A 55,044-nucleotide genomic window follows, 5' to 3' on the forward strand; every position below is an offset into this window, starting at 1 on the left:
CGCGAGGTCTATGACGGTTTTGTCGCGGCCATCGGCGAACGCGAGGCCAAATCGGAAAAGATTCAGTCCTCTTTCGTCGGGATCGACAAGGCCGACATCGTCTCGGCCGAGATGAAGGGTGGCGAGGCGCATGTCACGCTGCGCATCATCAGCGAGCTGATTTCGGCGACCCGCGACAAGGCCGGCGCCGTCATCGACGGCGATCCCGAAACCGTCGCCGAGGTCAAGGATGTCTGGACCTTCGCCCGCGACACACGCTCGCGCGATCCGAACTGGAAGCTGGTCGCCACCGAGGAAGAAGACTGAACCTGGTATATCAGGCGAGGCTCCGGTGTCGCTATCGCCTCTTTTTGTCGCCAGGTCTTTTGCCGATCTTCCCGGCTGGAACGATGACGACCATCTCGCGGCCTTCGCCGCCTTTCGCCGTTCGGCCTTCCATGTCCTGACCAAGCCTTATCGCACTGGTGCGCTCGGCGTCGACTTCAACGCTTTCGCTGAAGCCTATGCCGAGGCCCGCACTGTTTCGCCGGCGAATCGGTCGCCATTTTTGAATCGGAAGGAGGCCCGCGCCTTCTTCGAGCGTCATTTTATCCCGGCGCATATCCGGGCCGAGAACGGTGGCGCCGGCCTCGTCACCGGTTTCTACGAGCCAGAGGTCGAGGCGTCGCCGGTGCGGACGGACCGGTTTTCAGTGCCGCTGCTGTCGCGCCCGGGCGATCTCGTCGATATCGACGACGGCAACCGGCCGCCCGGCGTGGATTCTTATCTCGCCTTCGCCCGCCAGACGCCGGAAGGCCCGGTCGAATATCCCGACCGCGGCGACATCGAGCGCGGCGCGCTTGATCGCAAGGGCCTGGAAATCGCCTGGCTGGCCGACAAGGTCGACGTCTTCTTCATCCATGTGCAGGGCGCGGCCAGACTGAACATGACCGACGGCCGGCTTCGCCGCGTCACCTATGCCGCCAAATCCGGCCAGCGTTTTACCGGGCCGGGTAAAATTCTCAGCGAGATTGGCGAGATCCCGCTGGAAAAGGTGACGATGCAGTCGATCCGCGCCTGGTTCAAGGCGCATCCGGACCGCATCGACGAGATCCTTTGGCGCAACCGCTCCTACATTTTCTTCCGCGAGGCCGATGTCGAGGACGCGGCGCTTGGTCCGATCGCCGCCGCCAAGGTGCCGCTGACACCGGGCCGCTCCATCGCGGTCGACCGCCTGCTGCACACATTCGGCACGCCGTTCCATATCGATGCGCCCTCGCTGACCGCGTTCGACGGCAAGCCGTTTCAGCGCTTGATGATCGCGCAGGACACCGGCTCCGCCATCACCGGCCCGGCGCGCGGCGACCTGTTCGCCGGTTCGGGCGACGCGGCCGGCGAGATCGCCGGCGTGGTGCGCAACGCGGCCGACTTCCATGCGCTGGTCCCACGCGCGCTCGTTTCGGGTGCGGAAAGATGACCCGGCGCCCAGATAGACTCAGCGAAGACGACCGGGTGCTGTGGAACCTGGTGGCGCGCACCGCCAAACCGCTGAGGGGTAAAACTGCCGTCGATATTCCCGATATCCCTGCCGAGGCCCGGCCAACGCCGCCGCCGCCAGCCCAGCCCATCGCCAATCAGTCAGGCACGGCAAAGCCGAAGGCGCAGCATGTCGCGCATGCGCTCGACGAGCCGACGCTGGACAAGCTGTCGAAAGGCCGGCTGCCGATCGAAGGCCGCGTCGATCTGCACGGCCTGACCCAGGACGAGGCCTATTCGCTGCTGTTCTCGTTCCTGCACCGCGCGCATGCCGGCGGCATCCGCTATGTGCTGGTCATCACCGGCAAGGGTTCGTCCTCTGGGGGCGATGGTGTCTTGCGGCGCGCCGTGCCCGCCTGGCTGTCGACGCCCGCTTTCCGGCCGCTGGTCTCCAGCCACGACCATGCCGCCCGCAATCATGGCGGTTCGGGCGCGCTCTACATCCGGCTGCGGCGGCAGCGATCATGAGGCCGGGCGCATGACCCCGTTCGGCGAAAAACTGCGGACGCTCAGAAGCGAGCGCGGTGTCAGCCAGAAGGACATGGCGGCGGCGATCGGCGTCAGCGCCGCCTACCTGTCGGCGCTCGAGCATGGCCGGCGCGGCGCGCCGACCTGGACGCTGATCCAGAAGATCATCGGCTATTTCAACATCATCTGGGACGATGCCGAGGAGCTGGCGCGGCTGGCCGAAGCCTCGCATCCGCGCGTCAAGCTCGACACGTCGGGTCTCAGCCCCGCCGCCACCGAGCTTGCCAATCTGCTGGCCGAGAACATCGAAAAACTCGACGAGGCGGAGCTTCGCGGGATTACCGCATCGATCCGCGCGGCACTTGGCCGGCGGTCGTAGCGGGCCGCTGCGCGCAGCGGCTCACGCGCTCGCGCACCAGGCCCGCCTCATCCGGCGAGATCATTTTTGCCGGCCGTGATCTCCCCGGCCGCCATTGTCGCCATGGTCGTGGCCACCGCCCAGGCAGTTCGCGTCGCCATTGCTGCAACACCGTCCGCTCCACAAATCGTTGGTCGCCGTCTTGGCGCAGCTCGTGATGGTCTGATCGGCGAAGGCTGATCCGGCCAGGGCCGATACTGTGACGGCGGCAAGAAAGGCATTTCGCAACAGTGCGGTCATCTGAAGTCTCCATGGTTGGTTTGCGCCCACAGCCATGTGTCGCTGGCCGGGAGGAAATGGTTCATGGAGAAATGCGAAGTTTGGTGGAGGATGGCGTGATGCGCGCGGCTGGACACGTCGCGCCGCCCCTCATCCGCCTGCCGGCACCTTCTCCCCGTATAGGGACGGGGAGAAGAGGGACGGCCGCGATGTTGGCGCCCATTCTGCAACGATGACAATTGGCGAAAATATTGATGAGAGCGTCTTTCTCCCCGTCCCTATACGGGGAGAAATGTCCGGCAGGACAATGAGGGGCGGCGCCGACCTCAGCTATTTGGAGAAAGCAGCAGCAGCGCGATCGTGCTTCGAAGCGCGCGCTACTGCACCGCGCCGACCAGCACCTGCTGGCCACCGCGGATCGAGACCCAGCGGCCGGTGTTGTCGATCGCTTGCCGCTTGAGGAAGCGGTAGCCGGTCTGGTCCCACGATTTGACCTTGTCGTTCAGATTGTCGAGCACGTAGTCGCCCTTGTCTGTGCGCACCGTCAGCACCGCGTGGCCTTCGCCGTCGGGCTTGCGCACGACGGTGATCAGCAGGTCGGCGAGCGATATGCCCATGCGCGAAAGCTCGCGCCGCTTTTCCAGCACATAGTCCTCGCAGTCGCCGAAGCCGTTGTCGGGATAGGTCCAGACTTCGTCCTTGCCGTAGTTTTCCATGTCGCTCATCGGCTTGACGGCGGCGTTGACCCTGCTGGTGACGCTGGTCAGTTTGCGCATCAGCCCGTCGGTCATCGCGGCCGGCGCGAGATTGGCCGGGCGGATCGAGCATTCGCTCGGGTGCAGCTTGCAGAAATCATAGTGGCCGATCGGCTGCGAGGTGAGGCCGCCGGTCGCCATGGCTCCAGCCGCCAGGGCCGGCGCGGCCCAGCCTCCCGCTGCTGCCAGCGCGGCCGCCACAGACACGCGCAGCCTTCGCGCCATTGGTGAGGAAATCATTGTCCCCGCTCGCCCTTCGTTGTTAACGAAAGGTTAAGAGCGATTTACAGTCCGTGTCAATTACGACGACGGTCGGATTGGCGGCATGGTTACCCGAGGGGCGGGACAGCGGCACTTGTGCAACAGAATCGGCGACCGGCTGCTTTGCCGGCCAATCGGCCCGGATTGCCGCTGCCGGACCTATCTTTTCGCGGTGCGGACGAGTTTCGGCTTCACCGCGACCCGGTTCTCGCGGCCATAGCTGGTGATGAAGTCGACGATGCGCGGCACGATTTCGGAGCGGAAGCGCGAGCCGTTGAACACGCCATAGTGGCCGACCGCCGGCTGCATGTAGTGGGCATGCCTGTCGGCGGGGATGTTGGGGCACAGATCATGCGCCGCCTTGGTCTGGCCAAGGCCGGAAATATCGTCGTTCTCGCCCTCGACGGTGAACAGCGCGACGTTGCGGATGGCAGACGGATCGATCCTGGTGCCGCGATGCGTCATTTCGCCCTTGGGCAAGGCATGGCGCACGAAGACGGTGTCGACGGTCTGCAGGTAGAACTCCGCCGTCAGATCCATCACCGCCAGATACTCGTCGTAGAAATCGCGGTGCTTTACGGCGTTGTCGCCGTCATGCTTCACCAGGTGCATGAAGAAGTCCTTGTGGGCGATGATGTGGCGGTCGAGGTTCATGCTCATGAAGCCCGACAGCTGCAGAAAGCCTGGATAGACCTCGCGGCCGAAACCCGGCACCGGCCAGGGCGCCCGCATCACGACATTGTCGCGGAACCAGTCGATGCCCTTTTCCTCGGCCAGGAGGTTGACCGCGGTCGGGTTGCGGCGGGTGTCGATCGGCCCGCCCATCAAGGTCATCGTCGAAGGCACGAACGGGTCGCCGTTGGTATCCATCAGCGCCACGGCGGCCAGCACCGGCACCGAAGGCTGGCACACCGCCATCACATGCGTGTCGGGGCCGAGCGCGTGCAGCATGTCGATGATGTAGTCGATATAGTCGTCAAGATCGAAACTGCCGTCGGCGAGCGGCACCATGCGGGCGTCGACCCAGTCGGTGATGTGCACGTCGGCATAGGGCAGCATCGCCTCGACCGTGCCGCGCAGCAGCGTCGCGTAGTGACCCGACATCGGCGCCACGATCAAAAGCTTCGGATCCGGCCGGCGCCCGGCGGGCACGCTGCGTTCGAAGCGTACGAGATTGCAGAACGGCCGCGACCAGACGGTCTTCTCGGTGACCGCGACGTTCTTCCAGTCGACCACTGTCTTGTCGAGGCCGAATGTCGGCTTGCCGTAGCGGCGCGTCGTGCGCTCGAACAGCTCGGCCGTCGCCGCGACCGAACGGCCCCAGGGCGTGTGCGAAAACGGGTTGAGCGGATTGGTGTAGAACAGGCGCACCGCGTCGGCATAGAGGCGCGCGGGCTGCAAGGCGGCGTGGTTCATTTCATAGAGCTGGTAGAACATCGAGAACCCCGCTGCTGCCTGCGACCGAAGGGACGACGAGCAGCGCCATGCCTTAGATATCTCGCGGGGAAGTTAACAACTAATTGCTGCGATGCAATACGTCACGTGGCGTGATCTGCGCTCATTCTTTCGCCCAAGGCTTTGAAAACCGGGCCTGGAGGGCGCGAGCCGGCTCAGTGTGCGTCTGCGAAGGCACCAGTCAGCGGGTCCGACCCGGGCCGGACCCGGATATGTCAGATGCGGGCCATGCAGACCGAGGTCTGGCCGGAGCCGATGAAGCCGAGCTGGCCGGCGGCACCCCTCGACAGGTCGAGCACGCGACCCCTGATGAACGGGCCACGATCGTTGATGCGCACGATGACGCTACGGCCGTTGTTCTTGTTGGTAACCCGAAGCTTGGTGCCGAAGGGCAAAGTGCGGTGGGCGGCGGTCATCGCCGACGGGTTCATGCGCTCGCCCGATGCGGTCTTCGAATGCAGTGCGTACCAGGAGGCACGGCCACACTGGCTGGCGGCGGTTGCCGACGTGGCGGAAGCGCCGACCAACAGGCCAGCAGCGATCGTTACCGCGACAAGCGCGGTCTGTTTTGTGGTCTTCATATTTGGGGGATGGCTCCGTTTTTGACAGACCCCAGCCGTTAGGTACCAAATAAGGCGAGAAATGCGGCAAGCATCTGGCGGTTCCGTGGCAACGGCACACGTTTGGAGTCGCTGGGTAACAGTCTGTCAGGGATTTTCCGGCGATCCGTGATCAATTCCCGATGATCTTCGCACCGATATCTGGGATCTGTTTGACAAGATCGGCGATTAATATCCAAGTAGAAGCCGGCACGATTGAGACACTTCCTTTGCCTCTTTCATCATGGCCTAAGCGCCACAATCGATCGACTTGTAAAGCGAGATCCGTCAATGAGACTGACCAAAAATCTGCTGGCCTTGATTGTGCTCGCCATCGGCGCGCTGTGGTCGCTGCAAGGCATCGGCGTGGTCGGCGGCAGCTTCATGACCGGCCAGTCGCAATGGCTCTATATTGGCCTGGTCACCATGCTGGTCGGCCTGGTGGGACTGGTGTGGGCGAACCGTTCGCGGGTGTGAGCGGGCCGATCACTGCGACCAATATTGCCAAGCCCAGTAGAAACTCTCGTCGCGCGGCGGCAGGCGGTTGTGCCTGGCCTGCGGCTGGACCGGCATCGGCGATACCGGACCGTCCTCTCGCGGCTTGTCGTTGGAAAAGCCTAGCAGCCAGGCGCCGAAATGGCTGAACAGCACGGCGGTGGAATGGGTCATCGTCATTCTCCCTTTTCCGGTCATTCCTTTCCCGCCCACGGCACGAGTCCGTGCTCGATCCTGCGGATGATGAATTCGAGCACGAAGGCGATGACCGCGATCACCAGTATGCCCATCACCACCACATCGGTGACGAGGAACTGGGCGGCCGACTGGATCATGAAACCGAGCCCGCGCGTCGCCGCCACCAGTTCGGCGGCGACCAGCGTCGACCAGCCGGCGCCGAGCGCGATGCGCAGTCCGGTCAGGATCGACGGCAGTGCGCTGGGCAGGATCACATGGCGGATCACTTGCGCGCGCGTCGTGCCGAGCGAACGCGCCGCATTGATGCGCTCCTGCGAGACGCCGCGCACGCCTGATGCGGTCGACAGCGCCACCGGCGCCAGCATGGCAATAGTGATCACCAGGATCTTCGACGGCTCGCCGATGCCGAACCAGATGATGACCAGCGGCAGATAGGCGAGCGGCGGGATCGGCCGCAGGAACTCCAGCAGCGGATCGAAGATGCCGCGCCCTATGAGGCTGATGCCGATGGCCAGCCCGACCGGCACGCCGATGAGGATGGCGGCAACCAGCGCGGCAAACACGCGGGCCAGGCTGGCGACGGCATGCTGCAGCAGCGTCGCATCGACGAAGCCGTCGCGGGTGACCAGGATGAATTTATTCCACACGGCGAGCGGCGAGGGCAGGAAGACCGGCGACACCAGTTGCAGGCGGGCCGACAGCGCCCACACCGCTAGCACTACCAGTATGGTGACGGCGCTGACCATGCGCGCCGAAATGCCTTTGCGCTTCAGGCTCGGCCTGGACCATGGCACCGAGAGGCCATCGGCATCGTCGATCTTGTGGCTTGGCCGTTCCGTGTAGGAGGAAATGGTCATGCCGGCTCTCCTTCGAAGATCGCGTCGGTCAATTCGCCGCGCGCCGCCGCGAAGGCCGGGTCGGCCTTGATGCCTCGAATGGCTTCGCCTGAAGCGTAGCGCCTGGAGAAACCGGGCTCGAAGCTGCGCACCACACGGCCCGGTCCGGGCGCCAGAACGACGATGCGGGTGGCCAGCACCAGCGCCTCCTCGATGCCGTGCGTTACCATCAGCACGCCGACATCGCTGGCCGTCCACAAATCGAGCAGCGTCGTCTGCATGCGCTCGCGCGTCAGCGCGTCGAGTGCGCCGAGCGGTTCGTCGAGCAGCAGGAATTCGGGTTCGGCGGCCAAGGCGCGAGCCAGGCCGACGCGCTGGCGCATGCCGCCGGAAAGCTCCCAGATGCGCTTGTCGCCGGCATCCGCGAGCTTGACCAGCGCCAAAAGTTCATCGGCGCGGCGCGCCCGCTCGGCTGGGCGGATACCGCGCAGCCGCAGCGCGAAGGCAACGTTTTCGCGCGCCGTCAGCCATGGAAACAAAGCATCGTTCTGGAACACCACCGCCCGGTCCGAGCCCGGCGCGGTGATCGGCTTGCCGCCGATCGTGGCACGCCCACGCGCCGGCACGACGAGGCCGGCGGCGACATTGAGCAGCGAGGTCTTGCCGCAGCCGGAACGGCCGACCAACACGACGAAGTCACCCTTGGCGACGTCGATCGACACCCGCTCGACGGCGGGCGCCGCCTGGCCGTCATAGCGGATCGAGATTTTGTCGAGCACGAGATGCGGCATGAAGCCCTCACGGGAGTTCTGGAGCATGATCCCGAACCGAAGGTCAGCGAACGCAAAAAAGTGGCGTCCGGTTTTCGGAATCAGGCTCGAACGAATGGACAATCCGACTGCCCGGGAATCGCGCCTCGTCTGCGGTTCCGGGGCAGTCGGCACGCGGCGTCAGGGAAGGAGATCCGCGCGCGTTCAGGTGCGACCAGGCGCTCAGTTCGAGGCCAGCGCCTCGGTGACGTATTTTGACGACACGTATTTCGAATAGTCTGAAAGCACCGCGTCGATCTTGCCTTGCTCCTTGAGGAAGGCGGACGCCGCCTCGATCGCCTTGACCGTGCCGCCGCCAAGGAACTTGTCCGAGGCCTGCTCTTCCAGCGTCGGGAAGACATAGCCCTTGAGCAGTTGCGGCACCTCTTCCAGCTTGGCGCCGGTGAGCTTGGCGATCTTTTCCGCTTGCGGCGACGACACCGACCACGCATCCGGCTTGGCCAGGAATTCGGCATAGGCAGCACCCGTCACCTTGACGAAGTCGCGCACCGCTTCCGGGTTTTTCTCGGCAAAGTCGGTGCGCACGATCCAGGCATCGAAGGTCGGCGCGCCCCAGGCGGCGACCTGCGAGGAATCGAGCACCACCTTTCCGCTAGTCTTGATCTGGCCGAGCGCCGGATCCCAGACATAGGCCGCGTCGATGTCGCCGCGCGCGAAGGCGGCAGCGATTTCGGGCGGCCGCAGATTGAGAATCTCGACCGACTTCGGATCGACGCCCTCATGCTTCAGCGCGGCGAGCAGACTGTAGTGCGTCGTCGAGACGAAAGGCACGGCGACTTTCTTGCCGGCGAGATCGGCGACCTTCTCGATGCCGGCGCCGTTGCGGGCGACCAGCGCTTCGGATTGCCCGATCAGGCCGACGACGAAGATGGTCTGGATCGGCAGTTCGCGGCTGGCCGCCGCCGCCAGCGGGCTCGAGCCGACATAGCCGATATCGACCGAACCGGAAGCGACCGCGGCGATGACATCGGCGCCGGAATCGAACTTGCGCCAGTCGATAGCCGCCTTTGTCGCCTTTTCATAGGCGCCGTCGGCCTGCGGCACTTTCGAAGGCTCGACCACCGTCTGGTAGCCGATGGTGATCTTGAGGTCGTCGGCCAAGGCCGGCCCGAGGAAGGCAGCGCCAGCAAGTGCCGCGGAAGAGAGGAGAAGAATGCGTCGCGAAATGGTGGACATGAAGGGCTCCATGAAAACAGAGAAAACCGGATTGCCCCATGATAGTCCGCTAGTTCTATCGTTCTTGTAGAGTTAAATCCTTCCAACCAAAGCGGGCTTGTTAGAAAAAAGTGATCGATGGCGCGGTGCCGGAGCGGATAGGGCGGCTGCTGGTGGGCGTGCGCCTGCCGGCAACGGGCAAACGGCATCTGTCGAGTTCCCGCCCACCCCCTCTGTCCTGCCGGACATCTCCCCCGCAAGGAGGGAGATTGGCAGCTTCGCCGTCGCGCCTCGTGGCTTCAGCGTTGAAGATTGGCGAAAGCGGACGAGATCTCCCTCCTTGCGGCAGGGCAATCACATAAGGATTCTTGCGAAGAGGGACCCCCACCCTAACCCTCCCCACAAGGGGGAGGGAATGCTGCCGCGCGCCTTTGTCCATCATACTCGGCGTCGAACTTCGGTAGTTTGCCGAGGATCGGCGTCTACGAGAGTCTCCCTCCCCCTTGTGGGGAGGGGTTAGGGGTGGGGGTACTCGTAGGGCGAAAGCCTCGGCTTCCCATATGCGATTGCGCTGCCCCTCGAGGGGGAGATGGCCGGCAGGCCAGAGGGGGGTGCTGTCCCGCCGGGATCAACATTCTGCACCGCCGTAAGGCTGCGGCCTATCTGCGTCGCAAACCAGAATTCCCGCTCCGACCAGCGTCAGGGCAAATCCATGCCTCAAACAGCCGTGGATTTAAAAACCTGTTCCGCGTGTTCGAGGGTAAGTATAGTAATCTTATCGACATTAGGGAGGCGACTATGAGCGGCCACCGTATCGCGATAATCGCCGGCAATGCGCTTCGTGCGTCAAAGTCGTGCGCTTTTGTGTCCCTGCGGGCACAAAGGCTGGCTAAAATGGCCATAGCGGCTTGAAAACGAAGCAAAATCAACAGTTCTCGGCTTGTACATCATGTCACTAGAATTTATGTGTCATGCGGGCTTGGACGCGGCGGGAACGCCGGCCAGGCGTTCCGCAACCGATGGCGCCGCGCCGTCGTATGACAGAGAAATTTTGATTTCATGCTCACGAAAAAGGGCAAGTACGGCCTCAAGGCGCTCGTACACCTCGCGCAACTGCCGGCCGGACAGCTCGCTTTCGTTGGCGATATCGCGACCGGCAACACCATTCCGAAGAAATTCCTCGATGCCATCCTTGGCGAGCTGCGCAATGCCGGCTTCGTCCAGAGCCGCAAGGGCAAGGATGGCGGCTATCGCCTGGCGCGGCCGGCCGACGAGATCAAGGTCGGCCACGTCGTGCGCGTCCTCGACGGCCCGCTGGCGCCCATCCCCTGTGCCAGCCGCACCCAGTATCAGCGCTGTGAAGACTGCAACGAGGCGACATGCCAAGTCCGACATCTGATGCTCGAAGTCCGGCAGGCCATCGCCGAGGTGCTCGACCAGCGCAGCCTCGCCGAGATGCGCGACATGACAGGCGACGAACTCTCGACGGCGTTGAGAGTCCAGGCCTGACCCCAGCATTTCGCACCAGGCCGGCAAGCGCATGACCGGGCGCGCCAACTCGATCATCATTGTCGGCGGCGGCGCCAGCGGCGTCGTGCTGGCCGCGCATCTGCTCAAATCGCCCAATCCCGATCTGCGCGTCACGCTGATCGAAAGGCGCCCGCATTTCGGCCAGGGCATCGCCTATTCGACGCTGCTGTCGGCGCATGTGCTGAATGTCAGCGCCAACGGCATGAGCGCCTATGCCGACGATCCCGGCAATTTCTGGCGCTGGCTGCTCGATCGCGGCCTGGCGACCCCGGAGCAGGCGCCGGTCTATGCGCCGCGCAGCCTCTATGCCCGCTATCTCGGCGAATTGCTCGACGATCTCGAGGCGCGCGAGAAGCAGACCGGGCGGCTGCGCCTGATCCGCGAGGAGAGCCGGTCGATCTCGCCCACCCCATCCGGGGTCGAGGTGGCGCTGGCCAACGGCACGAGCGTCGTCGCGCATCTGGCCGTGCTGGCGACCGGCCATGACGAGGAGCCGGCGCAAGGGCACGCGGTCAGGATGGGCTCGGAAGCCGACACGGCACTTACCCCCGACAGCCGCGTCATGGTGCTGGGCACCGGTCTCAGCATGGTCGATGCCTTCCTGGCGCTGGAGCAACGCGGCCATCGCGGCGACATCGTCGCGGTCTCGCGGCGCGGCCTGTTGCCGTCGCCGCACCGCAAGGGCAACCCGATCAAGCTCGACCTCGCCGATATTCCCTTGGGCACCCAGCTGTCCTATTTCGTTGGCTGGTTCCGCGACCTGATCGAGGAGAACCAGAAGGCCGGCATCGACTGGCGCGACGTCGTCGACGGCTTGCGGCCGTTCAACCAGAAGATCTGGCAGAACTGGCCGGCGTCCGCCAAGCGCCGCTTCGTCGAACACACCAAGGCCTGGTGGGACATCCACCGCCATCGCATGGCGCCCGAAGTCTACGCCCGGGTAACCGAGGCGGTGCAGTCCGGCCGGATCCGTCTTGTCGCCGGCCGCGTCGTCGACATCGCGCAGGGCGGCGAGTTCACGGTCCAGGTCCAGTCGCGCCACACGCAGCGCCTCGAGACCTTCGAAATCGCCCGCATCTATGATTGCTCGGGCATCGTCAGGGACATCTCGACCTCGTCGAACAGCGTCGTGCGCTCGCTGGTCGACCGTAGCCTGGCGCGGCCGGATCCGCTGCGCATCGGCCTCGACGTGTCAGCCAATTGCGAGATCATCGCCAGCGACGGCACGGTGTCGTCCAAGATTCTCGCGGTCGGCCCACTGACCCGCGGCACTTTCTTCGAGATCGACGCCATCCCGGATATTCGTGTGCAGTGTGCCAGGCTGAGCAAGCAATTGCTCGGCTGAGTTGCTTCGGCGCTCCATGGCGCCCCCCTCTGGCCTGCCGGCCATCTCCCCCACGGGGTGGGGAGATCGGCTGTCACTACGGCTTTCGCTAATCTTCAACGCTGAAAGAATGGCGCGATCAGCGAAGCTGCCAATCTCCCTCCTTGTGGGGGAGATGGCCGGCAGGCCAGAGGGGGGCGTGCCCCACAGTCCTGCGGGCCATTTGCGCGACGGCGCAACTCCGGAATTTCATTCTCCATCTGGCCGGTCGATTGGCACGATCTATCTTCTTTCCGACTGCAAAGGGCTGGAAAAGGAGATAGGCTGCTGCTCTGCCCGAGGCGGCCGCTTGATCATGGAGCATCGATATGAGCGAGCAGAAGATCGCCGCGGCTGAGAGCGCGTTCTCGGAAAGCCCAACATCGCGCCTGCGTCCACCCTATGCCTCGGTTCTCGACCTGATCGGCCAGACGCCGGTGGTCGAGCTGACCAAATTCGACACCGGAAAATGCCGGCTGTTCATCAAGCTCGAAAGCCAGAACCCGGGCGGCTCGATCAAGGACCGCATCGCGCTGTCGATGATCGCCGCCGCCGAGAGAGAGGGCAAGCTCAGGCCGGGCGGCACCATCGTCGAGGCGACCGCGGGGAATACCGGTCTCGGCCTCGCTCAGGTCGGCATCCCCAAGGGCTACCGCATCGTGCTGGTCGTGCCCGACAAGATGTCGCGCGAAAAAATCCAGCATCTGCGCGCGCTGGGTGCCGAGGTGCGCATGACGCGCTCCGATGTCGGCAAAGGCCACCCGGAATACTATCAGGACATGGCCGAGAAGATCGCCGCCGAAGTTCCCGGTGCTTTCTATGCCAACCAGTTCGCCAATCCGGCCAACCCGCTGGCGCATGAGACGACGACCGGTCCGGAGATCTTCGCCCAGCTCGACAGTGATGTCGACGCGGTGGTCGTCGGTGTCGGCTCGGGCGGCACGCTGACCGGGCTTGGCCGCTACTTCGCCAAAGTGTCGCCGAAGACCGAAATGGTGCTGGCCGATCCGGTCGGCTCGGTGCTGGCGCCGCTGATCAAGACCGGCAAGATGGAAGAGGCCGGCAGCTGGACCGTCGAAGGCATCGGCGAGGATTTCGTGCCGCCCAATGCCGACCTGTCGCTGGTCAAAAAGGCCTACGCCATATCTGACAAGCAGAGCATGCTGGCAGTGCGCGACCTCCTGTCGAGGGAAGGCATTCTGGCCGGCTCGTCGTCCGGCACGCTGCTGTCGGCCGCCTTGCGCTATTGCCGCGAACAGACGGTGCCCAAGCGGGTCGTCACCTTCGTCTGCGACAGCGGCAACAAATATCTGTCGAAAGTGTTCGACGATTTCTGGCTGGCCGAGCAAGGGCTGGCCGAGCAGGAACAGCATGGCGATCTGCGCGACCTGGTCATGCGCTCGCACCGCACCGGCGACACCGTCGCCGTCGGCCCGGACGAAAGCCTGCTCAACGCCTATGGCCGCATGCGCCGCTCCGATGTTTCGCAGCTGCCGGTGCTCGACAATGGCAAGCTCGTCGGCATCGTCGACGAAAGCGACATCCTGGCCAAGGTCGATGGCCCGCATAACGGCCGCTGGGAGCGCTTCAACGGCCCGGTGCGCACCGCGATGACCTCCAATCTGCACACGCTGCAGGCGAGCCAGACGTTGGATGCGCTGCTGCCGGTGTTCGACCGCAACGAGGTCGCCATCATCTTCGACGGCGAGGAGTTCGTCGGCCTGATAACCCGCATCGACCTGATCAACCATCTGAGGCGCGCACGATGACCAGCAACACACCGCCATCCGGCCCATCGGGCAAGAACCGCCTGGCCTTCTCGACGCGCACCATCCATGGCGGCCAAAGCCACGACCCGCTGACCGGCGCGGTGATGGTGCCGATCTACGCCACCTCGACCTATGGCCAGCAGTCGCCCGGCGTGCACAAGGGTTTTGAATATGCCCGCAGCCAGAACCCGACCCGCTTCGCCTTCGAGCGCGCCGTGGCCGACCTCGAAAGCGGCACCAATGCGTTCGCTTTCGCCTCCGGCCTGGCGTCGATCGCCACGGTGCTGGAACTGCTCGACAGCGGCGCCCATATCGTCGCCACCGACGACATCTATGGCGGCTCCTTCCGGCTGATGGAACGGGTGCGCAAGCGCTCGGCCAATCTGCAGGTTAGCTTCGTCGATTTCACCGACCTTGCCGCCGTCGAGGCGGCGATTCGCCCCGAAACAAAGATGCTCTGGGTCGAGACACCGACCAACCCGCTGCTGCGCATCGTCGACCTCGAAGGCGTCGCGGCGCTCGCCAAACGCAAGGGAGTTCTCACGGTCGCCGACAACACGTTTTGCAGCCCTTATCTGCAGCGGCCGCTGGAACTCGGCATCGACATCGTCGTCCACTCGACGACCAAATATCTCAACGGCCATTCCGACATGGTCGGCGGTGTCGCCGTGGTCGGCGACAACAAGGACCTCGCCGCCCAGCTGAAATTCCTGCAGAACGCCATCGGCGCCATTTCGGGCCCATTCGACAGTTTTCTAGCGCTGCGTGGCCTGAAGACGCTGGCGCTCAGGATGGAGCGCCATTCCGCCAACGGCCTCAAGATCGCGCAATGGCTGGAAGGCCGCAAGGATGTCCGCCGCGTCATCTATCCCGGCCTTGCCAGCCATCCGCAGCACGCTATCGCCGTCCAGCAGATGCATGCCTTCGGCGGCATGATCACGGCCGTGCTCGACCGAGATCTGGCGGGGACAAAACGCTTCCTCGAATGCACGCAACTGTTCACGCTGGCCGAAAGCCTCGGCGGCGTGGAGAGCCTGATCGAGCACCCGGCGCTGATGACGCATGGCTCGATTCCTGCCGAGAAGCGGGAGGAGATCGGCATATCGGATTCGCTGGTAAGGTTGTCAGCGGGGATCGAGGACGGCGATGATCTGATTGCGGATCTGGATCAGGCGCTGGGGGGTTAGGGGGACGCCGTGTCTCCGCGCGGCGCGCGATGAGATGAGTCGGCGCCGCCCCTCATTGCCCTGCCGGGCATTTCTCCCCGTATAGTGACGGGGAGAAAGAAGCTGGCCGCAACGCTGGCGATTGGCGAAACCATCGATGACAGCGCCCCTCTCCCCGTCACTATACGGGGAGAGGATGCCGGCAGGCAGGTGAGGGCAGCGCAAACGTCCCAGGCTATGGGCTACGCTCCACCCCGTTGACGCCAACCCGCATCTGCCCGAAATGTAGCGCCCCATGGCCACGCGCGAACCTCCAAAACCCACGGAAACTCCCCTCACCTTCGCCGTGCTGGTGTTTCCCGGCTTTCCCATGATGGCGTTCAGCTCGGTCATCGAGCCGCTGCGCGCCGCCAATGTGCTGGCCAAGCGGCAGTGCTATCGCTGGATCATCGTCGGGGCGACCCAGGGGCCGGTCGAGGCCTCGAACGGTGTCGTCATCCAGCCGGGCTTTTACGCCGAGGACGCGCCCAAGGTCGACCGCATCGTCGTCTGCTCGGGCGGCGACGCCGATCACCTTGTCGCCGAGGACGCCGCGAGCTGGATCCGCCGCAGCCTGCGCAATGGTGCCCATATCGGCGCGGTGGCGGACGCAGCGTTCTTCCTGGCACGGGCCGGCCTGCTCGACGGCCATGCCTGCACCTTGCACTGGACCAGCCAGGCGGCCTTCACCGAGGCGTTTCCCAACATCGAGCTTCGGCGCGACCTCTATGTCATCGACCGCAAGCGCTTCACCTCGGCCGGCGGCGTCGGCAGCCTCGACATGATGCTGGAGATCATCACTCGCGACTACGGCGCCGAGCTGGCCGCCGGCGTCGCCGAATGGTTCGTGCACAGCCAGCTGCGCTCCAGCGTCGACCGCAAGATGATGCCTTTGCGGCTACGCACCGGCGTCCAGAACGAGCTGGTGCTGTCAGCCATCGCCATCATGGAGGACGCGGTCGAGGAGCGGCTCGGCATGACCGAGCTGACGGCTCGGCTCGGCGTGTCGTCCGACAAGCTCGAACGGAGTTTTCGCTCAGAACTCGCCATCTCGCCCAATGGCTACTACCGGCGCCTGCGGCTGAAGCGCGCCGCCGACCTGCTGGCACATTCGACGCTCGCCGTGCGCGACGTGGCACTGGCCTGCGGCTTCGCCTCGATGTCGAGCTTTGCCCGGGCGTTCAGGGAAGAGCACGGGCATCCGCCGAAGCTGGCGCGGAGGCATTAGCTGCCGATTGCTGGCGGGACAGCGCGAAGGATCGCGACGTGTCTGACTTGCCAGCGGCGCCCCGCACAACCCATGCGGTTTTCCGCACAATCCCCTCGCCCCTCTCGCGCCATGCTCAGACCCAGCAACCCACGCAAGGCCAAGTCCCCATGAGCATCGCCGTTTTCGACCCCGACAGCACCGAAGACGTCGACTTCAAGGACCGCGTGCGCCACCCTGCCGCCGCCGATCCGGCCGGCGGCATGTGGCTGTCCGATACCGAGCCGTCCTTCATCGATGCCGACGCCTTGCGCAAGGGGCGGCTGGCCAAGCTGCGCGGCTGGATGCGTGAGGCCGGCTATGGCGGCGTCGTTTTGTTCGACCCCTACAACCAGCGCTATGCCACCGGCTCGCGCAACATGTTCGGCTATTTCCTGCGCAACTCGACGCGCTATTTCTTCGTGCCGACCGTTGGGCCGATCGTGCTGTTCGAATACCCGCAGAGCTACCATGTCTCCATGGTGCTCGACACGATCGACGAGGCGCGTCCGTCCAAGCTGGTGTGGTCGTCGGTCTCGGGCCGCGACGACGAGACCGCCGGCCCGTTCGCCGACGAGATCGCCGAACTGTTGAAGCAGCATGGCGGCGGCTCGATGAAGCTCGGGCTCGACCGCTGCAGCCATCTGCAGGCACTCGCCCTGGAAAAGCGCGGCTGCGAGGTCAGGGATTGCCAGGGCGAAATCCTCGCCGTGCGCGCGGTGAAGACGCCGGAGGAAGTAAAATGCCTGCAAGTGTCGATGGCCGGCGCCGAGGCGGCCGTCTATGCCGTGCGCGAGGCGATCAAGCCCGGCGTCTCCGAAAACGACCTGTTCGCCATCATGTATGGCGAGGTCATCCGCCAGGGCGGCGAGTTCATCGAAACCCGGCTCTTGACCTCCGGCCAGCGCACCAACCCTTGGTTCAACGAGGCCAGCGGCCGCAAGATCCGGCCCGGCGAACTCTTGGCGCTCGATACCGACACCATCGGCTGCTACGGCTATTATTCGGATTTCTCCCGCACCTTCCGCTGCGGACCGGGCAAGCCGACGCCCTACCAGAAGTCGCTCTACCGCATGGCGCACGACCAGGTTCAGCACAACATCGGGGTCGTCAAACCCGGCATGGCGTTCCGCGAGATCGCCGAAAAGGCCTGGAAGATCCCCGACCGCTTCGTCGACCAGCGCTACACCTCGGTCATGCACGGCGTCGGCATGCATGGCGAAACGCCGTTCATCGCGCACGCCATGGACTACGAGACCTATGGCCGCGACGGCCATATCGTGCCAGGCATGGTGGTGAGCGTGGAAAGCTATATCGGCGAGAAGGGCGGCCGCGAGGGCGTCAAGCTGGAGGACGAGATCCTGATCACCGACACCGGCACCGAACTCCTGTCGCGCTTCCCCTATGAGGACGAGTTTCTGGAGAAACAGGTTTGATGCTCGCTGCTCGCCTTGTTGAACCGTCGCGAACGTTTGGGGATAGCCGCAGCGCCCATCGCTTCGTCATCCTAGGGCGAAGCAAGGAGCGCAGCGACGCGGCGCAGACCCTAGGATCCATGCCGCGACTTCAAAGCGCTGCCACGGTCCGGAATCTGCTCCGTTGCAAGCTACGCCCGAGGTCACGGCATGGATCCTCGGGTCTGCGCGTCCGCTTCGCTCCCGCTCCGCCCGTGGATGACGAAGTCGGGGGGCTTCGGCCAATCCCTACGGCTTCCGATAGCGCACTGAGAGCGACTGCATCGGCTCTTGCGTGCCCAGGCGCAGCATGAAAACCCCCATCGCCATCCAGCGCGGCACCGTGGCCGCCGCCTTCATCGACCTGCAGGAAGAGCACCGGCAGGACCAGCGCTATCTGGTCGAGGGTTTTGCCGGCATCCTCGCCAACGTCCGGCGCCTGCAGGCGGCGGCGCGGCAAAACCATGTGCCGCTCTACCACTGGGCCTACATCGTTGACCTCGACAAACAGGACCGGCCCTTTCATCCGCTGAGCGCCGACGGCAAGTCGGCCTTCTCCGACAAGAGCGACCCGCTGACCGCAATCTGCCATGAGGTCGCGCCCGCCAAGGACGAGGCCCTGCTGATCAAGGCCGAGGCCAGCGCCTTCCGCAGCGGCCCGGCCACCGATCAGTTGAAGGCGCGCGGCATCGAATGGCTTGTTATCGCCGGCGTCTGGACCGAGGCCTGCATTGACGCCTCAGTCAAGGATGCCGTCGCGAAGGGCTTTCGCGTGCTGCTGGTCAAGGATGCCTGCGGCAGCGGCAGTGCTGCCATGCACCAGACCGGCATCCTCAACCTCGCCAACCGGCTCTATGGCGGCGCCGTCACCGATACCGACGGCGCGTGCCGGCTGCTGGCGGGTGAAAGCGTCACCGTCTGGCAGGTCGAAGGCTCGGTGCCGCTGCGCTTCAGTTTTGAAAACGCGGCGGAGCTCTACGCGGATCTATGACAGGTTGAGCAGACCGAAATGACCAGCCGCGGCAAATACGAGACCCGCCTCGACCCGTCTTTGTGGGCCTATATCGACGCGGTCAACACCTGGTATCCGCCCGAGATCATCGGCCTGCCGATCGACAGGCAGCGCGCGGTCTATGACAGCATGTGCCGGGCCTTCCACCAGGGTCGCCCACCAGGGGTCAAAGCCAGCGACGGCCTGATTGCTGCCGCCGACCGTGACATCCCGGTCCGCCGCTACCGGCTCGCCGGCACGGTCGCGCGGGCCATGGTGGTCTACTTTCACGGCGGCGGCTTCATCCTTGGCGGGCTCGACAGTCATGACGACATCTGCGCCGAGCTCTGCGCCGGCACCGGTTTCGACGTGCTGTCGGTCGACTACCGGCTGGCGCCCGAGCATCTGCACCCCGCCGCCTTCGACGACGCCGTCACCGCCTTCGAATGGGCGGCGGCGACCATCGACCTGCCGCTTGTGCTGTGCGGCGAAAGCGCCGGCGGCAACCTGGCGGCAGCGGTGGCGCAGGCGACACGCCGCCATATCAGAGCCGCGACCGGCCAGCTGCTCATCTATCCCGAACTCGGCGGCGATGAGAGCGCCGGCTCCTATATCGAGCACGCCGACGCGCCGCTGCTGTCGGTGGCCGACATCGCCTTCTACCGCGACGTCCGCGCGGCCAGGCGCCAATCGCCCGACGACCCGACCTTCTCGCCGCTGCGCGACACCGATTTCTCCGCCCTGCCGCCGACGGTGATCGTCACCGCCGAATGCGATCCGCTGTCGTCGGATGGCGAGACCTACCGCGACCGCATTTTGGCCAACGGCGGCAAGGCATGGTGGCACGAAGAGCCGGGATTGGTGCACAGCTTCCTGCGCGCCCGCACGACTGTGCCGGCCGCGGCGGAGGCGTTTGGGCGGATCGTGGCGGCGGTTGGCGCGCTGGGCCGGGGCGAGTGGCCGTATTGAGGGCCGAGGAGAAGGCGCCAGCGGCGAGGCGCCAATCTCCCCCCTTGAGGGGGAGATGCCCGGCAGGGCAGAGGGGGGCGCGAAGGATCGCGGCTTCATTCCAGCTTGGGTTCCTCGCCCCCCACGCGAGTGGGGGAGAGGTGGCTCGGCGAAGTCGAGACGGAGAGGGGGAACCGCGCCATACGAAAGCCCCCTCTCCGGCCGCTTCGCGGTCACCTCTCCCCCGCTTTGCGGGGGCGAGGAACCCAGCTCTTGACAAGTCCGCGGGACAGCGTCCCCCTCTGTCCTGCCGGACATCTCCCCCTCAAGTGGGGAGATTGGCTAATCCCCCCTCGCGGAACACCGCACAATCACTGCGGAAACCAGAACACTCCCCAACGTCACCCCGCTTTATCATTCCTCCAGGCACCCGGCGGTCGCGTCCGCCCCCGCGTCTGTCGATCGACCGGGGCGCCCAACAACAGGGGAACGACGATGAAATTCATGCTGACCGACAGGAAATTGCACCCGAAAGCCAAACCCGTCGCCGACGATTTCAGGACGGGCGGCATCAATCGCCGCGAATATCTCGCTTTGATGGCCGGCCTCGGCGTCAGCGCCGCCGGCGCACTGGCGCTGGGTGGCCTTGCCTCAACGCCGGCCCGCGCCGCCCAGCCGAAGAAAGGCGGCGTGTTGCGCGTTGCCATGAACGTCAAGGGCTTCAAGGACCCGCGCACCTTCGACGGCGTGGAGATGTCGAACATCGCCCGCCACTGCAACGAATATCTGGTGCGCTGGAACACCGATTTCTCCTTCGAACCCTGGCTGCTCGAAGGCTGGGAGGCGAGTGACGACGCCAAGACGCTGACGCTGCATGTGCGCAAGGGCATCACCTGGTCGAATGGCGATGCCTTCAACGCCGACGACGTCATCCACAACCTCACCCGCTGGTGCGACGCCTCCGTAGCAGGCAATTCGGTCGCCGCGCGCATGGGCGCGCTGGTCAATGCCGACACCAAGAAGCTCGTCGATGGCGGCATCCAGAGGGTCGACGACTTCACGATAAAACTCAATCTGCCGAAACCCGACATCTCGCTGATCGCCGGCATGGCCGACTATCCGGCGCTGATCATGCACCGCTCCTATGAGGGTGACGGCGACCCCAGGAAGGCGCTGGCCATCACCACCGGCCCGTGCGAGCTGGTCAGCTGGGATGCCGAGACCGGTGCCGAGGTGAAGCGCAAGGACAAGCCCTGGTGGAAGGGCGAGTTCTGGCTCGACGGCATCAAATGGGTCGATTACGGCTCCGACCCCAACGCCATGCTGTCGGCGTTCGAATCCGGCGAGATCGACACCGACCACGAAACCGCCTCCGATGCCGTCTCGCAGACCGACAAGATGGGGCTCAAAAATTCCGAGATCGCCACCGGCTCCACCATCGTCGCCCGCTTCAATGTCGGCAACGCGCCCTATGACGACGCCAAGGCGCGCCGCGCCGCCCAGCTCGCCGTCGACAATGCCGCCGTGCTGAAGCTCGGCCTCGACGACAGGGGCAAGCCCGCCGACAACCACCATGTCGGCCCCATGCACCCCGAATATGCCGATATCGGCCCGGCCAAACGTGACGTGGAGGCGGCGAAAAAACTGCTCGCCGAGGCCGGCAAGGCCGACCACGAATTCGACCTCATCTCCGTCGATGTCGAATGGCAAAAGAGCACCGGCGACGCCATCGCCGCCCAGATGCGCGAGGCCGGCCTGAAGATCAAGCGCACCGTGCTGCCCGCCGCCACCTTCTGGAACGACTGGAGCAAATACCCCTTCTCCTGCACCGAATGGCTCGGCCGCCCGCTCGGCGTCCAGGTGCTGGCGCTGGCCTACAAATCGGGCGCCGCCTGGAACGAGAGCGCCTACAAGAACCCGGAGTTCGACACCCTGCTCGACAAGGCGCTGGCAACGCCGGACGCCAAGGCGCGCAAGGAGATCATGGCCAAGATCGAGCAGAATCTGCGCGATTCCGGCATCATCATCCAACCCTACTGGCGCTCGGTCTACCGCACCTACCGCAAAGGCATCGAAGGCTGCGAACAGCACCAGGCGCTGGAGCAGCATTTTGAGAAGGTGTGGATTGAGAGTTGAGAGCGCGCCGACGCTTCTTGCCTTCTCCCTTTGTGGGAGAAGGTGGATTGCCGCAAAAGCGGCAAGACGGATGAGGGGTGTTCCAGCTTGGCGATACGTCAACAGTCACCGCATTAAAGCAAGGACCACCAACGCCTCACTCCGTCCAGCACCCCTCAACCGTCTCGGCGCTGCGCGCCGATCCACCGCCCTGGGCGAGTCACGGGCCTCGCCCGCCCTTCGGGCACCACAAGGGGAGAAGGCAAGAGGGCGCCCCTACCGCCCCATCTTCACATGCGGCGCCAGCCGGCGGATCGCGACCATCATGTCGGTCTCCGAAATATCCAGCGACGACCTCTCCATATGCACGGTGTCCCCGCCCACCTCAGCATCAGGTCCAGCGCATTGGCGTTGGAATATTTGATCGCCTCGGGCAAGGCTCCGGTCAGTTCGAAATCGACCAATGTCGGCCCGCCATGGTTGCCATGCACCGTAGGGCTACGCCCGACTGTCCGGCGAACCTTCGAGCGGCTTTCCGGCAGAAACTCCGGGTCGTTCCCGGCAGAAATACAGGATCACCAGCATCACCGCGATAAGAACAATGGCGTAGTAGACCGATCCGCGTGCATAGACCTCAGCCTTCTCCACGGGAAGCGAGCGCCCTTGGCTGGCTGCACGCGCAATGATCGAGGCTATCAGCGCGTCGCGGGAGAAGGCGACGTTTATCACGGTCACTGGCAGGGCCGACGCGAACAGCAGGGCATTGTAGCGCTTCGCTTTCGGCTGGAACCGCAGCAACATCACGCCACACCAACTGCAAAGGGCGCTGTAGAGCGCCACAGCCGCCGTCTTCAACGGCGTGTGCTCGACCATGAGCAGGAACGGCGTGCCGTCGCCAGGTTCGGTCAGGCGCAGCAGGTACCAAATCCCGGAGATGAAGCCCAGCGTGCCGAGCAAGAGGTTGGCCCATTGACGCTGGCCGGCGGGTTGCTCGGCAAGCGCATAGGCCAAAAGCCACTCGCCCAGCGAGGCGTTGGCGAAACGTAACACGCAGAGCAATATCAGCGACAGAACCTGCCGGGCCGCCCATGACATCGGCTGGCCAAGAACGGTCTCCGCAACGCCGGGAAACAACCGGTCAACCAGAACAACGGCCGCGTTTATCCAGACGTAGTCGATGCAGAGACTGAGAAACCGCAGGACATATTTGCGCAATTTGAAATCCCCTGAAAGGCCAGATGTATCCCCTCTGCCAGCCGCTCATCAATCGGATTTCAGCAAGGTCCAGATCCAGCCGATGAAGGTAAGCAGCAGGAACGGATAGCCGGCGGCGGGCAGCGGCGACGAGGTCGGCAGCAAAGGCGTGCCCCAGATGATCAGGCCCGCCGACACGACAAACAACGCGGCAGCCACGACAGCGGTGAGCCGCATCCACAAGGCAAAGGTTTTCGGCGTGCTGATCAGCACAAGTGCCGCCGCCCACAGCGAGATGCCGCCGACATAGGAAGGCACGCTGGCCTCGAGGCCCGCCGCATTGCCGGCCAGCAGCAGGCTCTCGCCGGCGAGAAAGGTCAGGAACCCGGCCGCAACGCAGTCATTGCCCAGCCGCTGATACTTCATCGTCAACAGCGCGGTCGCCACCACGAGTGCCACGCCGTCGATCGTCCACAGCGTTTCGCGCAGCGCGTCGCTGCCCACGAAGGTGCCGGCAAGGCCAAGAGCGCCGCCGATGGCGAGGCCGATCGCGGCGACGATGTCCAGAGGATTGGAACGCATTTGAGATCTCCTCCAAGCCGAGGAGAGGATACGCCAAGGCGGGGCGTTCTCAAAGAGTGGTCCGTTGTCCAGAGGGCAGCGCGTTGGGCGGCGCGATGCGGATGGGGTCGGGCGGTGCTCGGTCAGCTCAAGATTGATCAGCCGAGGCAGCCGACCGCAAACAGGATGAGCAGGAACACCGGCCCGCGCGCGGTATCAGAAGAATGCGCCACGAACGTCAGCACGCCGACGACGGCCGCGCGACAAACGGCGCGATCGCCTTGAAGGTGGCTCCTAAAAGGCATTCCGGTGGAAGCCGAGGACGCACCGAGGAAAGCCAATACTTCAACCCAAGAATTCTTCCAGCCGTCCCCTCAATTCAGGTATATCTTTGATCTCGCAGGCCCAGACGACAAGCACTTCCCATCCCGACTCCCGCAATGCTGATTCCACGCGCAAATCTCGCGCTATGTTGTCTTGGAACTTGGCCTGCCAGAAATCCACACGGGTCTTAGGGGTGGTGGTGTGCCGGCAACCTGGATGTCGATGCCAAAAGCAACCATGGACAAACAGAACCCGCTTGCGCCTAGGGAAAACCAAATCTGGTGATCCGGGTAATGAATGACGGTGCAAGCGAAACCTGTAGCCCATAGAATTCACGAGCCGTCTGATTATCATCTCCGGCTGTGTGTTGCGCGACTTGACGCGGGACATCAAACGGCTTCGATCGGGTGGCACGGGTTCCAGTGGTGATGGCATCTTTTCGTAAGACTCTCTTCGTGCAATCGGTATCTTATATGTGCAGCCAGCGATCGAGACTCAAATAGTGGCAAAAATGGCAAATCAAGAACTAAGCGAATCAGCAATTCAGGATGCCGTCGAAACCGCTCGGAATGAGGTTCGCTACCTTGTAACCGACTTCCCAGTGGACACACTTATACGAAAATTTAAAGAAGAAGAAAACGTCGACGAGGGCGACATATATATTCCCAACTACCAGAGGACCCTACAGTGGAGTGTTGATCAAAAATCTTATTTCATCGAAAGCCTCCTTCTCAGAATACCTATTCCACCAATCTTTTTCTACGAAGTGGGCGGGCGACTGGAGGTCGTGGACGGATCTCAGAGAATTCGCACTTTAGTCGAGTTTCGAAATGATAAGTTTAAACTGAATAATCTTGAAAAACTCGACTCGCTAAATGGTTTAAAGTTCAGCAAAATCCCAATTGTTAGCAAAAAAAGATTCTTGAACAGCCCGATCCGCTCGTTTGTCCTAGAAGAAGGTACGGATGAAAGCTCTCGAGTTGAACTTTTTCGCAGAATAAACACGTCTTCAAAGCAGTTAACCGAAGCAGAAATTAGAAATGGAGCTTATCAAGGCCCTTTTCTCGATCTAGTGGTAGATTGTGCCAACAGAAATGTTTTCAAGCACCTCGCGCCGGGTACAGGTTCGCGCGGCAATAGAAATCCTGAAAGTGAGCGGCAAGAGCTGGTAGCTAGGTTCTTTGTCTATTCACGATCTTACAAGGATTTCGTCCACGATGTTCAGCGTTTCATCGATAATCATTTCAAAAAACTCAATAAGGAATTGCTTCCAGCGGAGCTGGGAGCGATGTCGGAGGAGTTCGACAGGGTTATGAATTTTATCGCACACAATGCGGCGAATGCCTTCTTTAGAACGGATAAGACAAAGCAGGTACCAAGGGTTCGATTCGAAGCTATCGCAGTTGGCGTTTGCTTAGCTCTTCGAGAGGCTCCGCAGTTGCAAATTGCGAATTTTGATTGGCTTGATGAGGCCGACTTCTACCAATTGATTCGAACTGATGCGAGTAACAGTGGGCCTCGCCTCAGGTCGAGAATCGAATACGTCCGGGACAAGATTCTTGAACAACAATGAGTGAAATCGACGCCCTGGAGACCAAATTTGATGAGCTTGAAACGGTCCTTAAGCTAACGAGGGAGCTTGAGAAGAGGCAGCGGTCCAACGTTAGAAATTACTACCAGAAGCAGCAGCTCATAGCCTCAGTACGAGCGACTACGTATGTAATGCTTTACAATGCTCTGGAAAGCGCGATGCGCGCCGTTATGAAGTCTATACGAGAACGAATTGAAGCAGACGGAATATTGTTTGGCGATGCGGCGGAGTACTGGCGGCTTGACGTTGTACAGGCCATTTTCTTAGATCGTATGCAAAACGGAACGAGTCATGGAAATGTACTGACAGATTTTATCCCACTAACAAGCTTGCCCTTGGCTTGGGACGAACAAAAGAAAGATCGACTTCCATTTAGTGGAAATTTCGGCCAAGCTTCCGCCCTTAAATTGAAGGATGGTTTAGCGATCGCTTGGGCCGCGCCGCCACATACCCTAGTGGATGGAATCTAACACTTGGTGCCCACGTTTGACGGCAGCAATGATTTTGTCGGGATCGGCGGTCCAAGTGAAGGGTTTGGGTTGCTGGTTGTGCTCTGCCACGAAGCGGTTGATTGCCGCCTGGAGGTCGACGACGGAGTGGAAGACGCCTCGCTTGAGACGACGCGTGGAGAGTTTGGCGAAGAAGCCCTCGACGGCATTGAGCCACGAGCATGAGGTCGGCGTGAAGTGGAAGGTGAAGCGCTGATGGCGGTCGAGCCAGGCACGCACCTTGGGGTGCTTGTGAGCGGCGTAGTTGTCGAGGATGACATGGACCGCCTTGCCGGCCGGCGCCTCGGTGTCGATGGCGTTGAGGAAGCGGATGAACTCCTGGTGGCGGTGACGCTGCATGTTGCGGCCGATGACGGCGCCGTCGAGCACGTTGAGAGCGGCAAACAGCGTGGTGGTGCCGTGCCGCTTATAATCGTGCGTCATGGTGCCGAGCCTTCCCTTCTTCATGGGCAGGCCGGGCTGGGTGCGGTCCAGTGCCTGGATCTGGCTCTTCTCGTCGACCGACAGCACGATGGCGTGGGCCGGCGGATCGACATAGAGGCCGACGACGTCGCGCAACTTGTCGATGAATTTCGGATCGTTGGAGAGCTTGAACTGCCGCCAGCGGTTTGGCTGCAGCCCGTGCGCCTTCCAGATGCGGCGCACCGCGCTGGCGCTGATGCCGGCGGCCCTGGCCATCATGTCGGCGGTCCAGTGCGTCGTTTCCCCTGGCGGGTCGTCGAGCGCCAGCGCCACGACGCGCTCAGCGATCTCAGGCCCGAGCGGCGCAATGCGCGAGGGACGCGTCTTGTCGCGCAGCAGCCCCTCGAAGCCTTCCGTGGCGAAGCGCTCCTGCCAGCGCCACACGCAGGTCTTGGATTTGCCGGTCCGCCCCATGATTTCGATCGTGCCGGCGCCGGTGGCGCTCAACAGCACGATCTCGGCGCGCCACACATGCTTCTGCGGGCTGTTACGATCTTTGACCAGGGCAACCAAACGCCGATGGTCAGAAGGCGAGACGGTGAGAGATATTCCTGTGCGCATACCGCAGACTCGCACGCGCTCAGCCAAAAGGGAATCCCGATCCGGACTCTTATGTCAGGCGGAAACCACTAGGTGGTAGCGACCTCGATAATGTGCGTGAACGTCGCAACGCCCTGGCCCACGGTCTTGAATCCTTTTCAGAAGCAGGAGGCGAGGTGCTGGCGAAGGACCTTTTGGATATGTTAGATCGCGTTCGGAAATTTATGGTGTCTTACATTTCAGCGCTTGAAGCCTATCGTGACTCTCAGGGCTATCTTAAGCAGCTTCCGCAAGGGCCAAATAACAACGCAGGTCCTCCATAAACTCCTGGTTCTTTCTAAGCGGAGCTACTTCAAAGCGACGAGTGAACCCTGCAATCGCTCGCTTCGATACGGGTTTTGGCGCGTGCAATCCAAAGTCGCTTAATAGAATTATTGTTGAGGAGGCGGGTCCTTCACCAGTTACGGCGAGACCTGTCATTTTTCTTTCGGGGCCGCCATAGGCGGCTCGAGGCAATCGCTCTCCTGGAACTATAGTCGTCCAGCCATCGTTAGCGACAGGGTCTGAGGCAACGATTTTGCTGCCAATCCACTCGGCGACTGGAACACTCACCGCATTGCCTGTCAACAGCCATCGTTGCCGAACGCCCTTTGGAAAAGGATCTGCGGCTTCCGTCCAATCGACAGGAAACCCCTGCAATCTTTCGGCATCTTCGATTCCTGGTGAGATGAAATTTGAGGTTTCACGATTCCAGATAGCGGGCGGCGACGGGATGCTAAGACCTGAACCGCCCTTCAGTGGTGGTATTGCTTCGGGCGACCATCCGAGGCCGCGATTTCCTTCAGTCCAATAAAATCCAACCATCTTCGGTTCTTCTAAAACCGGAGGCCGTTGCTCCTCAATCCCATCAAATAGAATGGTCTCGGGACTGTGATTCAACGAAGCCAAAACGAACAAACGGCGGCGGCGCTGTGGAAGCCCGAAGGACCTCGTATCAAGTATCCGATAGGCCCATCGGTAGCCCAATTGTTCAAGTTGCGCCGTCACATATCTGACCGACTCCCCCTTATGCAAATCGAGGGCGAATGCGACGTTTTCCAAAAGGACGTATTCTGGTTTTTGATCGCTTGCTGCAATTAGGCGAAATACTTCGCTGATGAGGCCCGAGCGATCCCCCCCTAGTCCCCTCATGCCTCCCGCCAGGCTAATGTCTTGACAGGGCCAACCAGCAGTTACGATATCGCAATCCGGGAGTGAGCCGAGAGTGGTTATGTCTGGCGCTAGTTCGATATCAGGAAATCGATGGGCGAGGACCGCCCTGGCGACAGGGTCCGACTCGCACATTAACACCGTACTAAAGCCTGCCTTCTCGAGGCCTTTTTCGAAACCGCCAATCCCGCTGAATAAGCTCACGACGCGGAGGGAATCGGTTTCACGAATCATGTTTGCATCTTAGTCGGGTCGGGAAAGAAACTCGAGCAAAAATTTTCTCAATCCCCCATCTTCAGCGCCTGAATGAACGCCTCCTGCGGAATATCCACTTTCCCGAACTGCCGCATCCGCTTCTTGCCTTCTTTCTGCTTGTCCAGCAGCTTGCGCTTGCGCGAGACGTCGCCGCCGTAGCACTTGGCGGTCACGTCCTTGCGCAGCGCCGAGATGGTTTCGCGGGCAATGACCTTGCCGCCGATCGCGGCCTGGATCGGGATCTTGAACAGATGGTTCGGGATCAGCTCCTTCAGCTTCTCGCACATCTGCCGGCCGCGCCTTTCCGCCGCCGTGCGGTGCACCAGCATCGACAGCGCGTCGACCGGCTCCTCATTGACCAGGATCGACATCTTCACCAGGTCGCCTTCCTTGTAGTCGGTCAGGTGGTAGTCGAACGAGGCATAGCCCTTGGAGATCGACTTCAGCCGGTCATAGAAATCGAAGACCACTTCGTTGAGCGGCAGATCGTAGATCAGCATGGCGCGCTTGCCGACATAGGAGAGGTCGGCCTGGATGCCGCGCCGGTCCTGGCAGAGTTTTAGAATGCCGCCGAGATAGTCGTCGGGCGTCAAAATGGTGGCGCGGATCCATGGCTCCTCGATCGCCGCGATCTTCACCACGTCGGGCATGTCGGCCGGGTTGTGCAGTTCCTTCATCGAACCGTCGGTGAGCAGCAGCCGGTAGACGACGCTCGGCGCCGTGGCGATCAGGTCGAGGTTGAACTCGCGCTCCAGCCGCTCCTGGATGATTTCCAGATGTAAGAGGCCAAGGAAGCCGCAGCGATAGCCGAAGCCGAGCGCGGCACTGGTTTCCATTTCATAAGAGAAGGAAGCGTCGTTGAGGCGCAGTTTGCCGACCGCGGCGCGCAGATCCTCGAAATCGGCGGCGTCGACCGGGAACAGGCCGCAGAACACCACCGGCTGCGCCGGCTTGAAGCCGGGCAGCGCCTTGGCCGTCTGGCGCTTGTCCTCGGTGATGGTGTCGCCGACGCGGGTGTCGGCCACTTCCTTGATCGAGCCGGTGAAGAAGCCGAACTCGCCGGGGCCGAGTTCGTCGACATTGATGCGGGCCGGCGTGAACACGCCGGTGCGCTCGACCAGGTGTTTTGCGCCGGTGCCCATCATGCGGATGGTCTGGCCCTTCTTCAAAACGCCGTCGATGATGCGCACCAGCACGATGACGCCGAGATAGGCGTCGTACCAGCTGTCGACCAGCATGGCCTTGAGCGGTGCTGACGCATCGCCCTCGCGCGGCGGCGGCAAGTGGTGGACGATCGCTTCCAGCACATCGGGAATGCCCAAGCCGGTCTTGGCCGAGATCAGCACGGCGTTGGACGCGTCGATGCCGATCACCTCCTCGACCTGCTCGCGGATGCGCTCGGGCTCGGCGGCCGGCAGGTCGACCTTGTTCAGCACCACGACGATCTCGTGGTTGTTGTCGATCGCCTGGTAGACATTGGCCAGCGTCTGCGCCTCGACGCCCTGCGAGGCGTCGACGACCAGCAGCGAGCCCTCGCAGGCGGCGAGCGAGCGCGATACTTCATAGGCGAAGTCGACATGGCCGGGCGTGTCGATCAGGTTGAGGATATAGTCCTCGCCATTGTTGGCGTGGTATTTCAGCCGCACCGTCTGCGCCTTGATGGTGATGCCGCGCTCGCGCTCGATGTCCATCGAGTCCAGCACCTGTTCCTTCATGTCGCGCAGCTCCAGCCCGCCGGTCAGCTGGATCAGCCGGTCGGCAAGCGTGGATTTGCCATGGTCGATATGGGCGACGATGGAGAAATTGCGGATATGGTCGAGGGGCGTGCTCATGGCGCGCGTTTAGCAGGGGCCGGTAGTATCGGCAAGCGGCACAGCCGCTGCCGGGGCAAGCGGCACATCAGCGGGGCAAGCTGCGCACCCGCTGCGGCAGGGCAATCGCAAGGAAGCTGAGGCTTTCGCCCTATGAGGTACCCCCACCCTAACCCTCCCCACAAGGGGGAGGGAATGCGGCCACGCGCCTTTGTCCATCATATTCGGCGTCGAACTTGGGCAGTTTGCCGAGATCGGCGCCTACGAGAGTCTCCCTCCCCCTTGTGGGGAGGGGTTAGGGGTGGGGGTATTCGTAGGGCGAAAACCTCGGCTTCCCATATGCCATTGCCCTGCCTTGAGGGGTAGGGGTCAGGGACGTGCCGGGCAACCATCTCACAATTTTCATATGCGATTGCCCAATCCGCCGCCGGAGCAAGCTTTGGCACTTGTCGGCTTTATCAGGCGATTTCCCGGAAAATCGATAAATTTTAACCAAGTGCGTTAGAGCATAATTTGTGACTGTCATGTTAGCCGGGAGAGATATTCCTTTATAAGGATCAAGACATGCGGGGGTTAGCAGGCAGGTTTGTCAGGTCGAGGAGCGGTTCGTTCGCGCCGATCCTCATCCTCAGTATGGTTCCGATTATCGCCGCCATCGGCTTTTCGGTCGACTACACCTCGGCCGTCCAGACCAGGTCGGACATGCAGGCAGCCCTCGATGCCGGGATCCTGTCGATCACCACGATGAATGTTAACTCGACGCTGCCGCAGCGCCAGGTGGCGCTCCAGCAATCCTTCGCCGCCAACGGTGCACCGGCGGGGGCCGCCGCGACGCTGAACAGCTTCGTGGTTGCCGCCGACGGCACCGCTACCGCGCAGGCCACGGCGAGTTTCGCCATGCCGACCGTTTTCATGCAGATCGCCAGGATCAACACCGTGCCGGTCTCCGTCGCATCGGCGGTGAGCAAGAACCCGGCGCTGGTGCAGGCCACCTTCAAGGTCACCGGGGTGTCGGGCTGGTGGAATAAGACAATGACGCTCTACGGCACGCAATTCGGTGCGACGGTGGCCAAGCCGCTGATGACGATCGTCTATACCTATGGCAAAACCGGGGATCCGAAAGGCTACGGCACCACCACCGTCAACACCATCACCAATTCGGGCGGCCAGGACATCACCACGATGGTCCAGCAGCAGGTCTGCACCGTCGGCGGCGCCAAGCCTGTCGGGGCGGTGACCACGACCGATGCGAATGGCACGACATATTACTGTGTCAATACGATGTTTCCGCCCAATGGCTCCGGCGCGGTGATCGATGTCAGCCAGATGGGCGGCCTCTATCTGCAGATGGACGTGCCGTCGGGCAACCCGAAAAAGCTGTTGTCGAACGACCCGACCACCTCCAACCGGCTCTACAACTCGAACGACCCGAACATCCCCCCAGTCGAGATCCCGACCGGCCAGGTCGTCGACATCTTCGGCATCGTGCCCTGCGGCACGACAGGCTACCAGGCCTGGGAGGACGGCGGCAGCCCCGTGCCGGCGCCTGTCAGCAACGCCGACTTCTTCTACAATGTCACCGGCAAATGCGCCTTCAACCAGCGGGCCAACCAAACGCTGCTGACGCAGTAAGATGCTCTTTACCTTCGCCCCCTGGGGAGAAGGTGGATCGGCGCGAAGCGCCGAGACGGATGAGGGGTGCTGGACGGAGCGCAACGGCCGGCTAATCTGACTCCATGCCACATCAACCTGTCCCTCCGGCCAAACGCGGCTTTGCCCGTTCACTCCGGCGCGAAATGACCGAGGCGGAGGGCAGGCTGTGCATGAGCTGCGCGACCGCAGGCTCGACCGGATAAAATTTCGGCGCCAGGTTCCTTTTGGAAAGTACATTGCCGATTTCGTTTGCCTGGAAGCAGGCCTGATCATCGAAATCGATGGCAGCCAGCACGCGGACTCGGATTCCGACCGGAGTCGCGACGCGGAACTGAAGGCGAGTGGCTTTCGCGTTCTGCGCTTCTGGAACGACGATGTTCTAAAGGACTTGAACGCAGTTTGTGACACTATCATCGCCTATGTGAGGGATACAAGTTTGCAACCGTGGCGGTAAATGGCGCGCCCTTTCCTTCTCCCCTGTGGGAGAAGGTGGCCTCGCGAAGCGAGGTCGGATGAGGGGTATTCCAGAAGACGCCGACGCCTCATTCCTTCCAACATCCCTCATCCGTCTCGGCGCTGCGCGCCGATCCACCTTCTCCCGCAAGGGGAGAAGGGAGAACGCCGGCGACACGATCACAAACCGGTGAGCGCTGTAACGAAGCCCGTGGCGGCGGCGAAGTGGGGACATGAGCGGCGCATCCGGGCGCCGTCACCCACGGAGCAAGCCGATGTCGCGATCCTGCAAGCTTGTCGTACTGTCCAGCCTGGGCGCACTTGCGCTCGCGGTGTCACTCGGGGCGGCCGCGGCCCAGCCGCTCACCGTGGTCGAGCTGTTCACCAGCCAGGGCTGCTCGTCATGCCCGCCGGCCAACGCCAATCTGATCAAGGTCAAGGACCAGTCCGGCGTGCTGGCGCTGTCGTTCAATGTCACCTACTGGGACTATCTCGGCTGGAAGGACACGTTCGGCAAGCAGGAATTCACCCAGCGCCAGGTCGCTTACGAGCCCGCGCTCGGTCATGACGGTCCGTTCACGCCGCAAGTGGTGGTCAACGGCCATGCCGACGTCGTCGGCGCGGCACCTGGCGAAATCCAGCACCTGATCTCGAGTGCCCGCCCTATCAGCGGACCGTCACTGTCGCTTGGCAGCGGCAAGGTCAGCATCGGCGCCGGCTCGGCCCCTTCTGGCCGGGCCGATGTCTGGCTGGTGCGCTATGCCAAGGGCGTCGTCCAGGTGCCGGTGGCGCGCGGCGAAAACACCGGCCGCACCTTGCCGCACGCCAATGTCGTGCATTCGCTGAAGAAGCTGGGCAGCTGGACCGGCGACGCCACCGCACTGGATGTGCCGGCGGCCGCGAACGGGCTCAGCACCGCCGTGCTGGTGCAGTCGCCCGGCGGCGGCCCGATCCTGGCCGCCACGACCAACTGAAGTTCCAACGGAGCACGGACTTCAACGGGATCGTGCTCCAACAACGATCTGCGCAGCGCCGCGCGAGTGGTGATGCGAGAGCCCGGCCGCCAAGAGGGCGCGCCATCACGACCAACCCCAAGGAGACCATCATGACCACTTTTTCTCGGCTGACATCGTCGGCCCGCCTGACGCTGCCGGCGCTCGCTCTCGCTCTGTGCTCGACGGCGCTGCTGGCCGGCGGCATTGCCCGCGCCGACGACGCGACCAACGCCATGAAGCCCGCCGCCAACGCGATGAAACCCGCGGCCGATGCGATGGCACCCGACGCGACGAGCACGAGCGCTATGAAACCCGCAGCGAATGCCATGAAACCGGCAGCGGATGCCATGAAGCCGGCGGCTAATGCCATGAAACCCGCCGCCGACGCGATGAAGCCCGCGGCGGACGCCATGGCTCCGGCCAATTGAGTTTGGTCCGTGGCCTTCTGTCCCTGGCGGGCCTTCCCTGTCCAGCCCCGGGGCAGACCTTGCTGGCGCGCGGGCCGGCGCACGTGAATGTGACGCGCCCTGGCAACTCGTTCGTCGCGCCCTCGTACCTAATCCAATAGATTGATCCCCATGGACGTCACAGGAGCTCAGCCATGACCGACATTCAAAAACCAGCCGCCAGACACCAGTCGAACTTTTTCAGGAGCGCGCTCGCCGCACTCGCCCTTGCCGCCGCGGGCGCCGCCTTCTGGCTCACCCCGGCGGTTTCCGCCGAGGACGCGGTGGTCATCCCGCCGCCGGCAATGGACGAGAAGGCGGCCAGCGGCAGCGAGAAGGCGATCTTCGCCGGCGGCTGCTTCTGGGGCGTGCAAGGCGTATTCCAGCACGTCAAGGGCGTCAGCAAGGCCATCTCCGGCTACACCGGCGGCAGCAAGGACACCGCCGTCTACGAGACGGTCGGCTCAGGCCGCACCGGCCACGCCGAATCCGTCGAGATCACCTACGATCCCTCGAAGGTCACCTACGGCCAGCTGCTGCAGGTCTATTTCTCGGTCGCGCACAATCCGACCCAGTTGAACTTCCAGGGGCCGGACTCAGGCACGCAGTACCGCTCGACGATCTTTGCCGAAAACGACGCGCAGAAGAAGATCGCGCAGAGCTACATCGCCCAGCTCGACCAGGCCAAGGTCTTCCCCCAGCCGATCGTCACCACGCTGGAAACCGGCAAGACCTTCTATCCGGCCGAGAACTACCACCAGGACTTTTTGACGCTCAACCCGACCTATCCCTACATCGTCTACAACGACCTGCCCAAGGTGGCGAACCTGAAGCAGCTGTTCCCGGCGCTGTACAGCGAGAAGCCGGTGCTGGTGCTGTCGGCGAGCAATTGAGGCCGGCGTCGGCGGGACAGCGCCCCCCTCTGCCCTGCCGGGCATCTCCCCCTCAAGGGGGGAGATTACGCACTTAGCCGCTTTCGCCAGTTGTCAACGCTGTAAGGTGAGCGGGACAGCGAAGCTGCCAATCTCCCCACTTGAGGGGGAGATGGCTGGCAGGCCAGAGGGGGGTGCCTCGCGCCCTCAGCTACGCCTTTTCCGCCAGGATCATCAGCGATCCCACCGGTCGTAATCTCGCCAGTCCCGTCGCGTCTTCCGCTCGGGCAAGCCGATATCGTGCCTCAGATGGTCGTTTTCCGGTGGCAACCGCCGCTTGCCCAGCAGTTGCGCGGGCAGCGCCGACGCGATCCGCCATAGACGGCCGGGCAAGGAGGGCGCGCGGCCGCTGTTTGCCATGGCGGGTGCCGCGACACCGGCCGGCATGTCGCCATTGCCGCCTCGGGCGATCGGATCTTCATCAGCGGTAAAAGTAGGGTTCGAGAACCCTCACCTCCGTGATCTTGTCGACCGGCAGCGAGTTCATCTGGGCGGTGCTGCGGATCGCCTCCGGTGAGGGCGCGTCGTAGACGCAGAAGGTGTGCTTCTTGTTGGGCGACACGAAGGACTGCACCCAGGTCACGCCTTTCTCCGCGTTGCGCATGATGACGCCGCCCAGCGCGTCGGCGCCGGCTTCGTTCATCGGCACGTTGAGGCCGTCCGGAAATGTACGTTCAACCAGGTAACGGGGCATGGGAAGTTTCCTTTTCCAGTGCTTCACGCTCGATCCGAGCGCGGTTGGACAAAGATCACGCTGGCAAAAGACGCGCATCGGAGCCTTTCCCCATGTTTGGCGGGACGATTCCCCATGTTAACGACGTTCAGTGCTGGAGCCACAAAGCAGATACCGAGCCGGGCTATCCTGGCGGGCGAACTGGGGTGCGGCGGCAACCAGGATCACCATGAGCGAATGACCATGCTTCTGGAACGGCAGACACAGCTGTCGCAACTGGCCAGCCTTCTGGCGGAAGCCGCGCGCGGCCATGGTCATGTGGCGGCGTTGTCGGGCGAGGCGGGCGCCGGCAAGTCGGCGCTTGTCGATGCCTTCATCGGCGGTGCCGGCCAGGATGCGCGCATCTTCCGCAGCGCTTGCGAGGACCTGTCGATCCCCGATCCGCTCGGGCCGCTCTACGATCTTGCACGCGAGGCGCAATGGGCGATGCCGCAGGCGGTCGACGCCCGGCAGGGACAGCGGCTGCCGCTGTTCTCCGACGCGCTTGACGTTTTCGAGGCGAGGATGGACGCGACGCTGCTGGTGATCGAGGACCTGCACTGGGCCGATGACGCGACACTCGACTTCGTCCGCTTTCTCGGCCGGCGCATTGCCAGCACCCATATCCTGCTGCTGGTGACGGCACGTACCGATCGCAGCGAGGGGCAGATGCGCGTGCGCCGCGCGCTGGGTGAAATTCCGTCGGGCAGCGTTGCGCGCATCGACGTGCCGCTTTTGAGCGAAGCAGCTGTGCTGTCGCTCGCCGCTGCCGCCGGCCGCGACGGCGATGCCATCTACCGGGCCACGGCCGGCAACGCCTTTTTCGTCACCGAACTGTTGAGCGCCGAAAATGAAACGGCGCTGCCGGCCAGCGTGCGCGATGCGGTGCTCGCGCGCGCCGAACGCCTGTCGGCCGGCGCCCGCTCGATGCTCGACGCGGTGTCGGTGTTCCCAAGACGGGCCGATGCCTGGGCCCTGCAGGGCCTGTGCGGCGTGGCCAGCGCGGGCCAGCTGGCGGAATGCGTCTCGAATGGCCTGCTGGACGATCTGGGCGACTTCTATGCCTTCCGCCACGAAATTGCCCGCAGCGCCATCGAGACGATGCTGACGACAAGCCACAGACGAGCGTTCAACCAGCGCGCCCTGACAGCGCTGCTCGAAAAGGGCGACATTGCCACCGCGCGTCTGGTGCACCACGCGGTCGAGGCGCACAATCTGGAGGCGGTGCGCGAACTGGCGCCGGTCGCCGCCCGGGAGGCCTCCCGCATCGGCGCGCATCGCGATGCCGCCGGCTACTACGAGGTCGCCTTGCGACAGGCCGACGGCCTGCCGTTGGAAGAGCGCGCCGGTCTCTACGAGAACCATGCCTTCGAATGCCACCTGATTGGCCGGATCGCCGAGGCCATCGAGGCTCAGCAACAGGCGCGCGCGCTGCAGCAGGCCCTGGGCAATACGCTGAAAGAAGGCGACAGCCTCAGATGCCTGTCGCGCTTCGCCTATCTGATGGGCGACCGTCAGGCCGCCGACCTGTTTGGCGCCCAGGCGGTCGCGTTGCTGGAGACCGCCCCGGCCGGGCCGGAGCTGGCCATGGCCTATTCCAATCTCTCGCAGCTGGCGATGCTGGCCGAAAGGCTCGACGAGACATTGTCGCTGGGCGACAAGGCGATCAGGCTCGCCGAACAGCTGGACCGGCCGGACATCGTCTGCCACGCACTCAACAATGTCGGCGCCGCCGAACAATGGCTGGACCTGGCCAGCGCGCGGCGGCACCTTGCCCGCAGTCTTGAAATCGCGCTCGAGCAGAATTTCCAGGAACACGCGGCGCGTGCCTTCACCAATTGCGCCTGCAGTGAAATGAACCAGCTGGACTACGGCCAGGCTCGATCCTTTCTCGATCGCGGCATCGACTATTGCGTCGAGAACGACCTCGCGACCTGGCGTGACTACATGCGCGGCGTGCGAGCGCAGTTGCTGCTGCGTTACGGACGATGGGACGAGGCGGCTGCCGAAGCGCTGGAAGTCGTCACCAACGACCATGCAGCCGCGCTGGTGCGCTATCCCGCCTTGGTGGCTCTGGCGAAATTGCGCCTGCGCCGCGGCGATCCTTCAGCCGAGCCGCTTCTTGCGGAAATGAAGCGGTTTCTCGAAAAGGGGGCTGAGCTGCAGAGGCTGCTGCCCTATGCGGCGGTCGTCGCCGAACAGGCATGGCTGGGTGAGGCGGAAAAGGACGAGGCGCTGCGGCTGATAGACCTTGCCGAAAGCCTTTCGCCGAAGCCGGCGGTCTTCGCCGAACTGGCCAGCTGGCGGCGTTTGCTGGTGCCCGCAATCGGCCCCGGTGACACGTCAGGCATGGCCGCGCCCTACCGGATGCTTCTGACTGGCGACTGGCAGGGGGCGGCGGATTTGTGGGCCGCGATGGGCGCTCCCTTCGAACGCGGGCTTGCCCTGGTTCAGGGCGATGAGGCGGCGCAGCGCTCGGCGCTCGGGATATTCGAAAACCTCGGCGCCAGTCCGGTCGCCCAGCACGTGCGCGACCTCATGCGGCGAAACGGTGTCAATCACATCGCCCGGGGACCGCGCCGCACCACGCGCGCAAACAGCGCCGGGCTGACCCTGCGCCAAATGGAAGTGCTGCAGCTGATCGAGCGCGGCTTCTCCAACAAGCGGATTGCCGACCACCTCGCTATTTCGCCGAAGACGGTCGATCACCATGTCTCGGCGGTTCTGGGCAAACTGGACGCCATCTCCCGTGGCCAGGCCACGGCGGCGGCACGCGACTCGGGGCTGATCTGAAGCTGCATCCCGCCGGGAGGGTGTCGAGATCAGGTCGGCCGGCTGAATATCAGTACACCTCAGTCGTAGGTGAGGTCGGTCGCCTTGCCGCCGAACACCCGGTAGGCATAGAACGAATAGAAGATGATGACCGGCAGCACGACCACCGTGCCGGCCAGGATGATGGCCAGGCTTTCCGGCGCCGAGGCCGCCTGCCAGATGGTCAGACGATCGGGCACCACGAACGGGTAGAACGACCAGGCGAGACCGGCAAAGCCGAGCGCGAAGATGGCGGCCAGCGTCAGGAAGGGCGTCAGCGAATGACGGTCGTCGGGCCTGGGCAGATGGAAGGTCTGCCGCCACAGCCACAGGAACAGAAGCGCCGACAGGATCGGCAGCGGCGAGAGATAGAGCATCGAGGGCCAGACGAACCATTTGTCGAAGATGCGCGGGCTGGCGAAGGGCGTCGCCAGCGACACGGCGGCCATGCCGAGCGCGGTCACCACCAGTGCGGTGCGCAGCCAGCGCACCGCCTTCTTCTGCAAGTCGCCCTCGGTCTTGTAGATCACCCAGGCCGCGCCCATCGCCGCATAAGCCGCGGCAAGGCAGAACGCCACCAGCACGCCGAACGCCATGCCGCTGAAGCCCACGTCGAGGCCGAGCACATAGACGCCTAGCATATAGCCCTGCGCCAGCGAGGCGATGACGGAACCCAGGAAGAAAATACGGTTCCAGCGGTGTTTGCGCTCGGTCGGCACCTTGGCGCGAAAATCGAAGGCGACGCCGCGCAGGATCAGCCCGACCAGCAGCACGAACACCGGAATGTAGAGCGCGGTGAGGATGACGCCGTGCGCCAGCGGGAAGGCGACCAGCAGCAGGCCGACGGCCAGCACCAGCCAGGTCTCATTGGCGTCCCAGAACGGACCGATGGCCGCGATCATCGTGTCCTGCTCGGCGTCTTCAGCGGCGGCGAACAGGATGCCGATGCCGAGATCGAAACCGTCGAGAATGACGTAGATCAAAATAGCGAGGCCCATCAAGCTAGCGAAGATCAGGGGGAGTGCGGTCGGCCAGTCGAAGGTCATTTTTCTTCTCCTACTCGCCAGCCGTTCAATCGGATTGTGATCGGATGGACAGACCAGTTGTCGACGTCGGTGCCGCCCCTCATCGCCCTGCCGGGCACTTCTCCCCGTATAGCGACGGGGAGAAGGGAGCCGGCCGCAATCTCGACGCCTATTCTGCAACGCTGGTGGTTGGCGAAACCGGCGGCAACAGCGCCCCTCTCCCCGTCACTATACGGGGAGAGGATGCCGGCAGGCAGGTGAGGGGCAGAGCCGATGTCCGGATGCAGTGCCAAACCAAGCCGAAGCGATCGTCTATCTGTCTGCATGATATCTCCGCGAATCGGACACTATCCTGATCTTCGGTTCGGAAATCACTCTCCTGCGGCCGGCTGCGACAGCGGCGCGTTGAGCACGCCCGGCAGCGGCGATGAATCGCCGTCCTTCGCCGCCTTCAGCGCCAGATGCACCAGCACGCCGAGATAGGCGATCAACAAAAGCACGTAGAGAATGAGGTAGATGGCCAGCGTCAGCGCGACATGGCTGCCAGCCACCGGGCCGACCGCGTCGGCGGTCTTCAGCACGCCGGTCACCAGCCAGGGCTGGCGGCCGATCTCGGTGGTGTACCAGCCGGCCAGCGTCGCCAGCCAGCCCGACAGCGCCATCGGCACCATCAGCAGGGCGAGCGGCTTGGGCAGGCTGTGCCGGCGCTTGAGGAAAAAGGCCGCCGACCAGGAAACTGCAAGCATCAGCAGTCCCGTGCCGACCATGATGCGGAAGCTCCAGAAGATTGGAAAGACCGGCGGATGGTTGCCCGGATAGTCGTTCAGCCCCGGCACCACGCCGCTGGTGCTGTGCCGCAGCACCAGGCTGGCGCCGTCGGGAATGGCAATCTCGAACCTGTTTTCCCTGGCGGCCTCGTCGGGCAGTGCAAAGAGCACCAGCGGCACGTTGGGGCCGGTGTTCCAGTTGGCCTCCATGGCGGCGATTTTCTGCGGCTGGTGCTCCAGCGTGTTCAGCCCGTGCTGGTCGCCGGCAAAGATCTGGATCGGGATCAGGATCGCCGCGGTGAAGACACCGGTGCGCAGCGCCTTCCACATCGATTCCGAACGGTCGCCGTAGAGATAGCGCAGCGCCGACAGGCCGGCGATCAGGAACGACACCGTAAGGCCGGAGGCCAAAAGCATGTGGACCAGGCGGTAGGGCATCGACGGGTTGAAGACGATCGCCCACCAGTCGACGGCATGCGCCACGCCATCGCGTATCTCGAAGCCGGCCGGCGTCTGCATCCAGGAGTTCAGCGCGATGATCCAGAAGGCCGACAGTGTCGTGCCGCCGGCAACCAGCACCGTCGCCAGCGTGTGGATGCGGTTGGAGACGCGGCGGAACCCGAACAGCATGATGCCGAGAAAGGCGGCTTCGAGGAAGAAGGCGGTGAGGATCTCGTAGGCCAGCAGCGGTCCGGCAATGTTGCCGACCTTCTCCATGTAACCCGGCCAGTTGGTGCCGAACTGGAAGCTCATGGTGACGCCCGACACCACGCCCATGGCGAAGGACAGCGCGAACACCTTCACCCAGGTGAAATAGGCGCGCATCCAGGCGGAATCGTTGGTCTTGTTGTAGCGGAGCTTGAAGAACAGCAGCACCCAGCCAAGCGCGATGGTGATCGTCGGAAACAGGATGTGGAACGAAATATTCGCGCCGAATTGCATGCGCGAAAGGATGAGCGGGTCCATGGCGGGCTCCGGCTGCTTCTAATGCGCGGAGGATAGGCCTGTCGCGCGCGATGGTCAAAGCGGCGTGGCGTCACGCGGGGCGCGTTGTCGCAGCAGATCAGGGAAAAGTATCACCACGCGGACAGGCGGCGGGACCCGCAACGATTGTCGAGAACTGGCAGCAGCGGCATTGACTTCCGGTTGCACGCACCGACATTCGGCCTATATCAGGGGACCTCTTTCAGGCAGCCGTTTTCAGCCATGTCCTCCATCCTGTCCATTTCCGGGGTCTCCAAGACCTACGCCACCGGCTTCACCGCGCTCAAGGAAGTCAATCTCGATATCCAGCGCGGCGAGATCTTCGCGCTGCTCGGCCCCAACGGCGCCGGCAAGACGACGCTGATCTCGATCGTCTGCGGCATCGTCAACCGCTCGTCGGGCACCGTCACCGTCGACGGCCACGACATCAACCGGGACTACCGCGCAGCGCGCAGCCTGATCGGCCTGGTGCCGCAGGAACTGACCATCGACGCCTTCGAGAGCGTCTGGGCGACGGCCAGCTACAGCCGCGGCCTGTTCGGCAAGCCGGCCAACCCGGCCTTCGTCGAGAAGGTGCTGCGTGATCTCTCCCTATGGGACAAGAAGGATGCCAAGGCGATTACGCTCTCGGGCGGCATGAAGCGCCGGCTGATGATCGCCAAGGCGCTGTCGCACGAGCCGCGCATCCTGTTCCTCGACGAGCCGACCGCCGGCGTCGACGTCGAATTGCGCCAAGACATGTGGGCGATGGTGCGCCGGCTGCGCGAGGATGGCGTCACCATCATCCTCACCACCCACTATATCGAGGAAGCCGAGGCGATGGCCGACCGCGTCGGCGTCATCAACCGCGGCGAGATCATCCTGGTCGAGAACAAGGCCGAACTGATGCGCAAGCTCGGCCGCAAGCGGCTGGTGCTGGAACTGCGCAGCCCGCTGACGGCGATACCGGAGGCGTTCTCGCGCTACGCGCTGGAGCTGTCGCCGGATGGCGGGCAACTGACTTACACCTATGACAACCAGGCCGAGCGGCCGGGCGTCGCCTCGCTGATCCGCGATCTCGAGGCCGGCGGCATCCAGTTCCGCGACATCGACACGCAAAACAGCTCGCTCGAGGAGATCTTCGTCAATCTGGTGAGGAGAGAGCCATGAGCCTGCGCGCCACCATGAATCTTCGCGCGGTATGGGCGATCTACCGGATGGAAATGGCGCGTGCCTTCCGCACCGTGCTGCAGAGCATCGTCTCGCCGGTCATCTCGACATCGCTCTATTTCGTCGTCTTCGGCTCGGCCATCGGCTCGCGCATCACCGAGATCGACGGCATCAGCTACGGCGCCTTCATCGTGCCGGGGCTGATCATGCTGTCGCTGCTGACGCAGTCGATCTCCAACGCCTCCTTCGCCATCTATTTTCCGAAGTTCGTCGGCTCGATCTACGAACTTCTGTCGGCGCCAGTCTCCTATCTGGAGATCGTCATCGCCTATGTCGGCGGCGCGGCGACCAAGTCGATCATCCTCGGCTTGATCATCCTGGCAACTGCCTCGCTGTTCGTGCCGCTGACCATTCTGCATCCGTTCTGGATGGTCGCCTTCCTGGTCTTGACGGCGGTGACCTTCAGCCTGTTCGGCTTCATCATCGGCATCTGGGCGAGGAGTTTCGAGCAGCTGCAGCTGGTGCCGCTCTTGATCATCACGCCGTTGACCTTCCTCGGCGGCAGCTTCTATTCGATCAACATGCTGCCCGAAATCTGGCGCACGATCACGCTGTTCAACCCGGTCGTCTATCTGATCAGTGGCTTCCGCTGGAGCTTTTACGGCAAGTCCGATGTCTCGGTCGGCGTCAGCCTCGGCATGACGATCGTCTTTTTGCTGGCCTGCATCGCGATCGTCGCCTGGATCTTCAGGACGGGTTATCGGCTAAGGAACTGATGGCTTCACTGGGCCACCTCCCCCCGCTTCATGGCAAGGCAATCGCATACGGATTTTTGCGAAGAAGGACTCCCCACCCTAACCCTCCCCACAAGGGGGAGGGAAGCTGCCGCGCTCTTCCTCTTTGGCGTCAACGTCGGCAATTTACCGAGATCAGCGCCTACGGAATCCCCCTCCCCCTTGTGGGGAGGGGTTAGGAGTGGGGGTATTCGTAGGGCGAAAGCCTCTGCAACTGCCCCGCTTCTCCGGGGCGAGGAACCCAGGCCCTGTCAAATCGCCTTGAGCAGCCGCAGCAGCCCCAGCATCTCGAAATAGGTCCCCTCGCGGAAGGCGATGTAGACCGGCTCCTCGACGCCGTGGAAGCGGCGTTTGAACGCCGCCTGGCCCTGCAGGTTGAACCTGCGGCGGTTGACCCATGGCGAAGAGTAGGCGCGCTGGAAGGCATTGCGCCAGAAATCGCTTTCGGCAAATCCGCTCGGGCCAACGTCGAGCATCGGCGACAGGCCAAGCGTGACCACGGAGATGTCTTGCTCGCGAAAGCGGTCGACGGCGAATTTGGTCAGGCCGATCTCGGCATGCGGCGAGGCGTCGATGTGCTTGCGCTTGAACGCCGTGGTGTAGCCGATGACCTTGCCGTTGCGAAACAGCGGGTCGAAGTCGAGCAGCGCGACCAGTCCGCCATCGGGGCCGTGCAGGACGAAACGGCGCATGTCGGTGCCGACATGGTCGGCAAACGGGCGGTTGAGAAAGCCCATCTCCCAGCGCTTGACGATGCGGTCGCCGCGCCAGTTTTCGGAGAGCCGGGCGATTTCGTCGAGATGGATGGTCCGCTTGTCCTCGTCGAACGAAAAGCCCTTCTTCAACAGCCAGCGCTCGGAATAGCGCACGGTCTCGTTGCGCTTTCCGGAAAAGTCATGGTCGGGCAAGGTGAGGCGGGTGTCGATGCCGAGACGATTGACCTTGTAGCCGAGCTCGGCCAGCACCCGTGCCGTCTCCTCGCCAATCTGCACGAACCACGGGCTGCCGGCGGTCTCGACGAAGCGTCTGATGTAATCGGGCCGCAGCATTGGATCCGCCACCGGATCGCCGAGCGCGAAATGCTGCTTCATCTTGCTGCCGAAGGCGATGTAGCCGTCGGCGTCGCCAAAATAGGAAAGCTTGCCCTGGACCGCGGTGGAGTAAGCAAGCGAGAAGTCGCCATGGCGGCGCACAAGCGCCAGGCGCTCGACATGAGTCAACGCCTGACGCGCCACCTTGGGCGCCGCGGCCTCCAGGATTTTGTCGAAATAGATCCGCAAGGAGGGCATGGTCGAGATTCCGGGTACCGCCTACAGCGCCACGCGTCCTGGGCGCGCAAAGGTGCTGTACACTTTGATTCTGCGCATGACCTCGAAAATCGAACTCGATTTCGAGCATGCGCGTGGGGGATAACAGAGACCCGCCAACCCCCAGGCCTCGAATCAATCACATTGCCGCGACCTGATTATCGCTGATATCGCGCATATGCCATATAGTGCGCAACCGCGGCCCGGCGTATGGCTCGAAAATCGGCGGTGGTTTGTTGTATGGATCCTGCGCGGGATCAAACGGTTACAGCGTCCTGCGCGTTTTGGCGCGACGGTCGAACAGGGAACTCGAGAGTGAATGGCTGATACGACAATCAGACGGATGACGGGTCGGCCGGTGACAGTCGAACCGGCAATCGTCGTCGGCGCCGGTGCTGCTGGCCTGGCCGCGGCGTACGCCTTGATGAAGGCCGGCGTGCCGACGGCGATCCTGGAAAAGGAAAGCCGGCTGGCCGAGCCCTGGCACCGGCGACACCGGCAGCTGCATCTCAACACCCACCGCGATTTGTCTTCGCTGCCCGGCGTCAGCTATCCCGCCGGCACGCCGGCATTCCCGCACCGGACCCTGGTCATCCGCCATCTCAACGAGTTCAGCGAGACGCATGGGCTGCCAGTGGAGTTCGGGGTTGCTGTCGAAAAGATCGCCTTCGAGGGTGATCACTGGGCGGTGCTGACCAGTGCCGGACCGCGCCTGGCCCGCCATGTCGTCATCGCCACCGGGCGCGACAGGCAGCCGTTCATTCCCGAATGGAAAGGCATGAAGGGTTTCGCGGGCCGTATCGTTCACGCGGCGGATTTCGGTGACGCCAAGGACTATGCCGGCCAGAAAGTGCTGGTCGTCGGCGCCGGCAATTCGGGTTTCGACGCGCTCAATCATCTGGCCGACATAGACACGGCCGCCATCTGGCTGTCGGCCCGCAATGGCCCCGCCCTCCTACCCAAGCGCATTGGCCAGATCGCCGTGCACCGGCTCTCGCCGTTCATGGCGCGCTTGCCCTTGCGGGTCGCCGATGCGGCGATCGCGGCAACGCAGCGCCTGGTTTTCGGCGACCTGACCAAATTCGGCATGCCGCCCGCGCCTGCGGGCGGCGCCAGCCGCCTGACCTCGGATTACACCGCCATCGCCGCCGACGATGGCGCCGTCAGCGCCATCAAGTCGGGCAAGATCATCGTCGTGCCGGCCATCCGGGAGTTCGCCCGCGACGGTGTGATTTTGGCCAACGGCAACCTGATCCATCCCGACATCGTCATTGCCGCGACGGGCTACCGCACCGGGCTGGAACAGATGGTCGGCAAGCTCGGCGTCCTCGACAGCAAGGGCGTTCCGCTGTTCAACGGCGGGCAAGCCGATCCGAACTTGCCCGGCCTGTGGTTCACCGGCATGCGGCCGAGCATTCGCGGCTGCTTCGCCAATGCCAGCATCATGGCCAAGGCGATCGCCAAACGGATTGGCTCCGCCGGCGTCTCCCGCCAATCTGGTGCCTCAGGCTGATTTCGGTTCGAGCCGCCGGAAACCGACGGCTTCCATCAGCATGTCCTCGTCGACCATGCCGGCATTGTGAAGCGCAAGCAGGTTAAGGGCGATTTCCCGCGCGTCGGCCGAATCGGGAAGTGCCTCGCGCCGCCGACAGGCTTCGTCGAAGACGCGCTGCAGCTTGGCGATATCGGCAGGCTTGAGCAAGCCACGGTCATAGACGGACTTCGGCATGGCGACGGTCTCCTTAGGGAGGAGCTAGGGCGCCCTTCCTAAATTGACAATCTTTCCCGAGGCTTGAGCCAGGACAAATCGCATCGGCACGGCCGACATACTTATCCAGGCGTTTGCGCTACCCCTTGTGTGTTTGGAATATGCATAATGGAGGGTGCCACGAACCGGTGGATGTTCCGGTTCGTGGCGGCGGTCGAGAGCCCGTCGCCCCTCAGGTGGCCTAAACCGTAGGTGAGCTGGGGCCCGACCGCCTTCTTTGTGAACCCGAACAGTTGCAAGGGGCAAGCCCCCGCACACAAGGAAGGGATTGAGGAGATGGCTGAAGAGACGGTTCAGGACGTCGGTATTGACGTCGCCAAGTGGTGGCTCGATGTGTCGGTGTTTCAGACGCTAGAACGAGCCCGTTTCGACAACGACAAGGACGGCTGGGCCGAGCTGATCAAGTGGCTGACGGGTCGCAATGTGCGCGCCATCGGCATGGAGCCGAGCGGCGGCTATGAGCGCGGTGTGGCCAAGGCGCTGCGCAAGGCGAACCTGCCGGCCAGGAACGTCAATCCGCACAAGCTGCGCCACTATGCCCGCGCCCTTGGCCGGCTGGCCAAGAACGATCGCATCGATGCGCTGCTGATTGCGCGCTACACCGCCGAACTGCCGACCCGGCCGGTGCGCTGTGACCCAATCGCCGAGCAACTCGCCGATCTGGTCGTTGCCCGCAGGCAGCTCAGCGACGACAAGGTCAGCCTCGCCAACCAGCTCGAGCAGATACGCGAGCCGACGGTCAAGCGCATGTTCACCCGGCGGCTGCGGCGCATCGAGCTCGATATCGCTCTGCTTGCCAAACGGATGGCCGAACTCGTCGCCAGCCAGCCAGCGCTCGCGGCCAGGGATCGCCTGATCCAGTCCTTCTGCGGTGCCGGCCCAGTGTTCAGCCACACCGTGCTTGCTCTGGCTCCCGAGATTGGTGAGGCCTCGCGACGAGAGATCGCAGCCCTTGCCGGCCTCGCGCCCTACGACTTCGACACCGGCACTTTCCGAGGCAAGCGCAGCATCTGGGGTGGCCGTCATGACGTGCGCAGGGTGGTCTACATGGCAGCACTCACCGCCAGTCGCTCCAATCCTGTGCTCAAGGCTTTCCATCAGCGCCTCATTGCAAACGGCAAGGCGCCGAAAGTCGCTCTCATCGCCGTCGCGCGAAAGATACTGACCATCCTCAGTGCCATGATCCGAAACAACGAACCGTGGAACCCAGCCCGACCCTGACAAACACAGTTGCTCACCTGCCTGCCGGCAGGCGGATGAGGGGCAGCGCCAACGTCTACAATCAAACCGCGATCTTGCCGCCGCCCTGTTTGGTGATGGCGACGACCGCGGGCCGCACCGGCATGTCGGGCTTGAAGTCGGGCCAGCGCGTCGACAAATCCTCATAATAGGACGGGCGGCCGAACGCTTCCCAGTCCTCGCCGCCGTCGCCCGGATGCTGAACGGCGACGAAGGCGGTCTGATCGTCGGCCGTAAACAGCGGGCCGCACATCTCGGCGCCGATCGGCACGCGGAAGAACAGCTTCGAGGTCGCCCGCGCCGAACCTTCGGTGTCGACCGCCCACAGGCCGTCGGTGCGGCCGGTGGCTTTCGGGCCCTGCCCGTCGGTGGCGACCCACAGGCGGCCGGCCGAATCGACCGCGCAATTGTCGGGCATGCCGAACCAGCCATGGGCCGTCGTTGCCGTCGAGAAGGTGGCGCCGACATCGGCAACCGCCGGATCGCCGCATTTCAACAGCACTTCCCACTTGCCCTTGGTGCTGGTGAAATCGCCGCCGTCCTCCGATATCTCGATGATGTGGCCGAAGGTATTCCCGGCGCGCGGGTTGGCGGCGTCGACCTGGTCGGCCTTGCGCTTCGAATTGTTGGTCAGCATGACATAGACCTTGCCGTTGACGGCATTGGGCTGGATGTCCTCGGGGCGGTCCATCTTGGTGGCGCCGAGCAGGTCGGCGGCGCGGCGTGTCTCAATCAGCACGTCGGCCTGGCTGGCAAAGCCGTTCTCGGTGGTCAGCGGGCCCTGGCCGAAGACGATCGGCAGCCATTCGACCGTACCATCCTCGGCGAACCTGGCGACATGCAGCGTGCCGTCGTCGAGCAGATCCTTGTTGGCGGCATGGTCGTTGGCGTTGAAAATTCCCTTGGTGACGAACTTGTAGGCATAGTCGAAACGCTCGTCGTCGCCGAGATAGAAGACGACGCGGCCATCCTTGGCGACGATCGATTCGGCGCCCTCGTGCTTGAAGCGGCCCATGGCGGTGCGCTTCCTCGGCGTCGAGGTCGGATCGTTGACGTCGACCTCGACGATCCAGCCGAAACGGTTGGGCTCGTTCGGCTCCTTGGCCAGGTCGAAGCGATCGTAATGTGCCGCCCATTCATAGGCGCCTTCGGGAATGCCGAGGCGCTTGTAGTTGGCGGCTTCCTTGTGGCCTTCCGGCAAGTCGCCGGAGAAATAGCCGTGGATGTTTTCCTCGGCCATCACATAGGTGCCCCAGGGCGTGACGCCGCCGGCGCAGTTGTTGACGGTGCCAAACACCTTCGTGCCGGACGGGTCGGCATTGGTCTTGACGCGGTCATGGCCGGCGACCGGGCCGGACAGCGCCATTTCGGTGCTGGAGGTGATGCGGCGGTTGAGCTTGCCGTCGCGCACCACCTGCCATTTGCCGGATACCTTGCGGATCTCGACGATGGTACCGCCATGCGCGGCCATCTCGACATCGACCTGCTCCTTGCTGAGCGGTGCGACTTCGGCCGACTTCTTGCCGTCCTTCTCGACGATCTTGACGATGCCCGGGAACATCAGATGCGGGTTGGTATATTCGTGGTTGACGACCAGCAGGCCGTGTTCGGCCGAACCGTCGATCGGGATGTAGCCGACATAGTCGTTGTTGTAGCCGAACTGTTTTGCCTGTGCCTGCGCCGACTGTTTCGTCGGGTCGAACTCCGGCGAATCGGCAAACAGCGGATCGCCCCAGCGCAACAGCACATCGGCATCGTAGCCAGGCGCGACATGGTGCTTGTCGTCGATGCCGGCTTCGAGCTCGTCGAACGCGAAGGCGGAGCCTTCGGCGGCCCGGGCCTGGTCGGCGCTGACCAGCGCCAGCGGGCCGACGGTGGCGGCGATGGCAGAGACGGCCAGCGAACCCTTCAGGAAACCACGGCGCGAGAACCGGGCGGCGATGATCTCGCCCATGGTGCGGTTGTCGGTGGGATTGCTGGCCGGGCCGTCGTTTTCCTCGAGCAGGCTGGTGCGGAATTTGGCGTCGAGAGAGCGGTGTTCGGTCATCTGGCTTGCCTCTGGCTTTAGGGGTGGCTGGAGCGTATTGCCTGCTCAAACCCCTTACAGTCGGCCGATCACATTTTCGTGACAATGCGAGCGGCTTTCAACCGCGACCGGCCTGCAACGGTCGAAGTCCCGACAAGAGGTCTGCTTGACGTGCCTGCGCGGTTCGGAAACAAGGACTGCCAAAGGGTGTTATCGAGGGGCAAGACATTGAGTTTTTCGGGATTGCTGCAGCTCGGCTTTTCGACGGTGATCTTCCTGCTGGCGGCGACGGCCGCCAAGCAATGGGGGCTGGCGCCAAGCCTCGGCAAGATCCTGCTGACGCTGGCGCTCTATTCGTTGGGCAATCTGATCATGCTGCGGCTGATCCGCGAGTTCGGCATGTCGGTGTCGTTCAGCCTGTCGGCCGTCATCCAGCTGGTGTCGGTGAATGTCGTCGCCCTGGTGTTCTTCGGCGAGCGCGTCAACGCGCTGCAGGCGACCGGCATCATGCTGGCGATCGCCGCGGTGGCGCTGATCACGCTCGGACCCTATCTGCAAGGGCGGATGTAGCGGAGCGAATGCCGATGAAGACCACCGCCAACGCTCTGCTCACCCGGATCGAATTTCCGGTGCTGCTGGCCGGCCTGCTCATCGCCGGCTGCCTGTGGGGGTTCGAGGAACTGATGGAGGTGGCGCGAGCCACAACGCCGCACGCCTTCGACACCGAAATCCTGCTTGCCTTCCGCCAGGCGGGCCAGCCCGGAATTCCGATCGGCCCGCTTTGGCTGGAAGGCGTGATGCGCGACGTCACCAGTCTCGGCAGCGCCACCGTGCTGGTGCTGATCACGGCGGCGACGATCGTCTATTTGCTGTTGATCCGCCGGCCGGCGCCCGCACTGCTCATCTTTGTCGCGGTGGCCGGCGGCCAGCTGCTGTCGAGCTTGCTGAAGGTCGGCGTCGACCGGCCGCGCCCGGAGCTCGTCTCGCACCTCGTCAGCGAAACCTCGCTGTCCTTTCCGAGCGGTCACGCCATGCTGTCGGCGGTGACCTATCTGACCCTCGGCTCGCTGGCGGCTGGCTTCCTGCAGGACAGGACGGTCAAGGCCTATGTGCTGGTCCTGGCGGTGCTGACGACGCTGCTGGTCGGGATCAGCCGCATCTATCTCGGTGTGCACTGGCCGTCGGACGTGCTGGCCGGCTGGTGCGCCGGCTTCGCCTGGGCGATGCTGTGCTGGCTGGCGGCGCGACTTCTGCAGCGACGCAAGGGCGGCGAAAGCGAGATTGGAGATTGAGGGCCTTGAGCGGCAATCAGATCAGTCGGTTGATCAGCCCATGTCCACAGCCTGCCAGCAGAAGAACCACCGACAGCAAGCATGTCGATGTCATCAAAGTTCTGAAAATAGTCACCAGCGTCACCCCACCCCAGATGGATCATCCTAGCTGGCAATTCTCAGGAAGTATCCAAAAAATGAACAGGCAGGCGACCACGCCTACGTATGAAACATTCATATTGATGCTTGAAACATCACAATGATGGTATTATACGCTAGACCTGCAGACTCAGACGGGGATTTCGGCCGATGATCACTGCCGCGCAGATGCGCGCCGCGAGGGCGCTGGCCGGCATCGATCAGAAGACGCTAGCCGAACGCGCCGGCGTTTCGCTTCCGACCATTCAGCGCATGGAAGCGAGCGACGGTGTGGTCAGGGGCGTGGTCGATACGCTGATGAAGGTCATCCAGGCCCTCGACGAGGCCGGGGTGGAACTGATCGGCGAGAACCAGACCAGCGAGCGCGGCGGCCGGGGCGTGCGCCTCAAGCCTGTCGTGCCGCCGGATCCCAAGGCTGAGCCGGCATAAAGTCGCGACGGCGACCGCCGACAGTCCTGCCGACGATCCCGCCGCCTTCGGAAGCGGAAGGCAGTCCATGGATCAGATCCGGCAGGCAGTGCATCAACCGGCCCGGAAGTCGGCCCAGAAGTCGGCAAAGCCGACATTTTCCGAATTGTTCACGCCGAAGCTGGTGACGGTCTGGCGCGAAGGCTATCACCTGCCGCAGTTCAAGGCCGACTTCATGGCCGGGCTGACCGTCGCCATCGTCGCGCTGCCGCTGTCGATGGCAATTGCGATTGCTTCGGGCGTCACGCCGGAACGCGGCCTGTTCACGGCAATAGTCGGCGGCTTCATCGTCTCGGCACTGGGCGGCAGCCGCTTCCAGATCGGCGGCCCGGCCGGCGCCTTCATCGTGCTGGTGGCGGCAACGGTCCAGCGCGAAGGGGTCGACGGGCTGCTGCTGGCGACGATGATGTCGGGTGTCTTCCTGCTCGCCATCGGCTACCTCAGGCTCGGCACTTACATCAAATTCATCCCCTATCCGGTGACGGTCGGCTTCACCGCCGGCATCTCGATCATCATCTTCTCCGGCCAGATCGTCGAACTGTTCGGGCTGAAACTTGGCCGGCCGGAGCCGGGGCCGCTGCTGCCGAAACTGGTGGCGATCGGCGAGGCGGCCGGCACGCTCAACATCTCGGCGACACTGGTGGCGGTGCTGACCATCGTCACCATCGTCGCGGTCAAACGCTGGCGGCCGGGCTGGCCGGGCATGCTGATCGCCGTCGGCCTCGCCTCGCTGGTGGTGGCGCTGCTGGCGCTGCCGGCGGAAACGATCGGCACGCGCTATGGCGGCATTCCGCGCAGCCTGCCGTTCCCGGCACTGCCGGCATTCAGCCTCGACAAGGCGATCGCGGTGCTGCCGGACGCCGTCGCCTTCGCGCTGCTCGGCGCCATCGAATCGCTGCTGTCGGCGGTCGTCGCCGACGGCATGACCGGCCGGCGACACCGTTCCAATTGCGAACTGGTGGCGCAGGGCTTCGCCAATATTGCGTCGGCTCTGTTCGGCGGCATCTGCACCACCGGCACCATCGCCCGCACCGCGACCAATGTCCGGGCCGGCGCGAATGGGCCGGTTTCGGGCATGCTGCACTCTCTCTTCCTGCTGGTCTTCATGCTGGTGGCCGCACCGCTCGCCAGCTACATCCCGCTCGCCGCCCTTGCCGGGGTGCTGGCGGTGGTCTGCTGGAACATGTTCGAGAAACAGGCTTTTGCCACGCTGCTGCGCGCCTCGCGCGGCGACGCGCTGGTGCTGCTGGCAACCTTCCTGATCGTCGTCTTCCGCGACTTGACCGAGGGCATCGTTGTCGGCTTCGCGCTCGGCTCGATCCTGTTCATCGACCGCATGGCCAAGTCGATCGCGGTCGAGGCGGACTTGCCACTGGTGCCGGACGATGTCGCCGACTCCAGCGGCCGCGCCTATGATGCCAGCGAGGCAAGCGATGCCGACACCGTGGTCTACCGCATCTCGGGCGCCTTCTTCTTCGGCGCCGCATCGACCGTCGGCACCGTGCTCGACCGCATCGCCGACCAGCGCAAGAATTTCATCCTCGATTGTTCGGCTGTGCCGTTCTTCGATTCGACAGCCGCCAATGTCATCGAGGGCGCCGCGCACAAGGCAAAGCGGGCTGGCGTGCGCTTCATCATATCAGGCGCCTCGCCGCAGATACGGCGCACGCTGATCAACCACGGCGTCAAGCGGCCGCTGGTGACCTACGCCGCTTCGATCCGCGACGCGCGGGCGCAGCTGAACGGGAAACTGGAGACGGAGTAGCAAGCTGGGATTTGCGGGCCGGCGGCCACTTTGTCAGGGGAAAGTTGTCCACCGGTCAGCGCCGATCGTCAGGCCCGCTTTTGACCCGAAGCGGTCACTGGCTCAATCCCCGATTTGGAAGATCCCGCTGGACCGCGACCTGGATCGACCGCAGAATGGAACGACACGGAGTGGGGGCTGTCGTGGCTGGCGAGGTGACAATTCGTGAACTCAATGGGCTCGATGAGATGCTCTCGATCTATCCGGTGTTCCGGCAGGGCAACGCGCATCTGGACGAAGCGGCGTTTCGGGAACGGCTCTCGGCAATGCACGCCCAGGGCAACTACCGCTGCATCGCGGCCTACATCGACGATCGGATGGTGGGTATCTCCGGCTTCTGGACGGGCATTCAGCTCTGGTGCGGGAAGTACATCGAAGCCGACCATGTGGTGGTCGACACGACGCTGCGCAGCCTTGGCACAGGCACCAAGCTGATGACGTGGATCGAGGCGGAAGGCGAGCGGACTGGCTGCGCTGTCTTCCGTATCGCCATGGTGCTTGGCAAGGAACGCACGCACCAGTTTTACGCGCGAAACGGCTTCTTCGATGATGGCCTTCTCATGGTGAAGGCCCTCAGCCGAGGCGTCGCGGAGTTCCCGGAGTATGTAGCGCGACCTGCCGAGCCAGGTTTGGGGGTCTAGCGGTTGTCCGCTCCTGGCACTTGGCGGCCGGTTCGTAACCCATTTTTGGCGCGCCGGTTAATTAACCGGGCATTCGCTCCGATGGGCTCCAATGATCCAGAACGTCTTCATCGACCTGTCGATGCTGCCGTGAAAACCGCCAATTGAGCGTCGAAAGCACGCTTGAAGGCCGGCCGCGCTTCGCCGCGGGCGACATAGGCGGCGAGGTTCGGATCCAGCAGACCCGATCCGTTCAACCTGCGCAGGACGCCCACCATCACGAGGTCGCCGGCGCTGAACGCGCCATCGAGCCAGTCGGCATCGCCAAGCCGACGCGAAAGGTCGCCCAGCCGGTTGCGGATGCGATCCTCGACAAGAAGCCGGCGCTGTCCGGACCAGCTCTTGTCGCCTTCAAGGAACTTGGCGGTTACGAGCTCAAGGATCGGCGGCTCGACCGTGCTGAGCGCGGCAAACATCCATGTGATGGCGCGCGCTCGGGCATTCGCATCATCGGGCAGCAGACCCGCATGGCGCTGTGCGATATGGAACACGATGGCGCCGGACTCAAACAGAGCGAGGTCGCCTTCTTCATAGGTCGGAATCTGACCGAAAGGATGCAGCGCGCGATGCGCGGGCTCCTTCATCTCAGCGAACGAAACGAGACGAACGTCGTAGGGTTGGCCCACTTCTTCGAGTGCCCAGCGAACATGCATGTCGCGCCCCAGTCCCCTGCCGCGGTCGGGCGACCGTTCAAAGGCTGTGATGGTGGGTGTCATTGCAAGGCTCCGGGTGTTGCTCGGTGAGATGTCCAGTTCTTGCTGTGCCTCCACAGGACGAACGACCGGCGTGATTTCCGACAACCAGGCCTGCTTTTTGCCAACTATTTCGGCGTCCGAACTCAAGCGCTCCGGCTCCGCTTGCGACCGCGCTAGCGCAGCAAACCCTCGTCTTCGAACGCGTCCCAGCCCTCCAACTTTGGACGTGGGGCATCTGCTTCGCGGGCATTCCTGGCAGCGGCGGCCTTGCCCTTTCCCGCACGAGTCAGTGCGGCCTTTCCGGCCGCGCGCCGCCTGTTTTCGGCGGCCTCTCGCGCGTCCTCCTCTCTCCAGACGGCCGGCAGGTCGCGATCCAGGACGTCCTCGATATGCAGCGGGTCGAAGACGTGGAACGTGACGGCCTTGGCGCGGCCGCGCAACTTGACGGTGCGCGTCCCGGTGCTCCGCAGGCGACCGTCTTTGAGCCATTTGTGACGTTCTCGCGCAGAGATCGTCAGAATGTCCTCCGCCTCGCGCGGCAGCACCGGCAGGTCTTCGATGCCTTGCAACGTCCTCAAGATTTTCGCCGAGGCAGCGCTGAACTCAGCCGCCGCGGCTTGCGGCA

56 protein-coding genes (2 of these 56 only partly in view) are annotated in these 55,044 nt (G+C 63.5%); 33 read left to right on the forward strand and 23 right to left on the reverse strand.

Annotated features, from left to right (window positions below; translation table 11 throughout):
- The 4 genes in view from BPNPMPFG_RS22050 to BPNPMPFG_RS22065 are tightly spaced (at most 25 nt apart) and all read left to right on the forward strand, a layout consistent with a single transcriptional unit that may run on beyond the window.
- A protein-coding gene (locus tag BPNPMPFG_RS22050; protein ID WP_258590773.1) for a Tim44/TimA family putative adaptor protein crosses the window boundary here: on the forward strand, nt 1–306 show its end. The gene continues 402 nt to the left of window position 1, outside the view; only the last 306 of its 708 coding nucleotides appear in the window; its start codon lies off the left edge, out of view; its stop codon occupies nt 304–306.
- A gap of 25 nt (nt 307–331) precedes the next feature.
- The gene (gene mltA / locus BPNPMPFG_RS22055; RefSeq protein WP_258590774.1) at nt 332–1,456 is read left to right on the forward strand and encodes a murein transglycosylase A; all 1,125 of its coding nucleotides are present in this window, start codon (nt 332–334) and stop codon (nt 1,454–1,456) included.
- On the forward strand, nt 1,453–1,983 hold the full coding sequence (locus BPNPMPFG_RS22060; RefSeq protein WP_258590775.1) for a Smr/MutS family protein: 531 nt from the start codon (nt 1,453–1,455) through the stop codon (nt 1,981–1,983). Before mltA ends, BPNPMPFG_RS22060 begins: the two co-directional genes overlap by 4 nt.
- A gap of 10 nt (nt 1,984–1,993) precedes the next feature.
- A complete protein-coding gene (locus BPNPMPFG_RS22065) occupies nt 1,994–2,362 on the forward strand; it encodes a helix-turn-helix domain-containing protein (protein ID WP_258590776.1) in 369 nt (122 codons plus the stop codon).
- Nucleotides 2,363–2,422: 60 nt separating this feature from the next.
- Here the strand turns inward: BPNPMPFG_RS22065 and BPNPMPFG_RS22070 are convergent, their stop codons facing one another.
- The 4 genes from BPNPMPFG_RS22070 to BPNPMPFG_RS22085 form a co-directional block, all read right to left on the reverse strand.
- Nucleotides 2,423–2,641, reverse strand: coding sequence for a hypothetical protein (locus tag BPNPMPFG_RS22070; protein ID WP_258590777.1), 219 nt, complete (start codon nt 2,639–2,641; stop codon nt 2,423–2,425).
- Nucleotides 2,642–2,997: 356 nt separating this feature from the next.
- On the reverse strand, nt 2,998–3,615 hold the full coding sequence (locus BPNPMPFG_RS22075) for a transglutaminase-like cysteine peptidase (protein ID WP_258590778.1): 618 nt from the start codon (nt 3,613–3,615) through the stop codon (nt 2,998–3,000).
- 180 nt (nt 3,616–3,795) lie between these two features.
- Complete coding sequence (locus tag BPNPMPFG_RS22080; protein WP_258590779.1) at nt 3,796–5,073, reverse strand: polyhydroxyalkanoate depolymerase; 1,278 nt, start codon at nt 5,071–5,073, stop codon at nt 3,796–3,798.
- A 233-nt stretch (nt 5,074–5,306) separates the two neighbouring features.
- Complete coding sequence (locus BPNPMPFG_RS22085; protein ID WP_258590780.1) at nt 5,307–5,672, reverse strand: septal ring lytic transglycosylase RlpA family protein; 366 nt, start codon at nt 5,670–5,672, stop codon at nt 5,307–5,309.
- Between the two features lie 309 nt (nt 5,673–5,981).
- On the opposite strand from BPNPMPFG_RS22085, the gene BPNPMPFG_RS22090 reads away from it, so the two are divergent.
- The gene (locus BPNPMPFG_RS22090; protein WP_258590781.1) at nt 5,982–6,167 is read left to right on the forward strand and encodes a hypothetical protein; all 186 of its coding nucleotides are present in this window, start codon (nt 5,982–5,984) and stop codon (nt 6,165–6,167) included.
- A 9-nt stretch (nt 6,168–6,176) separates the two neighbouring features.
- Here BPNPMPFG_RS22090 and BPNPMPFG_RS22095 read toward each other — a convergent pair whose 3' ends face one another.
- The 4 genes from BPNPMPFG_RS22095 to tauA form a co-directional block, all read right to left on the reverse strand.
- Nucleotides 6,177–6,359: a hypothetical protein gene (locus BPNPMPFG_RS22095; RefSeq protein ID WP_258590782.1), complete on the reverse strand. Its 183-nt coding sequence runs from the start codon at nt 6,357–6,359 to the stop codon at nt 6,177–6,179.
- Between the two features lie 20 nt (nt 6,360–6,379).
- Entirely contained in the window at nt 6,380–7,240 is an 861-nt protein-coding gene (locus tag BPNPMPFG_RS22100; RefSeq protein ID WP_258590783.1) for an ABC transporter permease subunit, read from the reverse strand.
- Nucleotides 7,237–8,010, reverse strand: coding sequence for a taurine ABC transporter ATP-binding protein (locus BPNPMPFG_RS22105; protein ID WP_258596856.1), 774 nt, complete (start codon nt 8,008–8,010; stop codon nt 7,237–7,239). The genes BPNPMPFG_RS22100 and BPNPMPFG_RS22105 overlap by 4 nt, the downstream gene beginning before the upstream one ends.
- A gap of 201 nt (nt 8,011–8,211) precedes the next feature.
- The gene (gene tauA / locus BPNPMPFG_RS22110; protein ID WP_258590784.1) at nt 8,212–9,225 is read right to left on the reverse strand and encodes a taurine ABC transporter substrate-binding protein; all 1,014 of its coding nucleotides are present in this window, start codon (nt 9,223–9,225) and stop codon (nt 8,212–8,214) included.
- A 1,038-nt stretch (nt 9,226–10,263) separates the two neighbouring features.
- On the opposite strand from tauA, the gene BPNPMPFG_RS22115 reads away from it, so the two are divergent.
- From BPNPMPFG_RS22115 to BPNPMPFG_RS22155, 9 genes are all read left to right on the forward strand, one after another.
- Entirely contained in the window at nt 10,264–10,713 is a 450-nt protein-coding gene (locus tag BPNPMPFG_RS22115) for an RrF2 family transcriptional regulator (RefSeq protein WP_258590785.1), read from the forward strand.
- Between the two features lie 31 nt (nt 10,714–10,744).
- The gene (locus BPNPMPFG_RS22120; protein ID WP_258590786.1) at nt 10,745–12,079 is read left to right on the forward strand and encodes an FAD/NAD(P)-binding protein; all 1,335 of its coding nucleotides are present in this window, start codon (nt 10,745–10,747) and stop codon (nt 12,077–12,079) included.
- A gap of 347 nt (nt 12,080–12,426) precedes the next feature.
- Complete coding sequence (locus BPNPMPFG_RS22125; protein WP_258590787.1) at nt 12,427–13,866, forward strand: pyridoxal-phosphate dependent enzyme; 1,440 nt, start codon at nt 12,427–12,429, stop codon at nt 13,864–13,866.
- Entirely contained in the window at nt 13,863–15,053 is a 1,191-nt protein-coding gene (locus BPNPMPFG_RS22130) for a trans-sulfuration enzyme family protein (RefSeq protein ID WP_258590788.1), read from the forward strand. The genes BPNPMPFG_RS22125 and BPNPMPFG_RS22130 overlap by 4 nt, the downstream gene beginning before the upstream one ends.
- 274 nt (nt 15,054–15,327) lie before the next feature.
- Nucleotides 15,328–16,299, forward strand: a complete 972-nt coding sequence (locus BPNPMPFG_RS22135; protein ID WP_258590789.1) for a GlxA family transcriptional regulator — start codon at nt 15,328–15,330, stop codon at nt 16,297–16,299.
- 149 nt (nt 16,300–16,448) lie between these two features.
- Nucleotides 16,449–17,753, forward strand: a complete 1,305-nt coding sequence (locus tag BPNPMPFG_RS22140; protein WP_258590790.1) for a M24 family metallopeptidase — start codon at nt 16,449–16,451, stop codon at nt 17,751–17,753.
- A 328-nt stretch (nt 17,754–18,081) separates the two neighbouring features.
- Entirely contained in the window at nt 18,082–18,762 is a 681-nt protein-coding gene (locus BPNPMPFG_RS22145; protein ID WP_258590791.1) for an isochorismatase family protein, read from the forward strand.
- Between the two features lie 18 nt (nt 18,763–18,780).
- Nucleotides 18,781–19,731: an alpha/beta hydrolase gene (locus tag BPNPMPFG_RS22150; protein WP_258590792.1), complete on the forward strand. Its 951-nt coding sequence runs from the start codon at nt 18,781–18,783 to the stop codon at nt 19,729–19,731.
- A 474-nt stretch (nt 19,732–20,205) separates the two neighbouring features.
- Complete coding sequence (locus BPNPMPFG_RS22155; protein WP_258590793.1) at nt 20,206–21,846, forward strand: ABC transporter substrate-binding protein; 1,641 nt, start codon at nt 20,206–20,208, stop codon at nt 21,844–21,846.
- Between the two features lie 477 nt (nt 21,847–22,323).
- Here BPNPMPFG_RS22155 and BPNPMPFG_RS22160 read toward each other — a convergent pair whose 3' ends face one another.
- From BPNPMPFG_RS22160 to BPNPMPFG_RS22170, 3 genes are all read right to left on the reverse strand, one after another.
- Nucleotides 22,324–23,040, reverse strand: coding sequence for a hypothetical protein (locus BPNPMPFG_RS22160; protein WP_258590794.1), 717 nt, complete (start codon nt 23,038–23,040; stop codon nt 22,324–22,326).
- 48 nt (nt 23,041–23,088) lie between these two features.
- A complete protein-coding gene (locus BPNPMPFG_RS22165) occupies nt 23,089–23,601 on the reverse strand; it encodes a hypothetical protein (protein ID WP_258590795.1) in 513 nt (170 codons plus the stop codon).
- A 324-nt stretch (nt 23,602–23,925) separates the two neighbouring features.
- Nucleotides 23,926–24,339, reverse strand: coding sequence for a very short patch repair endonuclease (locus BPNPMPFG_RS22170; RefSeq protein ID WP_258590796.1), 414 nt, complete (start codon nt 24,337–24,339; stop codon nt 23,926–23,928).
- A gap of 76 nt (nt 24,340–24,415) precedes the next feature.
- On the opposite strand from BPNPMPFG_RS22170, the gene BPNPMPFG_RS22175 reads away from it, so the two are divergent.
- Together BPNPMPFG_RS22175 and BPNPMPFG_RS22180 are read left to right on the forward strand one after the other, a co-directional pair.
- Nucleotides 24,416–25,477, forward strand: coding sequence for a DUF262 domain-containing protein (locus BPNPMPFG_RS22175; protein ID WP_258596857.1), 1,062 nt, complete (start codon nt 24,416–24,418; stop codon nt 25,475–25,477).
- A complete protein-coding gene (locus BPNPMPFG_RS22180) occupies nt 25,474–25,965 on the forward strand; it encodes a hypothetical protein (RefSeq protein ID WP_258590797.1) in 492 nt (163 codons plus the stop codon). Before BPNPMPFG_RS22175 ends, BPNPMPFG_RS22180 begins: the two co-directional genes overlap by 4 nt.
- Here the strand turns inward: BPNPMPFG_RS22180 and BPNPMPFG_RS22185 are convergent.
- From BPNPMPFG_RS22185 to lepA, 3 genes are all read right to left on the reverse strand, one after another.
- Entirely contained in the window at nt 25,948–27,027 is a 1,080-nt protein-coding gene (locus BPNPMPFG_RS22185; protein WP_258590135.1) for an IS630 family transposase, read from the reverse strand. The genes BPNPMPFG_RS22180 and BPNPMPFG_RS22185 overlap by 18 nt on opposite strands.
- Nucleotides 27,028–27,282: 255 nt before the next feature.
- Entirely contained in the window at nt 27,283–28,449 is a 1,167-nt protein-coding gene (locus tag BPNPMPFG_RS22190; RefSeq protein ID WP_258590798.1) for a DNA cytosine methyltransferase, read from the reverse strand.
- Between the two features lie 47 nt (nt 28,450–28,496).
- Nucleotides 28,497–30,302 (reverse strand): translation elongation factor 4, encoded by a 1,806-nt coding sequence (lepA, locus tag BPNPMPFG_RS22195; protein WP_258590799.1) that lies wholly within the window; start codon nt 30,300–30,302, stop codon nt 28,497–28,499.
- Nucleotides 30,303–30,845: 543 nt separating this feature from the next.
- Here lepA and BPNPMPFG_RS22200 point away from each other — a divergent pair.
- The 5 genes from BPNPMPFG_RS22200 to msrA all read left to right on the forward strand — a co-directional run bounded on the left by BPNPMPFG_RS22200 (nt 30,846) and on the right by msrA (nt 34,721).
- The gene (locus BPNPMPFG_RS22200) at nt 30,846–31,913 is read left to right on the forward strand and encodes a TadE/TadG family type IV pilus assembly protein (protein ID WP_258590800.1); all 1,068 of its coding nucleotides are present in this window, start codon (nt 30,846–30,848) and stop codon (nt 31,911–31,913) included.
- Between the two features lie 187 nt (nt 31,914–32,100).
- Nucleotides 32,101–32,388 (forward strand): endonuclease domain-containing protein, encoded by a 288-nt coding sequence (locus BPNPMPFG_RS22205; protein ID WP_319945948.1) that lies wholly within the window; start codon nt 32,101–32,103, stop codon nt 32,386–32,388.
- Between the two features lie 274 nt (nt 32,389–32,662).
- On the forward strand, nt 32,663–33,361 hold the full coding sequence (locus tag BPNPMPFG_RS22210; protein ID WP_258590801.1) for a DUF1223 domain-containing protein: 699 nt from the start codon (nt 32,663–32,665) through the stop codon (nt 33,359–33,361).
- A 131-nt stretch (nt 33,362–33,492) separates the two neighbouring features.
- On the forward strand, nt 33,493–33,810 hold the full coding sequence (locus BPNPMPFG_RS22215; protein WP_258590802.1) for a hypothetical protein: 318 nt from the start codon (nt 33,493–33,495) through the stop codon (nt 33,808–33,810).
- Between the two features lie 173 nt (nt 33,811–33,983).
- The gene (gene msrA / locus BPNPMPFG_RS22220) at nt 33,984–34,721 is read left to right on the forward strand and encodes a peptide-methionine (S)-S-oxide reductase MsrA (RefSeq protein ID WP_258590803.1); all 738 of its coding nucleotides are present in this window, start codon (nt 33,984–33,986) and stop codon (nt 34,719–34,721) included.
- A gap of 213 nt (nt 34,722–34,934) precedes the next feature.
- On the opposite strand, the gene BPNPMPFG_RS22225 is transcribed toward msrA, so the two are convergent.
- Both BPNPMPFG_RS22225 and BPNPMPFG_RS22230 read right to left on the reverse strand, forming a co-directional pair.
- Entirely contained in the window at nt 34,935–35,147 is a 213-nt protein-coding gene (locus BPNPMPFG_RS22225; RefSeq protein ID WP_258590804.1) for a hypothetical protein, read from the reverse strand.
- A gap of 34 nt (nt 35,148–35,181) precedes the next feature.
- Entirely contained in the window at nt 35,182–35,454 is a 273-nt protein-coding gene (locus tag BPNPMPFG_RS22230; RefSeq protein WP_258590805.1) for a DUF4242 domain-containing protein, read from the reverse strand.
- 222 nt (nt 35,455–35,676) lie between these two features.
- Between BPNPMPFG_RS22230 and BPNPMPFG_RS22235 the strand changes: the two genes are divergently transcribed.
- Entirely contained in the window at nt 35,677–38,265 is a 2,589-nt protein-coding gene (locus BPNPMPFG_RS22235) for a helix-turn-helix transcriptional regulator (protein WP_258596858.1), read from the forward strand.
- Between the two features lie 59 nt (nt 38,266–38,324).
- Here BPNPMPFG_RS22235 and BPNPMPFG_RS22240 read toward each other — a convergent pair whose 3' ends face one another.
- Both BPNPMPFG_RS22240 and BPNPMPFG_RS22245 read right to left on the reverse strand, forming a co-directional pair.
- Nucleotides 38,325–39,329, reverse strand: coding sequence for a cytochrome d ubiquinol oxidase subunit II (locus tag BPNPMPFG_RS22240; protein WP_258590806.1), 1,005 nt, complete (start codon nt 39,327–39,329; stop codon nt 38,325–38,327).
- 350 nt (nt 39,330–39,679) lie between these two features.
- A complete protein-coding gene (locus BPNPMPFG_RS22245; RefSeq protein WP_258590807.1) occupies nt 39,680–41,041 on the reverse strand; it encodes a cytochrome ubiquinol oxidase subunit I in 1,362 nt (453 codons plus the stop codon).
- Nucleotides 41,042–41,281: 240 nt separating this feature from the next.
- Between BPNPMPFG_RS22245 and BPNPMPFG_RS22250 the strand changes: the two genes are divergently transcribed.
- Both BPNPMPFG_RS22250 and BPNPMPFG_RS22255 read left to right on the forward strand, forming a co-directional pair.
- Nucleotides 41,282–42,208: an ABC transporter ATP-binding protein gene (locus BPNPMPFG_RS22250; protein ID WP_258590808.1), complete on the forward strand. Its 927-nt coding sequence runs from the start codon at nt 41,282–41,284 to the stop codon at nt 42,206–42,208.
- Nucleotides 42,209–42,222: 14 nt separating this feature from the next.
- Entirely contained in the window at nt 42,223–42,984 is a 762-nt protein-coding gene (locus tag BPNPMPFG_RS22255) for an ABC transporter permease (RefSeq protein WP_258596860.1), read from the forward strand.
- 269 nt (nt 42,985–43,253) lie between these two features.
- On the opposite strand, the gene BPNPMPFG_RS22260 is transcribed toward BPNPMPFG_RS22255, so the two are convergent.
- On the reverse strand, nt 43,254–44,291 hold the full coding sequence (locus BPNPMPFG_RS22260; protein WP_258590809.1) for a phosphatidylglycerol lysyltransferase domain-containing protein: 1,038 nt from the start codon (nt 44,289–44,291) through the stop codon (nt 43,254–43,256).
- Between BPNPMPFG_RS22260 and BPNPMPFG_RS22265 the strand changes: the two genes are divergently transcribed.
- Entirely contained in the window at nt 44,290–44,415 is a 126-nt protein-coding gene (locus BPNPMPFG_RS22265) for a hypothetical protein (RefSeq protein WP_258590810.1), read from the forward strand. The two genes, BPNPMPFG_RS22260 and BPNPMPFG_RS22265, sit on opposite strands and share 2 nt — an antisense overlap.
- Nucleotides 44,416–44,628: 213 nt before the next feature.
- Nucleotides 44,629–45,822, forward strand: a complete 1,194-nt coding sequence (locus tag BPNPMPFG_RS22270; protein ID WP_258590811.1) for a flavin-containing monooxygenase — start codon at nt 44,629–44,631, stop codon at nt 45,820–45,822.
- Here BPNPMPFG_RS22270 and BPNPMPFG_RS22275 read toward each other — a convergent pair.
- The gene (locus BPNPMPFG_RS22275) at nt 45,814–46,038 is read right to left on the reverse strand and encodes a hypothetical protein (protein ID WP_258590812.1); all 225 of its coding nucleotides are present in this window, start codon (nt 46,036–46,038) and stop codon (nt 45,814–45,816) included. The two genes, BPNPMPFG_RS22270 and BPNPMPFG_RS22275, sit on opposite strands and share 9 nt — an antisense overlap.
- Nucleotides 46,039–46,353: 315 nt before the next feature.
- Here BPNPMPFG_RS22275 and BPNPMPFG_RS22280 point away from each other — a divergent pair, with 315 nt between their 5' ends.
- Nucleotides 46,354–47,298 carry an IS110 family RNA-guided transposase gene (locus BPNPMPFG_RS22280; protein ID WP_258590634.1) on the forward strand — a complete coding sequence of 315 codons (945 nt, stop codon included), beginning with the start codon at nt 46,354–46,356 and terminating at the stop codon, nt 47,296–47,298.
- A gap of 61 nt (nt 47,299–47,359) precedes the next feature.
- On the opposite strand, the gene BPNPMPFG_RS22285 is transcribed toward BPNPMPFG_RS22280, so the two are convergent.
- Nucleotides 47,360–49,363, reverse strand: coding sequence for a PhoX family protein (locus tag BPNPMPFG_RS22285; RefSeq protein WP_258590813.1), 2,004 nt, complete (start codon nt 49,361–49,363; stop codon nt 47,360–47,362).
- Nucleotides 49,364–49,570: 207 nt separating this feature from the next.
- Here BPNPMPFG_RS22285 and BPNPMPFG_RS22290 point away from each other — a divergent pair, with 207 nt between their 5' ends.
- The 6 genes from BPNPMPFG_RS22290 to BPNPMPFG_RS22315 all read left to right on the forward strand — a co-directional run bounded on the left by BPNPMPFG_RS22290 (nt 49,571) and on the right by BPNPMPFG_RS22315 (nt 53,685).
- The gene (locus tag BPNPMPFG_RS22290; RefSeq protein WP_258590814.1) at nt 49,571–49,912 is read left to right on the forward strand and encodes a hypothetical protein; all 342 of its coding nucleotides are present in this window, start codon (nt 49,571–49,573) and stop codon (nt 49,910–49,912) included.
- Nucleotides 49,913–49,926: 14 nt separating this feature from the next.
- The gene (locus tag BPNPMPFG_RS22295; RefSeq protein WP_258590815.1) at nt 49,927–50,634 is read left to right on the forward strand and encodes a phosphatase PAP2 family protein; all 708 of its coding nucleotides are present in this window, start codon (nt 49,927–49,929) and stop codon (nt 50,632–50,634) included.
- A 5-nt stretch (nt 50,635–50,639) separates the two neighbouring features.
- The gene (locus BPNPMPFG_RS22300; RefSeq protein ID WP_258590816.1) at nt 50,640–50,876 is read left to right on the forward strand and encodes a hypothetical protein; all 237 of its coding nucleotides are present in this window, start codon (nt 50,640–50,642) and stop codon (nt 50,874–50,876) included.
- 46 nt (nt 50,877–50,922) lie between these two features.
- Entirely contained in the window at nt 50,923–51,201 is a 279-nt protein-coding gene (locus tag BPNPMPFG_RS22305; RefSeq protein WP_183446797.1) for a helix-turn-helix domain-containing protein, read from the forward strand.
- Between the two features lie 67 nt (nt 51,202–51,268).
- Nucleotides 51,269–53,005 (forward strand): SulP family inorganic anion transporter, encoded by a 1,737-nt coding sequence (locus BPNPMPFG_RS22310; RefSeq protein ID WP_258590817.1) that lies wholly within the window; start codon nt 51,269–51,271, stop codon nt 53,003–53,005.
- A 182-nt stretch (nt 53,006–53,187) separates the two neighbouring features.
- Complete coding sequence (locus BPNPMPFG_RS22315; protein ID WP_258590818.1) at nt 53,188–53,685, forward strand: GNAT family N-acetyltransferase; 498 nt, start codon at nt 53,188–53,190, stop codon at nt 53,683–53,685.
- A gap of 107 nt (nt 53,686–53,792) precedes the next feature.
- Here BPNPMPFG_RS22315 and BPNPMPFG_RS22320 read toward each other — a convergent pair whose 3' ends face one another.
- Complete coding sequence (locus BPNPMPFG_RS22320) at nt 53,793–54,440, reverse strand: glutathione S-transferase family protein (RefSeq protein WP_258596862.1); 648 nt, start codon at nt 54,438–54,440, stop codon at nt 53,793–53,795.
- A 152-nt stretch (nt 54,441–54,592) separates the two neighbouring features.
- Nucleotides 54,593–55,044, reverse strand: the 3' portion of a protein-coding gene (locus BPNPMPFG_RS22325; protein ID WP_258590819.1) for a hypothetical protein. It continues 163 nt past the right edge of the window; the window shows 452 of its 615 coding nt (coding positions 164–615); its start codon lies off the right edge, out of view — the gene reads right to left on this strand; its stop codon occupies nt 54,593–54,595.

The organism is Mesorhizobium sp. AR07, assembly GCF_024746815.1.
Taxonomy (GTDB): Bacteria; Pseudomonadota; Alphaproteobacteria; order Rhizobiales; family Rhizobiaceae; genus Mesorhizobium.

Coding starts and splice junctions, on each gene's coding strand:
- BPNPMPFG_RS22085 (WP_258590780.1), bottom strand. CDS start 5,672: ATGAAGACCACAAAACAGACCGCGCTTGTCGCGGTAACGATCGCTGCT.
- BPNPMPFG_RS22310 (WP_258590817.1), top strand. CDS start 51,269: ATGGATCAGATCCGGCAGGCAGTGCATCAACCGGCCCGGAAGTCGGCC.
- BPNPMPFG_RS22260 (WP_258590809.1), bottom strand. CDS start 44,291: ATGCCCTCCTTGCGGATCTATTTCGACAAAATCCTGGAGGCCGCGGCG.
- BPNPMPFG_RS22060 (WP_258590775.1), top strand. CDS start 1,453: ATGACCCGGCGCCCAGATAGACTCAGCGAAGACGACCGGGTGCTGTGG.
- lepA (WP_258590799.1), bottom strand. CDS start 30,302: ATGAGCACGCCCCTCGACCATATCCGCAATTTCTCCATCGTCGCCCAT.
- BPNPMPFG_RS22320 (WP_258596862.1), bottom strand. CDS start 54,440: ATGACACCCACCATCACAGCCTTTGAACGGTCGCCCGACCGCGGCAGG.
- BPNPMPFG_RS22245 (WP_258590807.1), bottom strand. CDS start 41,041: ATGGACCCGCTCATCCTTTCGCGCATGCAATTCGGCGCGAATATTTCG.
- BPNPMPFG_RS22230 (WP_258590805.1), bottom strand. CDS start 35,454: ATGCCCCGTTACCTGGTTGAACGTACATTTCCGGACGGCCTCAACGTG.
- BPNPMPFG_RS22295 (WP_258590815.1), top strand. CDS start 49,927: ATGAAGACCACCGCCAACGCTCTGCTCACCCGGATCGAATTTCCGGTG.
- BPNPMPFG_RS22275 (WP_258590812.1), bottom strand. CDS start 46,038: ATGCCGAAGTCCGTCTATGACCGTGGCTTGCTCAAGCCTGCCGATATC.
- BPNPMPFG_RS22070 (WP_258590777.1), bottom strand. CDS start 2,641: ATGACCGCACTGTTGCGAAATGCCTTTCTTGCCGCCGTCACAGTATCG.
- BPNPMPFG_RS22125 (WP_258590787.1), top strand. CDS start 12,427: ATGAGCGAGCAGAAGATCGCCGCGGCTGAGAGCGCGTTCTCGGAAAGC.
- BPNPMPFG_RS22165 (WP_258590795.1), bottom strand. CDS start 23,601: ATGCGTTCCAATCCTCTGGACATCGTCGCCGCGATCGGCCTCGCCATC.
- BPNPMPFG_RS22090 (WP_258590781.1), top strand. CDS start 5,982: ATGAGACTGACCAAAAATCTGCTGGCCTTGATTGTGCTCGCCATCGGC.
- BPNPMPFG_RS22285 (WP_258590813.1), bottom strand. CDS start 49,363: ATGACCGAACACCGCTCTCTCGACGCCAAATTCCGCACCAGCCTGCTC.
- BPNPMPFG_RS22105 (WP_258596856.1), bottom strand. CDS start 8,010: ATGCCGCATCTCGTGCTCGACAAAATCTCGATCCGCTATGACGGCCAG.
- BPNPMPFG_RS22210 (WP_258590801.1), top strand. CDS start 32,663: ATGTCGCGATCCTGCAAGCTTGTCGTACTGTCCAGCCTGGGCGCACTT.
- BPNPMPFG_RS22180 (WP_258590797.1), top strand. CDS start 25,474: ATGAGTGAAATCGACGCCCTGGAGACCAAATTTGATGAGCTTGAAACG.
- BPNPMPFG_RS22095 (WP_258590782.1), bottom strand. CDS start 6,359: ATGACCCATTCCACCGCCGTGCTGTTCAGCCATTTCGGCGCCTGGCTG.
- BPNPMPFG_RS22150 (WP_258590792.1), top strand. CDS start 18,781: ATGACCAGCCGCGGCAAATACGAGACCCGCCTCGACCCGTCTTTGTGG.
- BPNPMPFG_RS22250 (WP_258590808.1), top strand. CDS start 41,282: ATGTCCTCCATCCTGTCCATTTCCGGGGTCTCCAAGACCTACGCCACC.
- BPNPMPFG_RS22270 (WP_258590811.1), top strand. CDS start 44,629: ATGGCTGATACGACAATCAGACGGATGACGGGTCGGCCGGTGACAGTC.
- BPNPMPFG_RS22135 (WP_258590789.1), top strand. CDS start 15,328: ATGGCCACGCGCGAACCTCCAAAACCCACGGAAACTCCCCTCACCTTC.
- BPNPMPFG_RS22155 (WP_258590793.1), top strand. CDS start 20,206: ATGAAATTCATGCTGACCGACAGGAAATTGCACCCGAAAGCCAAACCC.
- BPNPMPFG_RS22170 (WP_258590796.1), bottom strand. CDS start 24,339: ATGCCATCACCACTGGAACCCGTGCCACCCGATCGAAGCCGTTTGATG.
- BPNPMPFG_RS22145 (WP_258590791.1), top strand. CDS start 18,082: ATGAAAACCCCCATCGCCATCCAGCGCGGCACCGTGGCCGCCGCCTTC.
- BPNPMPFG_RS22130 (WP_258590788.1), top strand. CDS start 13,863: ATGACCAGCAACACACCGCCATCCGGCCCATCGGGCAAGAACCGCCTG.
- BPNPMPFG_RS22100 (WP_258590783.1), bottom strand. CDS start 7,240: ATGACCATTTCCTCCTACACGGAACGGCCAAGCCACAAGATCGACGAT.
- BPNPMPFG_RS22115 (WP_258590785.1), top strand. CDS start 10,264: ATGCTCACGAAAAAGGGCAAGTACGGCCTCAAGGCGCTCGTACACCTC.
- BPNPMPFG_RS22175 (WP_258596857.1), top strand. CDS start 24,416: ATGGCAAATCAAGAACTAAGCGAATCAGCAATTCAGGATGCCGTCGAA.
- BPNPMPFG_RS22255 (WP_258596860.1), top strand. CDS start 42,223: ATGAATCTTCGCGCGGTATGGGCGATCTACCGGATGGAAATGGCGCGT.
- tauA (WP_258590784.1), bottom strand. CDS start 9,225: ATGTCCACCATTTCGCGACGCATTCTTCTCCTCTCTTCCGCGGCACTT.
- BPNPMPFG_RS22265 (WP_258590810.1), top strand. CDS start 44,290: ATGGTCGAGATTCCGGGTACCGCCTACAGCGCCACGCGTCCTGGGCGC.
- msrA (WP_258590803.1), top strand. CDS start 33,984: ATGACCGACATTCAAAAACCAGCCGCCAGACACCAGTCGAACTTTTTC.
- BPNPMPFG_RS22280 (WP_258590634.1), top strand. CDS start 46,354: ATGGCTGAAGAGACGGTTCAGGACGTCGGTATTGACGTCGCCAAGTGG.
- BPNPMPFG_RS22235 (WP_258596858.1), top strand. CDS start 35,677: ATGCTTCTGGAACGGCAGACACAGCTGTCGCAACTGGCCAGCCTTCTG.
- BPNPMPFG_RS22190 (WP_258590798.1), bottom strand. CDS start 28,449: ATGATTCGTGAAACCGATTCCCTCCGCGTCGTGAGCTTATTCAGCGGG.
- BPNPMPFG_RS22200 (WP_258590800.1), top strand. CDS start 30,846: ATGCGGGGGTTAGCAGGCAGGTTTGTCAGGTCGAGGAGCGGTTCGTTC.
- BPNPMPFG_RS22215 (WP_258590802.1), top strand. CDS start 33,493: ATGACCACTTTTTCTCGGCTGACATCGTCGGCCCGCCTGACGCTGCCG.
- BPNPMPFG_RS22120 (WP_258590786.1), top strand. CDS start 10,745: ATGACCGGGCGCGCCAACTCGATCATCATTGTCGGCGGCGGCGCCAGC.
- BPNPMPFG_RS22140 (WP_258590790.1), top strand. CDS start 16,449: ATGAGCATCGCCGTTTTCGACCCCGACAGCACCGAAGACGTCGACTTC.
- BPNPMPFG_RS22240 (WP_258590806.1), bottom strand. CDS start 39,329: ATGACCTTCGACTGGCCGACCGCACTCCCCCTGATCTTCGCTAGCTTG.
- BPNPMPFG_RS22305 (WP_183446797.1), top strand. CDS start 50,923: ATGATCACTGCCGCGCAGATGCGCGCCGCGAGGGCGCTGGCCGGCATC.
- BPNPMPFG_RS22225 (WP_258590804.1), bottom strand. CDS start 35,147: ATGCCGGCCGGTGTCGCGGCACCCGCCATGGCAAACAGCGGCCGCGCG.
- BPNPMPFG_RS22185 (WP_258590135.1), bottom strand. CDS start 27,027: ATGCGCACAGGAATATCTCTCACCGTCTCGCCTTCTGACCATCGGCGT.
- BPNPMPFG_RS22065 (WP_258590776.1), top strand. CDS start 1,994: ATGACCCCGTTCGGCGAAAAACTGCGGACGCTCAGAAGCGAGCGCGGT.
- BPNPMPFG_RS22080 (WP_258590779.1), bottom strand. CDS start 5,073: ATGTTCTACCAGCTCTATGAAATGAACCACGCCGCCTTGCAGCCCGCG.
- BPNPMPFG_RS22075 (WP_258590778.1), bottom strand. CDS start 3,615: ATGATTTCCTCACCAATGGCGCGAAGGCTGCGCGTGTCTGTGGCGGCC.